At 73.4% G+C, this 57,671-nt stretch carries 47 protein-coding genes and 2 pseudogenes (2 of these 49 only partly in view); 27 read left to right on the plus strand and 22 right to left on the minus strand.

Annotated elements, in window-relative coordinates; genetic code table 11:
- The 4 genes in view from ACGFI9_RS25020 to ACGFI9_RS25035 are tightly spaced (at most 30 nt apart) and all read left to right on the plus strand, a layout consistent with a single transcriptional unit that may run on beyond the window.
- On the plus strand, positions 1 to 1,073 hold the 3' portion of the coding sequence (locus ACGFI9_RS25020; protein WP_393181476.1) for a DegT/DnrJ/EryC1/StrS family aminotransferase. It extends 64 nt beyond the left edge of the window; only the last 1,073 of its 1,137 coding nucleotides appear in the window; its start codon lies beyond the left edge, outside the window; it ends in the stop codon at positions 1,071 to 1,073.
- A 30-nt stretch (positions 1,074 to 1,103) separates the two neighbouring features.
- A complete protein-coding gene (locus ACGFI9_RS25025) occupies positions 1,104 to 2,036 on the plus strand; it encodes an NAD-dependent epimerase/dehydratase family protein (RefSeq protein WP_393181478.1) in 933 nt (310 codons plus the stop codon).
- Positions 2,033 to 2,500, plus strand: a complete 468-nt coding sequence (locus ACGFI9_RS25030; RefSeq protein WP_393181480.1) for an acyltransferase — start codon at positions 2,033 to 2,035, stop codon at positions 2,498 to 2,500. The genes ACGFI9_RS25025 and ACGFI9_RS25030 overlap by 4 nt, the downstream gene beginning before the upstream one ends.
- Before the next feature lie 12 nt (positions 2,501 to 2,512).
- A complete protein-coding gene (locus ACGFI9_RS25035; protein ID WP_393181482.1) occupies positions 2,513 to 3,697 on the plus strand; it encodes a glycosyltransferase family 4 protein in 1,185 nt (394 codons plus the stop codon).
- A 65-nt stretch (positions 3,698 to 3,762) separates the two neighbouring features.
- On the opposite strand, the gene ACGFI9_RS25040 is transcribed toward ACGFI9_RS25035, so the two are convergent.
- The gene (locus ACGFI9_RS25040; protein WP_393181484.1) at positions 3,763 to 4,899 is read right to left on the minus strand and encodes a lysylphosphatidylglycerol synthase domain-containing protein; all 1,137 of its coding nucleotides are present in this window, start codon (positions 4,897 to 4,899) and stop codon (positions 3,763 to 3,765) included.
- A 220-nt stretch (positions 4,900 to 5,119) separates the two neighbouring features.
- Between ACGFI9_RS25040 and ACGFI9_RS25045 the strand changes: the two genes are divergently transcribed.
- Positions 5,120 to 6,220: a DegT/DnrJ/EryC1/StrS family aminotransferase gene (locus tag ACGFI9_RS25045; protein ID WP_393181486.1), complete on the plus strand. Its 1,101-nt coding sequence runs from the start codon at positions 5,120 to 5,122 to the stop codon at positions 6,218 to 6,220.
- Complete coding sequence (locus ACGFI9_RS25050) at positions 6,217 to 7,176, plus strand: Gfo/Idh/MocA family protein (protein WP_393181488.1); 960 nt, start codon at positions 6,217 to 6,219, stop codon at positions 7,174 to 7,176. The genes ACGFI9_RS25045 and ACGFI9_RS25050 overlap by 4 nt, the downstream gene beginning before the upstream one ends.
- Before the next feature lie 72 nt (positions 7,177 to 7,248).
- On the opposite strand, the gene ACGFI9_RS25055 is transcribed toward ACGFI9_RS25050, so the two are convergent.
- The gene (locus tag ACGFI9_RS25055) at positions 7,249 to 9,279 is read right to left on the minus strand and encodes a DUF6541 family protein (protein WP_393181490.1); all 2,031 of its coding nucleotides are present in this window, start codon (positions 9,277 to 9,279) and stop codon (positions 7,249 to 7,251) included.
- 463 nt (positions 9,280 to 9,742) lie between these two features.
- Here ACGFI9_RS25055 and ACGFI9_RS25060 point away from each other — a divergent pair, with 463 nt between their 5' ends.
- Complete coding sequence (locus tag ACGFI9_RS25060; RefSeq protein WP_393181492.1) at positions 9,743 to 11,500, plus strand: CDP-glycerol glycerophosphotransferase family protein; 1,758 nt, start codon at positions 9,743 to 9,745, stop codon at positions 11,498 to 11,500.
- A 63-nt stretch (positions 11,501 to 11,563) separates the two neighbouring features.
- On the opposite strand, the gene ACGFI9_RS25065 is transcribed toward ACGFI9_RS25060, so the two are convergent.
- Together ACGFI9_RS25065 and ACGFI9_RS25070 are read right to left on the minus strand one after the other, a co-directional pair.
- On the minus strand, positions 11,564 to 12,106 hold the full coding sequence (locus ACGFI9_RS25065; RefSeq protein ID WP_393181494.1) for an acyltransferase: 543 nt from the start codon (positions 12,104 to 12,106) through the stop codon (positions 11,564 to 11,566).
- 151 nt (positions 12,107 to 12,257) lie between these two features.
- Entirely contained in the window at positions 12,258 to 12,596 is a 339-nt protein-coding gene (locus ACGFI9_RS25070; protein WP_393181496.1) for a DUF952 domain-containing protein, read from the minus strand.
- 88 nt (positions 12,597 to 12,684) lie between these two features.
- On the opposite strand from ACGFI9_RS25070, the gene ACGFI9_RS25075 reads away from it, so the two are divergent.
- The 3 genes from ACGFI9_RS25075 to ACGFI9_RS25085 all read left to right on the plus strand — a co-directional run bounded on the left by ACGFI9_RS25075 (position 12,685) and on the right by ACGFI9_RS25085 (position 15,178).
- A complete protein-coding gene (locus ACGFI9_RS25075) occupies positions 12,685 to 12,996 on the plus strand; it encodes a hypothetical protein (protein ID WP_393181497.1) in 312 nt (103 codons plus the stop codon).
- 66 nt (positions 12,997 to 13,062) lie between these two features.
- Positions 13,063 to 13,731, plus strand: a complete 669-nt coding sequence (locus ACGFI9_RS25080; protein ID WP_393181499.1) for a response regulator transcription factor — start codon at positions 13,063 to 13,065, stop codon at positions 13,729 to 13,731.
- A 10-nt stretch (positions 13,732 to 13,741) separates the two neighbouring features.
- A complete protein-coding gene (locus ACGFI9_RS25085; protein WP_393181501.1) occupies positions 13,742 to 15,178 on the plus strand; it encodes a sensor histidine kinase in 1,437 nt (478 codons plus the stop codon).
- Between the two features lie 22 nt (positions 15,179 to 15,200).
- Here the strand turns inward: ACGFI9_RS25085 and ACGFI9_RS25090 are convergent, their stop codons facing one another.
- The 4 genes from ACGFI9_RS25090 to ACGFI9_RS25105 form a co-directional block, all read right to left on the minus strand.
- A complete protein-coding gene (locus tag ACGFI9_RS25090) occupies positions 15,201 to 16,160 on the minus strand; it encodes a TAXI family TRAP transporter solute-binding subunit (RefSeq protein WP_393181503.1) in 960 nt (319 codons plus the stop codon).
- 124 nt (positions 16,161 to 16,284) lie between these two features.
- Positions 16,285 to 16,956, minus strand: coding sequence for a hypothetical protein (locus tag ACGFI9_RS25095; RefSeq protein ID WP_393181505.1), 672 nt, complete (start codon positions 16,954 to 16,956; stop codon positions 16,285 to 16,287).
- Between the two features lie 103 nt (positions 16,957 to 17,059).
- Positions 17,060 to 17,857: a peroxide stress protein YaaA gene (yaaA, locus tag ACGFI9_RS25100; RefSeq protein ID WP_393181507.1), complete on the minus strand. Its 798-nt coding sequence runs from the start codon at positions 17,855 to 17,857 to the stop codon at positions 17,060 to 17,062.
- A 22-nt stretch (positions 17,858 to 17,879) separates the two neighbouring features.
- Positions 17,880 to 19,496: a hypothetical protein gene (locus ACGFI9_RS25105; RefSeq protein WP_393181509.1), complete on the minus strand. Its 1,617-nt coding sequence runs from the start codon at positions 19,494 to 19,496 to the stop codon at positions 17,880 to 17,882.
- 112 nt (positions 19,497 to 19,608) lie between these two features.
- On the opposite strand from ACGFI9_RS25105, the gene ACGFI9_RS25110 reads away from it, so the two are divergent.
- Complete coding sequence (locus tag ACGFI9_RS25110) at positions 19,609 to 20,649, plus strand: App1 family protein (RefSeq protein WP_393181511.1); 1,041 nt, start codon at positions 19,609 to 19,611, stop codon at positions 20,647 to 20,649.
- A 31-nt stretch (positions 20,650 to 20,680) separates the two neighbouring features.
- On the opposite strand, the gene ACGFI9_RS25115 is transcribed toward ACGFI9_RS25110, so the two are convergent.
- From ACGFI9_RS25115 to glgA, 5 genes are all read right to left on the minus strand, one after another.
- The gene (locus ACGFI9_RS25115; RefSeq protein ID WP_393181513.1) at positions 20,681 to 21,256 is read right to left on the minus strand and encodes a hypothetical protein; all 576 of its coding nucleotides are present in this window, start codon (positions 21,254 to 21,256) and stop codon (positions 20,681 to 20,683) included.
- Positions 21,257 to 21,539: 283 nt separating this feature from the next.
- Entirely contained in the window at positions 21,540 to 23,030 is a 1,491-nt protein-coding gene (locus ACGFI9_RS25120) for a M48 family metalloprotease (protein WP_393181515.1), read from the minus strand.
- A gap of 77 nt (positions 23,031 to 23,107) precedes the next feature.
- Positions 23,108 to 25,210 carry a 1,4-alpha-glucan branching protein GlgB gene (glgB, locus tag ACGFI9_RS25125; protein ID WP_393181517.1) on the minus strand — a complete coding sequence of 701 codons (2,103 nt, stop codon included), beginning with the start codon at positions 25,208 to 25,210 and terminating at the stop codon, positions 23,108 to 23,110.
- Positions 25,198 to 27,294, minus strand: a complete 2,097-nt coding sequence (locus ACGFI9_RS25130; RefSeq protein ID WP_393181519.1) for a maltotransferase domain-containing protein — start codon at positions 27,292 to 27,294, stop codon at positions 25,198 to 25,200. Before ACGFI9_RS25130 ends, glgB begins: the two co-directional genes overlap by 13 nt.
- A 38-nt stretch (positions 27,295 to 27,332) precedes the next feature.
- Positions 27,333 to 28,541: a glycogen synthase gene (gene glgA, locus ACGFI9_RS25135; protein WP_393181520.1), complete on the minus strand. Its 1,209-nt coding sequence runs from the start codon at positions 28,539 to 28,541 to the stop codon at positions 27,333 to 27,335.
- Positions 28,542 to 28,636: 95 nt separating this feature from the next.
- Between glgA and glgC the strand changes: the two genes are divergently transcribed.
- Together glgC and pgm are read left to right on the plus strand one after the other, a co-directional pair.
- Positions 28,637 to 29,869, plus strand: coding sequence for a glucose-1-phosphate adenylyltransferase (gene glgC, locus ACGFI9_RS25140; RefSeq protein WP_393181522.1), 1,233 nt, complete (start codon positions 28,637 to 28,639; stop codon positions 29,867 to 29,869).
- A 29-nt stretch (positions 29,870 to 29,898) separates the two neighbouring features.
- Positions 29,899 to 31,542 (plus strand): phosphoglucomutase (alpha-D-glucose-1,6-bisphosphate-dependent), encoded by a 1,644-nt coding sequence (pgm, locus tag ACGFI9_RS25145; RefSeq protein WP_393181524.1) that lies wholly within the window; start codon positions 29,899 to 29,901, stop codon positions 31,540 to 31,542.
- Positions 31,543 to 31,557: 15 nt separating this feature from the next.
- Here pgm and ACGFI9_RS25150 read toward each other — a convergent pair whose 3' ends face one another.
- Positions 31,558 to 32,487 carry an NAD(+)/NADH kinase gene (locus ACGFI9_RS25150; RefSeq protein WP_393181525.1) on the minus strand — a complete coding sequence of 310 codons (930 nt, stop codon included), beginning with the start codon at positions 32,485 to 32,487 and terminating at the stop codon, positions 31,558 to 31,560.
- A gap of 234 nt (positions 32,488 to 32,721) precedes the next feature.
- Between ACGFI9_RS25150 and ACGFI9_RS25155 the strand changes: the two genes are divergently transcribed.
- The 4 genes from ACGFI9_RS25155 to ACGFI9_RS25170 are packed head-to-tail and all read left to right on the plus strand — an operon-like array spanning position 32,722 to position 36,363.
- Positions 32,722 to 33,672, plus strand: coding sequence for an NAD-dependent epimerase/dehydratase family protein (locus tag ACGFI9_RS25155; protein ID WP_393181527.1), 951 nt, complete (start codon positions 32,722 to 32,724; stop codon positions 33,670 to 33,672).
- Positions 33,669 to 35,102: a lipopolysaccharide biosynthesis protein gene (locus tag ACGFI9_RS25160; RefSeq protein ID WP_393181529.1), complete on the plus strand. Its 1,434-nt coding sequence runs from the start codon at positions 33,669 to 33,671 to the stop codon at positions 35,100 to 35,102. The genes ACGFI9_RS25155 and ACGFI9_RS25160 overlap by 4 nt, the downstream gene beginning before the upstream one ends.
- Positions 35,095 to 35,634: a DapH/DapD/GlmU-related protein gene (locus tag ACGFI9_RS25165; protein ID WP_393181531.1), complete on the plus strand. Its 540-nt coding sequence runs from the start codon at positions 35,095 to 35,097 to the stop codon at positions 35,632 to 35,634. The genes ACGFI9_RS25160 and ACGFI9_RS25165 overlap by 8 nt, the downstream gene beginning before the upstream one ends.
- A 24-nt stretch (positions 35,635 to 35,658) precedes the next feature.
- Positions 35,659 to 36,363 carry an acyltransferase gene (locus ACGFI9_RS25170; protein WP_393181533.1) on the plus strand — a complete coding sequence of 235 codons (705 nt, stop codon included), beginning with the start codon at positions 35,659 to 35,661 and terminating at the stop codon, positions 36,361 to 36,363.
- 11 nt (positions 36,364 to 36,374) lie between these two features.
- Here ACGFI9_RS25170 and ACGFI9_RS25175 read toward each other — a convergent pair.
- Positions 36,375 to 37,598, minus strand: a pseudogene (locus ACGFI9_RS25175) (glycosyltransferase); the annotation flags it as partial.
- A gap of 118 nt (positions 37,599 to 37,716) precedes the next feature.
- Here ACGFI9_RS25175 and ACGFI9_RS25180 point away from each other — a divergent pair.
- Positions 37,717 to 38,799, plus strand: coding sequence for a glycosyltransferase (locus ACGFI9_RS25180; RefSeq protein WP_393181535.1), 1,083 nt, complete (start codon positions 37,717 to 37,719; stop codon positions 38,797 to 38,799).
- Positions 38,796 to 40,106: a glycosyltransferase gene (locus ACGFI9_RS25185; RefSeq protein WP_393181537.1), complete on the plus strand. Its 1,311-nt coding sequence runs from the start codon at positions 38,796 to 38,798 to the stop codon at positions 40,104 to 40,106. The genes ACGFI9_RS25180 and ACGFI9_RS25185 overlap by 4 nt, the downstream gene beginning before the upstream one ends.
- 164 nt (positions 40,107 to 40,270) lie before the next feature.
- On the opposite strand, the gene ACGFI9_RS25190 is transcribed toward ACGFI9_RS25185, so the two are convergent.
- The gene (locus ACGFI9_RS25190) at positions 40,271 to 41,836 is read right to left on the minus strand and encodes a hypothetical protein (RefSeq protein WP_393181539.1); all 1,566 of its coding nucleotides are present in this window, start codon (positions 41,834 to 41,836) and stop codon (positions 40,271 to 40,273) included.
- A gap of 212 nt (positions 41,837 to 42,048) precedes the next feature.
- Here ACGFI9_RS25190 and ACGFI9_RS25195 point away from each other — a divergent pair, with 212 nt between their 5' ends.
- Genes ACGFI9_RS25195 through wecB form a run of 3 tightly spaced genes read left to right on the plus strand, consistent with a single transcriptional unit; the run spans position 42,049 to position 45,348 of the window.
- Positions 42,049 to 43,089, plus strand: a complete 1,041-nt coding sequence (locus ACGFI9_RS25195) for a polysaccharide biosynthesis protein (protein ID WP_393181541.1) — start codon at positions 42,049 to 42,051, stop codon at positions 43,087 to 43,089.
- Positions 43,083 to 44,210 carry an NAD-dependent epimerase/dehydratase family protein gene (locus ACGFI9_RS25200; protein WP_393181543.1) on the plus strand — a complete coding sequence of 376 codons (1,128 nt, stop codon included), beginning with the start codon at positions 43,083 to 43,085 and terminating at the stop codon, positions 44,208 to 44,210. Before ACGFI9_RS25195 ends, ACGFI9_RS25200 begins: the two co-directional genes overlap by 7 nt.
- Before the next feature lie 13 nt (positions 44,211 to 44,223).
- Positions 44,224 to 45,348, plus strand: a complete 1,125-nt coding sequence (gene wecB, locus ACGFI9_RS25205) for a non-hydrolyzing UDP-N-acetylglucosamine 2-epimerase (RefSeq protein ID WP_393181544.1) — start codon at positions 44,224 to 44,226, stop codon at positions 45,346 to 45,348.
- Positions 45,349 to 45,411: 63 nt separating this feature from the next.
- Here wecB and ACGFI9_RS25210 read toward each other — a convergent pair whose 3' ends face one another.
- Together ACGFI9_RS25210 and ACGFI9_RS25215 are read right to left on the minus strand one after the other, a co-directional pair.
- Positions 45,412 to 45,999, minus strand: coding sequence for a sugar transferase (locus ACGFI9_RS25210; protein ID WP_393181546.1), 588 nt, complete (start codon positions 45,997 to 45,999; stop codon positions 45,412 to 45,414).
- Positions 45,996 to 47,150 carry a DegT/DnrJ/EryC1/StrS family aminotransferase gene (locus ACGFI9_RS25215; RefSeq protein WP_393181548.1) on the minus strand — a complete coding sequence of 385 codons (1,155 nt, stop codon included), beginning with the start codon at positions 47,148 to 47,150 and terminating at the stop codon, positions 45,996 to 45,998. Before ACGFI9_RS25215 ends, ACGFI9_RS25210 begins: the two co-directional genes overlap by 4 nt.
- Before the next feature lie 112 nt (positions 47,151 to 47,262).
- Here ACGFI9_RS25215 and ACGFI9_RS25220 point away from each other — a divergent pair, with 112 nt between their 5' ends.
- From ACGFI9_RS25220 to ACGFI9_RS25230, 3 genes are read left to right on the plus strand one after another with little or no spacing between them, the layout of a single operon-like run.
- Positions 47,263 to 48,507 (plus strand): glycosyltransferase family 4 protein, encoded by a 1,245-nt coding sequence (locus tag ACGFI9_RS25220; protein ID WP_393181550.1) that lies wholly within the window; start codon positions 47,263 to 47,265, stop codon positions 48,505 to 48,507.
- Positions 48,504 to 49,154 carry a GNAT family N-acetyltransferase gene (locus tag ACGFI9_RS25225; protein ID WP_393181552.1) on the plus strand — a complete coding sequence of 217 codons (651 nt, stop codon included), beginning with the start codon at positions 48,504 to 48,506 and terminating at the stop codon, positions 49,152 to 49,154. The genes ACGFI9_RS25220 and ACGFI9_RS25225 overlap by 4 nt, the downstream gene beginning before the upstream one ends.
- 58 nt (positions 49,155 to 49,212) lie before the next feature.
- Positions 49,213 to 50,223: a DUF389 domain-containing protein gene (locus ACGFI9_RS25230; RefSeq protein WP_393181554.1), complete on the plus strand. Its 1,011-nt coding sequence runs from the start codon at positions 49,213 to 49,215 to the stop codon at positions 50,221 to 50,223.
- Here the strand turns inward: ACGFI9_RS25230 and ACGFI9_RS25235 are convergent.
- Both ACGFI9_RS25235 and ACGFI9_RS25240 read right to left on the minus strand, forming a co-directional pair.
- Positions 50,186 to 50,617: a hypothetical protein gene (locus ACGFI9_RS25235; RefSeq protein WP_393181556.1), complete on the minus strand. Its 432-nt coding sequence runs from the start codon at positions 50,615 to 50,617 to the stop codon at positions 50,186 to 50,188. The genes ACGFI9_RS25230 and ACGFI9_RS25235 overlap by 38 nt on opposite strands.
- Positions 50,618 to 50,762: 145 nt before the next feature.
- A complete protein-coding gene (locus ACGFI9_RS25240) occupies positions 50,763 to 53,249 on the minus strand; it encodes a Tex family protein (protein ID WP_393181558.1) in 2,487 nt (828 codons plus the stop codon).
- 180 nt (positions 53,250 to 53,429) lie between these two features.
- Here ACGFI9_RS25240 and ACGFI9_RS25245 point away from each other — a divergent pair, with 180 nt between their 5' ends.
- Positions 53,430 to 54,692, plus strand: a complete 1,263-nt coding sequence (locus ACGFI9_RS25245) for a nucleotide sugar dehydrogenase (protein ID WP_393181560.1) — start codon at positions 53,430 to 53,432, stop codon at positions 54,690 to 54,692.
- A 71-nt stretch (positions 54,693 to 54,763) separates the two neighbouring features.
- Positions 54,764 to 56,275, plus strand: coding sequence for a deoxyguanosinetriphosphate triphosphohydrolase family protein (locus ACGFI9_RS25250; protein ID WP_393181561.1), 1,512 nt, complete (start codon positions 54,764 to 54,766; stop codon positions 56,273 to 56,275).
- A gap of 18 nt (positions 56,276 to 56,293) precedes the next feature.
- On the opposite strand, the pseudogene ACGFI9_RS25255 reads toward ACGFI9_RS25250, so the two are convergent.
- Together ACGFI9_RS25255 and ACGFI9_RS25260 are read right to left on the minus strand one after the other, a co-directional pair.
- Positions 56,294 to 57,436 (minus strand): annotated as a pseudogene (locus ACGFI9_RS25255) (MBL fold metallo-hydrolase).
- A gap of 57 nt (positions 57,437 to 57,493) precedes the next feature.
- On the minus strand, positions 57,494 to 57,671 hold the final stretch of the coding sequence (locus tag ACGFI9_RS25260) for a zinc-dependent alcohol dehydrogenase (protein ID WP_393181563.1). Its footprint extends 1,007 nt past the window's final position; only the last 178 of its 1,185 coding nucleotides appear in the window; the start codon falls outside the window, past its right edge; it ends in the stop codon at positions 57,494 to 57,496.

Below are 57,671 nucleotides of genomic sequence, written 5' to 3' on the forward strand. Positions count from 1 at the left end.
AGGTCTTCGCCTCGGGTTGGCTCGCTGGTTCCGGGCCCACCAGCCGTCGGTTCGAGGAGCGGTTCGCCGCCGCCGTCGGCACCAAGCACGCGCTCGCCACGAGCAACTGCGGCTCGGCGCTGCACCTGGCGCTGCTCACTCTCGGTGTCAAGCCGGGCGACGAGGTCATCGTCGGCGACTACACCTTCCCGGCCACCGGCCACTCGGTGATGTGGACCGGCGCCAAGCCGGTCTTCGCCGACGTCCGCCCCGACATCTGGACCGTCGACCCGGCCGCGGTCGAGGCCGCCATCACCCCGCGTACCGTCGGCATCATCGCCGTCGACGCGTTCGGCCAGCCGGCCGACTACGACGAGCTGCGCGCCATCGCCGACAAGCATGGGCTGTTCCTGGTCGAGGACGCCGCCTGCTCCGCCGGCGCCACCTACAAGGGCCGCCCCGCCGGCAGTCTGGCCGACGTCGCCACCTTCAGCTTCCACGGCCGCAAGGGCATCACCGCGGGCGAGGGCGGGGCGTACGTCACGAACCGGGACGACCTGGCCGCGCACGCCCGCAAGCTGCACACCTACGGCGTCGAGGGCGCGCTCACCCGGGCCGAGCTGTCGAACCTGCCCATTCCGAGCTTCACCGAGCTGGGCTACAACTACCGGCTCTCGGACGTCGCCGCGGCCATCATGATCGCCCAGCTCGACCGGCTGCCGGACCTGCTGGCCACCAAGCGCGCGATCGCCGCCCGCTACGGCGAGCTGCTCAAGGACCACGAGCTGATCACCACGCCGTACGAGGCGCCGGACCGCGAGCACCCCTGGCAGTCGTACGTGGTCACCCTCGACGCCCGGGTGGACCGCGGCGCGGTGGCCATGGAGCTGCGCCAGCGCGGCGTGCAGTGCACCTTCGGCACCTACGCCTCGCACGTCCAGCCGCTCTACGGCCAGACCGACCCCTGCCCGGTCTCGGCGGACCTCTTCGCCCGCCACCTGGCCATCCCGATGCACGCCAACCTCACCGAGGCGCAGGTCGAGACCGTCGCGGCGACGCTCACCGACGTCGTCGACGCCATCGCCACCCGCTGACAAATCCCCCCAGGAAGGACACCGTCCACCATGTCGAAGCAGACCGTCTTCATCACCGGAGGCGCGGGCTTCATCGGCCTGCACGTGGTCCCGATGCTGTTGGAGAAGGGCTACAAGGTCCGCATCTTCGACAACATGTTCCGCGGTGACCGGGACCGGATCGCCGAGCTGGTGGCCACCGGCGACGTGGAGCTCATCGACCAGGACGTCCGCTACGGCGGCGCCGTGCACGCGGCCATGAAGGGCTGCGACTACGTCATCCACCTCGCCGCGGTCTCGATCAACAAGAGCCAGGCCGACCCGTACGAGTCGATCGACATCAACATGGTCGGCAACCACAACGTCTTCGCCGCCGCCGCCGACCACGGCGTCAAGCGGCTGGTCTTCGCCTCGTCGGCCTCGGTGTACGGCGACCCGAAGAAGCTGCCGATGCACGAGGACGACCGGCTCGACCCGCTGACCCCGTACTGCATCTCGAAGCGGGCCGGCGAGGACCTGCTCGGCTTCTACCAGCGCAGCAAGGGCCTGAACTGGATCGCCCTGCGCTTCTTCAACGTGTACGGCCCGGGCCAGAAGCCGACCGCCTACTACACCTCGGTGATCAACCACTTCGTGAAGCGGCTCAAGAACGGCGAGCCGCCGGTCATCGACGGCAAGGGCGAGCAGTCGATGGACTTCATCCACGTCCACGACATCGCCCGCTCGGTGGTCGCCGCCATGGAGGCCGAGCAGGGCAACGTGCCGATCAACATCGGCACCGGCATCGACACCTCGATCGCCACCCTCGCCGAGATCCTCATCAAGGCGGTCGGCGTCGACGTGCAGCCGCAGTTCAACCCGCGTGAGGTGCTGGTCAGCCGCCGGGCGGCCGACATCACCCGGGCCAAGGAGGTGCTCGGCTGGGAGCCGACCATCGCCGTCGAGGACGGGATGACCGACCTGATCAAGACTGAGGTGGCGTGACCCAGCCGCCGTCCGCCGGGGGCCCGTCGTCGCACGGGCTCCCGGCGAATCCGTACAACCCGCACGCCTGGGTCATCGGCGAGCCCGAGATCGGGCCGGGGACCTGGATCGGCGCGTTCACCGTCATCGACGGCTCGGGCGGGCTGACCATCGGCGCGGGCTGCGACATCAGCTGCGGAGCGCAGATCTACACGCACTCCACGGCTCGCCGTTGCGTCTCGGGGCGGGCCTATGCTTCGGTGGACCGGGCGCCGGTCCGCATCGGTGACCGGGTCTTCATCGGTGCCAACGCGACCGTGATGATGGGGGTCACCATCGGTGACGGCGCGGTGGTCGGCGCGGGCGCCGTGGTCACCCGGGACGTGCCGGCGGGGGCGGTCGTGGCCGGGGTGCCGGCCCGGGTGGTGTCCACAGTCGAGCTGGACGGGGCCGACGTCCGGTTCGTGCCGGTCGTGGAGAGCTAGGAGTTCTGTTCCGTGCGTATCGCAGTGGTCAACAACTTCTTCCCGCCCCGCGCGGGCGGCAGCTCACACCTGTCCGAGTCGCTCGCCAAGGGCTACGCGGCGGCCGGGCACGAGGTGCTCGTGCTCACGGCCGCGTACCAGGACGCGCCGGCCGAGGAGGAGCGCGACGGTCTCCGGATCGTCCGGCTGCCCGCCTGGATGCTGCCGCAGACCCGGCTGGCGGTGAGCTTCGACATCTCGTTCACCAGCCGGCCCAGCCTGCTGCGTCGGGTCCGCAAGCTGCTCGACGAGTTCCGGCCGGACGTCATCCACCAGCACGGCCAGTTCTTCGACCTGACCTGGGCGACGTCGCTGTACGCGCGCAAGCGGCGCGTCCCCACGCTGCTCTCCATCCACACCCGGCTCGAGAACCCGCAGGCCCGGTACGCCAAGGTCTTCCGCGGCCTGGACGCCGCCATGGTCAAGCCGTTCATGTGGCGGGCCAAGCCCAAGCTCGTGGTCATGGACGTGCTCATGCAGGAGTACATCCAGGAGCGCTACCGCGGCGCGCACTCCGGCCTGGTGCCGATCCCGGTCGGCGTCGACCCGGAGTGGGTGACCGGCGGCAACGGGCAGCAGGTCCGCGAGCGGTACGGCCTGGGTGACTCGCCGGTGATCCTCTCGGTCGGCCACGTCATCCCGCTGCGCGACCGGATCGCGCTCGTCGAGGCGCTGCCCGAGGTCCTGGGCAAGGTGCCGGACGCGAAGCTGCTGGTCGCCGGGCAGATCTACTACCCGGTCTTCCAGGAGCGGGCCAGGGCGCTCGGGGTCGAGCACGCGGTGGTCTGCGCGGGCAAGGTGCCCAAGAGCGAGATCCCGGACCTGCTCGCCGCCGCCACGGTCGAGTCGCACGAGCAGGGCCTCGGCCTCGGCACGGCGACGCTGGAGGCGATGGCGGCCGGCGTCCCGGTGGTCGCGCCGGCCCGGGCCGACAACTTCCCCGGCATCGCGCTGCGGGACGGCGAGAACATCCTGCTCTGCGCGCCCGGCGACGTCCGCGGGCTGGCCGAGCGGCTGATCGCCGCGCTCACCGACCCGGTGGTGGCCAAGCAGATCGGCGTGAACGGGCAGGCCCTGATCCGGGAGCGGTTCAGCCTGGAGCGGGTCCTCGACCGGCACCTCGAGGTGCTCGGCGAGATGGCGGCCGCGCGCCGCTGAGCGGCCCACAGACGAACGATGCCCCCGACCCTGAGGTCGGGGGCATCGTCGTGTCAGGTGGCGGCTCAGCGGGCCAGCGGCGCGCTCTCCGGCTGGTCCTCGGCGGCGCGCTGCGCCGGCGGGCGGGCGACGCCGGTGGCCGGCTCCTCCGGGGCCGGCTCCGCCGCCGGCTCGCCGGTGAGCTGCCGGACCTGGCGCATCCCGGAGAGGGCCGCGATACCGGCGCCCACCAGGTCGGCCACCGTGAAGATCAGCCGGGAGGCCAGCGCGATGCCGGTGGCCGCGCCGACCCCGCCCGCGTCGGCGAGGAACGGCGCGAGGGTGGCGACCAGCACCGCCTCCCGGACACCCAGGCCGGACGGGGACAGGAAGGCGAACATGCCGACCGTGATCGCGATCGCGAACGAGCCGATGCTGCGCAGCAGCCCGCCGACGCCCGGCGCCGCCTGGGCGTTGGCCAGCAGCCACAGGTGCACGCCGAACAGGGTGTAGCCGAGCGCGCTCCAGCCGATCACCCGCAGCACCCCGGGCAGGGTGAGCCGGTGGTGCAGCGGCTCCCGGCGCAGTACCTTCAGGGTGAGCTGGATCAGCCGGGTGAGCACCGCCGGGATCGCGCAGATCAGCGCGATCGGGAAGAGGATGGCCACGATCCAGAGCGCCACCCGGACCGGCTCGGCGTACTCGGAGCCGTTCGCGGTCGTCGCGTCGAGCAGCGCGGGCAGGCTGAGCAGGCCCAGGCCGAGCGCGGCGACCACGCCGAGGCCGAGCGCCACCAGGGTGGCCAGGAAGGCACGGGCGCGCGGCAGGCCGGCGCGCCGGCCCAGCTCCATCTGGAGCACGTACGCCCAGACGCTGCCCGGGATGTACTTGCCGAGCTGGCCCACCATGCAGATGCGCAGCGCGGCCGGCACGGACACCCGGTGCTCCAGGTCGTCCGCGGCGGCCCGCCAGGCCATCGAGTTGGCGAACATGCCGGCCAGCACGGCCAGCACCGCCAGCACCACCGAGGGCCAGGCCAGGTGCAGCCAGGTCTCCCGGACGTCGGGCCACTGGTGCACGACGCTCCAGATCATGCCCGCGGCGATCATGGCGATCACCACGACGCGTACGGCGAGGGAGAGCCGGCCGGCCGACTTCGGGGTGGCTCCGGCCTGCCCGGCCGGGGGGTTCAGGTCGTCGACCTGCGTCGCGGTCTCTGCCACGGCCTTCCTGCCTCCGCGTCGCTTTTGATCCGGTGGATGGACTGGGACGAGCAAACGCCGAGGGTAGCGCAGCTGAGCGGCCGGCACGAATCCAGGCGGCCCGGCGAGTCGGTCCGCCGGGAGCGTGGCGAAGCGCTCTCCGCGCCGGTCCAGATGTGCCGCTCGTCCCGCACGCTGCTACCGTTCCCAGGCCCCCACCATCTCAAGGAGGAGAACTCCGGTGATCCCGATTTCCGTCGTCAAGCTCGACGAGGCGGCCGAACGGTTGGCGGTCGAGGTGATCCGCTCGGGCGTGCTGGCGCAGGGCCCGATGGTGGCCCGGCTGGAGCGTGAGTTCGCCGACCTCGTCGGTGTCGAGCACGCGGTCGCGGTCAACAACGGCACCACCGCCCTCGTCGCCGCGCTGCAGGTGCTCGACCTCGAGCCCGGCGACGAGGTCGTCACCAGCCCCTTCACCTTCGTCGCGACCCTCAACGCGATCCTGGAGGCGGGCGCCACCGCGCGCTTCGCGGACATCCGCGAGGAGGACTTCTGCGTCGACCCGCAGGCCCTCGCGGCCGCGGTCGGCCCGCGGACCCGGGTCCTGATGCCGGTCCACCTGTACGGCCAGCCGGCCGACATGGACACCATCGTCCCGCTGGCCCGGCAGCACGGCCTCTCGATCGTCGAGGACACCGCGCAGTCCCTCGGCGCGACGATCGCCGGTCGCGGCGCCGGCAGCTTCGGCCTGGGCACCTTCTCGCTCTACGCCACGAAGAACCTCACCACCGGTGAGGGCGGCATGATCACCACCAACGACGACGCGCTCGCCGACAAGCTGCGGGTGCTGCGCAACCAGGGCATGCGGGCGCGCTACCAGTACGAGATGGCCGGCCACAACTACCGCCTCACCGACCTGCAGGCGGCGCTGGGCATCCCGCAGCTCGCCGCGTACGGCGACAACGTCAAGCGGCGCAAGGACAACGCCGCCCGGCTCTCCGCCGGCCTGGCCGACGTGCCGGGCCTGCGGCTCCCCACCGAGCTGCCCGGCCGCTCGCACGTCTGGCACCAGTACACGCTGCTGGTCACCGACGAGGCGCCGGTCGACCGGGACGAGGTCATCAACCGGCTCACCGCGGCCGGCGTCGGGTGCGGCATCTACTACCCGAAGACCGTGTACGACTACGAGTGCTACCGGGACCACCCGCGGGTGATCGCCGACCCGGCCCCGGTCACTGAGCGGGTCGTCCGGCAGTGCGTCTCCATCCCGGTGCACCACCACCTCACCGACAGCCAGGTCGACCAGGTGATCGAGGCCGTCCGCAAGGCGGTGGGCGCGTGACCGCCAAGCTGCGCCTGGCCCTCGTCGGCACCGGCGCGATGGGCTCGCTGCACGCCCGCGTCATCGCCCAGTCCGACCGCGCCGAACTGGCCAAGGTGATCGAGCCGCGCCGCTCCGTCGGCCAGCAGGTCGCCGAGCGGTACGGCGCCGGCTGGGCGCCCGACCTCGCCGAGCTCTCGGACGTCGACGCGGTGGTCGTCGCCGCGCCGACCGAGATCCACCACGGCCTCGCCGACCAGGTGCTGAACGCCGACAAGCCGCTGCTGATCGAGAAGCCGGTGTGCGGCAGCCTCGCCGAGACCGAGGAGATCGTCGCCCTCTCCGAGAAGCGCGGCGTACCCCTGCTCTGCGGGCTGCTGGAGCGGTTCAACCCGGCGGTCCGGACGGCGCTCGCGCTGGTCGACCGCCCGGTGCACCTGACCGCGACCCGGCACTCGCCGTACGCGCCGCGGATCCGCACCGGCGTCGCCTGGGACCTGCTCATCCACGACGTGGACCTGGCCATCCAGGCGTTCCGCGGCGCCGAGCCGGTCAGCGTGCAGGGCACCCTCGGCTACTTCCACCCGGACTCGGTCAGCGGCGCCGAGGACGTGGCGGAGACGGTGCTCAGCTTCGGCGACGGCGCCCTGGCCAACGTGTCGGCCAGCCGGATCGGCCAGCGCAAGGTGCGGACCCTGGTGATCAGCGAGGTCGACCGGCTGATCGAGGCCGACCTGATCCGCAAGGACGTCACCATCTACCGGCACGTCTCCTCGGACGCCGCCACGCCGGACGGCCGGGGCTACCGGCAGCAGAGCATCATCGAGGTGCCCGAGCTGATCACCAACCGGGAGCCGCTCGCCGCCCAGCTCGACCACTTCCTGGACATCCTCGCCGGCACCGCCGACGCGGACGAGGAGCGCCGGCGCATCCTGCCGGCGCACCGGGCGGTCGGCGCGCTCTTCGCCGGCCGCTGAGCCTCGGCACACCACGGAAACGGCCCCTGACCGGTCACCGGTCAGGGGCCGTTCGCCGTCCGTCGGCGCCGGTCAGCTCGTCCCGGGGCAGGCCCGCCCGGCGTCGGTGACCCGGTAGATCCGGATGCCGCCGACCTGGTGGACCAGGGCGATCCGGTCGCTGGCGGCCAGCCGGTCCGCCGCGTAGTGCTTCTCCCAGGAACCCGGCATCTTCCGCTTGCCGGTCACCACGTAGCTGATGTTGAGGCGGCGCACCTCGCAGCCGGCCGGGGTGGCGTTCTCGTTGTTCACCAGCCAGTTCCAGGCGTCCCACCGCTTCTCGTAGTTCTCGCTGGGCAGGCCCGGCAGCGGCGGGATGCCGAACAGCAGCGGCACGTCGTAGTCGGCGTAGGACCAGCTCATGAACTCGCGGTGCCGGTCGTACGCGACGACGCTGCCGGGGGGCGTGTTCCGCTGCAGCCAGCGGTACGCCTCCGGGTAGGACCGGCCCAGCGGGGAGCGGTTCTTCATCTCACCCCGGATCGCGTGCCAGCTGTCCGGCGCCGCGCCGAGACCGAGCAGGGTCAGCGCCACCAGCGTGGCGGCGACCGCCGCCGGCACGGGGGAGCCGCGCAGCGCCCGGGCGCGGGCCGTGAGCAGGCTCGCCAGCCAGGCGATGGCCAGCCCGAGCACCACCGCCCCGGCCACCGTCAGCACGCCGTAGACGGGGAAGATCATCGACCGGACCCGTTCCCGGACGCCGTACCAGAGGCTGGACAGCGTCGTCGCGGCCGGTGAGTCGGACGCCGAGGTCCAGAACCCGATCAGGGTGAAGACCACCCCGGCGACCAGCCACGGCCGGGCCCAGCGCAGCGGGCGCAGCACCAGCGCGAACAGCGACAGCAGCAGGCAGGGGATGACGATCCAGAGCCCGACCTGGATGGTCGGCACGTCGAGCTGGAAGTCGCGGCCGCCCACCTGCGGGTAGCCGAACAGGATGTAGCGCTGCGGGTCGGTGACCCAGTACTCCCAGGATTCGCCGTACTTGCCGAGCAGCGGCGGCGGGTTGGAGATCCGTTCGCCGTTCGCGCCGAGCAGCACCCCGATCAGCGGCAGCAGCGGCACCAGGCCGGCGACGACCATGGCGGCGAGCCCGGCGCCCAGCCGGCGCCAGACCGGCCGGCCGCCCAACGTCACCGCCATGCCCAGGGCCAGTACGCCGATGAAGAGCACGTCGTAGGTGTGGGTCATCACGATCCCGGCGCCCGAGAGGCCGGCGAGCAGGCCCAGCCGTACCGGGTGGGCGCCACGCAGGGTGAGGGCGATGAGCAGGGCGACCGCGCCGGCCACGCAGGGCGCGGTCTGCTCGGTGATCCGTCCGGTGACCACCGACAGCCACATCGGCCCGAGCACCGCCGGGGCGGCCGCGGCGCAGGCCGCCACCACCGGGCGGCCACCCAGCGCGCGCACCGCCGCGTACACCCCGGCGACCAGGGCGAGCGGGCCGAGGATGATCGACCAGGCGGTCATCACGGTGCTGATCCGGCCGCCGGAGAGTTCGGCGGCCTGGGCCCAGGAGACGTTCGCCGCCAGCGGGTAGAACGAGCAGGAGAGCGCGGTGTCGGTGGCCCCGGTGGTGCACGCCGAGGAGATCAGCACGCTGCCGGTGTCCATGATCCGCCGGGTGAGGAAGCCGTGGTTCATCGCGTCCCAGCCGGGCGGCGCGTTGAGCCGGCCGAGGATCAGCCAGCCGAACGCCACGCTGACCAGCGCCGGCACGGCGACCCCCACCAGGTCCGACCAGTGCGGCCGGACCGAGGGCAGGCGCAGCCGGGACCGCAGCCCCGGTCGGACGCCCGCCTCGTCCGGCTCGACCAGCCCCCGGACGACCAGCCGGGACCCGAGCACCGCCAGGCCGGCCAGGAGCAGTTCGGCCACGAGCACCGCCAGCGCGCTGTCGGGCAGGCCGAGCTTCGGCAGCCACGACATGGCCAGCGTGGTGAGGCCGAGGGTGAGCGCGGGCGCCGCCGCCCAGGCCGCCCACCGGTAGCGCCCCGGGGGAAGGGCGAAACCGAGCAGCGCGCCGGGCACGATGGCGACGGCGAGCGCGATGATTGTCGTCAAACCGTGGATCCTTTCGGGGAAGCCAGGTCTCCGGCGGCGGCTGGCCGGCCGTGTCGACCTGCCCGTACCCGGCGTGCCGCCTGTGCCGCGGCGGCCTGAGTCGGCGAACGGCCGGATCAGTATAGGAACGCGACCTTGGAGCCGGGGGCCGCCGCCGGGTGGGTGGAGACAGCCACGCGGACGAATGGGAGCAACGGCGTCAGATGGCGACACCCCAGCGATACCGGTGGCTTCCCTCACGTTAAGGTCACACGTACGCTGCGACGGCGGCTGCGGTTGGCATCGGTGCGGCCCGGTGGGGGACGATGGTGGGGCGGCACGCGCACGGGCGGGCCCGTGTGGCGGCGTCCCGCCGGGGAGCGCCGGTGCCGCTCACCCAGCCCGCCCGCGGAAGTGGACCCGTGCCGGGACGCGCCGGTCAGACCGGCCACGCCGGTTGTCGATCTCGTTGGGAGCGTACTCGTTGTTCGGCAAGTTGATGGGGCCGGCGGGCGTCGCGGCCCGTGGCGCGCTGGTGGTGCTGTTCTACCTGATCACGCTGCTGGCCGGTGCTCTCGGCCAGCCCGCTCTCTTCGCCGTGGCCGGGACGCTCGCGGTGCTCGGCGAGTTCGCCATGATGCGGTGGTCGGCGCCGTCGGAGGTGCTGCTGGAGAAGGTCGGCCTGACCAAGGCGTACCGGCAGCTGACCCGCGACCTCGCGGGCGTGCTGCTGGTCGTCTCCGCCGTGCGCCCCGGCGCGGTGGCGGTGACCTGGCTGATGGTGCTGGTGGCCGCGGTCTGGGTGATCGCCATCTTCGCCGGCGCGCTGAACACGATGATCGACCGGCGTAACCCGGTCTCCGCGCTGGTCCGCAACATCGAGCTGGGTCCGCTGCGGGGCGCGCCGCGACCGCCGTCCTGGGCCGCCGGCGTCGCCGGTGACCGGCTGCCCTTCCTGAACGTGCTGCTGATCCCCGGCGCGGTCGCCGCGGCGGTCGCCGACGACGTCGCTCCCGCGCTCGTCGCCGCGGGGGTCGCGGCGCTGGTCACCGCCGTCGTCGGCCTGGTGGTCGCGGCGACCTGGCTGCGCGGCCGGGGCAGCGGCCAGCCCCCCCTGCTGCCCGCGGTGCAGCGGTGGCTGGACACCTACCGGCCCGAGGTGGCCCTGTACTTCGCCGGGCCGGCCAAGGACGTCTACCAGGCCAACATGTGGCTGGCCCCGACCGAGGCGCTGGAGCGCCCGGCGGTGGTGCTGATGCGCAGCCGGGAGGCGTTCCTGGAGCTGGCCGACACCCGGCTGCCGGTGATCTGCGTGCCGGCCGGGGTGGACTTCATGAACCTGGAGCTCGGCAGCGTCCGCGCCGCGCTCTACGCCGCCAACGTCGGCGCGAACATCCACATGCTGCGCGAGCCCGGCATGAAGCACGTGTTCGTCGGCCACGGCGACAGCGACAAGCAGGCCAGCGTCAACCCCTACAGCAAGGTGTACGACGAGGTCTGGGTGGCCGGTCTGGCCGGGCGGGAGCGCTACGCCCGGGCCGGCGTCGGGGTCCGCGACGAGGACATCGTCGAGATCGGACGGCCGCAGCTCGCCGGGGTGCACACCTTCGGCGCGGAGTCGGTCGACCGGCCGTTCACCGTGCTCTACGCCCCCACCTGGGAGGGCTGGCTCGACGACGACCCGTACCACACCTCGCTGGTGATGATGGGGGAGCGGATCGTCAAGGGCCTGCTGGAGAGCCGCCCGTCGGTCCGGCTGATCTACAAGCCGCACCCGCTCACCGGCTCCCGCTCCAAGGAGGCCAAGGCCGTGCACGACCGCGTGGTGGCGCTGATCCGGGCGGCCGGCGGCGACCCCGACGCGTCCTCCCTGGACGGTCCGGGCCACCGGGTGGTCACCGGGCGCACCCCCGCCCTGTTCGACTGCTTCAACCAGACCGACCTGCTGGTCAGCGACGTGTCCAGTGTGGTCTCGGACTTCGTGCAGAGCCAGCGACCGTACGTGGTGGCCAACCCGAGCGGGCTGCCGGAGGACGAGTTCCGGCGCAACTTCCCGACCTCGCGGGCCGCGTACCTGCTCTCCGCCGACTGCGGCGAGCTGGAGAAGATCCTCGCGCTGACCCGGGCCGGTGACGACCCGATGACCGAGGCGCGGCGGGAGCTGAAGACGTACCTGCTCGGACCGGACGAGCCGAACTCGATGGAGCGGTTCCGGGCGGAGATCGCGCGGCTCTGCGGCTGAGCCGGCAGGGCGGACACGGAAACGGGGAGGGCCGGTGGCCCTCCCCGTTCGTCGTTCCGGTGCTCAGCCCTGGTGCGGCGGGTTGTCGACGTCGCGGGAGACGACCTCGCCCTTCTCGTCCACCCAGCCCTTCGGCCGGGCCGGGTTGCCGGCCACCAGCTGGTACGGCTTGACGTCCTTCGTCACCACCGAGCCGGCGGCGATCATGGCGTACTCGCCGACCTCGATGCCGCAGACCAGGGTGGCGTTGGCGCCGATCGAGGCGCCCCGGCGGACCAGGGTCGGGGTGATCGTCCAGTCCGGGTTCTGGGCGCGCGGCCGGAAGTCGTTGGTGAAGACCGCGGACGGGCCCACGAAGACCTCGTCCTCGATGGTGACGCCCTGGTAGACCGAGACGTTGTTCTGGATCTTCACGCGGTCGCCGACGCTGACGTTCGCGTCGACGTACACGTTGCGGCCGATGACGCAGCCGGAGCCGACCTGCGCGCTCGACCGGATGTGGGCCAGGTGCCAGACCTTGGTGCCGTCGCCGACCTTGGCGCCCTCCTCCACGTCGGCCGTCGGGTGGACGAACACGGAGGCGGACCGGTCGTTGGTGTCAGTCATTGTCTACTCGCATCGTCGCAGGGGCGCGTCGTCGCGCCGTCGGTGCCGGACGGCCGCGCCGGCGCACCGCCGCGGGCCCGCCCGGGCCAGGACCACCCGGCCACCCCGGGCTCCCGGTGCCGGCGCGGGCTCGAGGCAGCATATCGAGCGGTCAGGCCAGCAGTTCGGCGACCGCGTCGGCGGCCGGCCGGTCCGCCGGCAGCGGGTGCGCCGTCACGACCGCCGCCACCGGCAGCGGCGCATACAGGTGCGGGAAGAGGGCGCCGCCCCGGGAGACCTCCCAGCGCAGCGCGTCGCCGAGCCGGTCCGGGTCCACCGCGAGCACGGTGAGGCCGGTTGCCCCGGCGAAGACCTGCCGCGCGGTCTCCACCACCTGGTCGGCGGCGGAGAGGTGGATGTACCCGTCCTGCCGGTCCATCTCGGTGCCGGTGAACTCCCCGGCCGCCCGCGCCTGGGCCCACTCGCTGCTCGACAGAATTTTGTAGATCACGACCGGAGCGTAGCTTTCCGGCCGGTTCCCGCGCGCCCGCGCGCCGTCAGCCGGCATGCTCGGATGGAGGGCCCGCGGAGGGATGGCGATGCAGAGCTACGACGACGACTGGACCGACGGCCAGCGGGCCGTCTACGACGAGTGCTACCGGTACGGCACCGAGTGGGCCGGCGACCCGGACACCCCGACCGAGGACGTCCAGCACGCGATCAACCTGGGCGAGGCGGACGACGACAGCTTCTCCGACGCCGAGACCGACTACCCGCCGCTGGTCGACGCCGTCACCCAGGCCACCGGGGAGAACGTCACCAGCGTGCCGGCCAGCCACGACGACCCGGGCTTCCGGGGGTTCGTCGACGGCGTGCGGGACGCCACCGCGGACGAGGTCTTCGGACTCTGACCGGAGGCCGCCCCTCCCGTCCCGCCGCCACGTCTGCCACCATTCGCAGGGCAGTACGTCGAGCGGATGGAGACACGGGTGCGGATCCTCCTGGTCGAGGACGACCGGCGGGTCGCGGCCGCCCTGTCGTCCGCCCTGACCCGGCGCGGCTATCAGGTGGAGCACGCGGCCACCGTCGCGGCGGCGCTCTCCGCCGCCCCCTGCGACCTGGTGCTGCTCGACCTGACCCTGCCCGACGGGGACGGCACCGACCTCTGCCGGGAGCTGCGCCGGCGCAGCAGCCAGCTCGGCATCATCGCGGTGACCGCCCGGGGCGAGGAGCGGGACCGGGTGCTGGGGCTGCGGCTGGGCGCCGACGACTACGTGGTGAAGCCGTTCTCCATGGTGGAACTCCAGGCGCGGATCGAGGCGGTGCTGCGCCGTGCCGCGCACACCGTGCCGGAGCGCAACCTGATCGAGGCGGGCCCGGTCCGCATCGACGTGGGCGGCCGTACGGTCAGCGTCGCCGGCCGGGCGGTCACGCTCACCCGCAAGGAGTTCGACATCCTGCTCTCGCTGGCCCGGCAGCCCGGCGTCGCGGTGCCCCGGGACCGGATCCTGCTCGACGTGTGGGGCACCACCTGGGCCGATCGGCACACGGTGGAGGTGCACGTCGGGTCGCTGCGCGGCAAGCTCGGCGACCCGACCCTGGTGGAGACCGTACGCGGGGTCGGCTACCGGCTCCGCGGCGAGTGAGGAGGCCGGGGTGCGCCGCCGGCTCGTGATCAGCTACCTGCTCCTGATGGTGCTGGTGCTGCTGGCCCTGGAGACCCCGCTGGCGGCCACCCTCGCCACCCGGGAGACCGACCGGGTACGCGCCGACCGGCTCGCCGACGCCACCCGGTTCGCCTCGCTGGCCGGCCCGGCGCTGCGCGGCGGCGGCCCCGGCCCGCTCGACGCGGAGCTGGGCGCCTACGACGACCTGTACGGCATCGGGGCGGCCGTGGTCGACCGGGACCGGCGTACCGTGGCCGCCTCGGTGAGCTGGGAGTTCGGCGCCCGCGCCGACGCGGCGCTGGACACCGCGCTGTCCGGTCAGCAGTTCAGCGGACCGGACTCGGTGTGGCCCTGGGTGGACGGCCCGGTGGTGGTGGCCGTCCCGATCAACGACGGCGGCGAGGTGCTCGGCGCGGTGGTCACCACCACCCGGGCCGACAAGGTGCGCCGGACCGTCACCGTCTGGTGGCTGCTGCTCGCCGGGATCGGCCTGCTCGCCGTGCTGGCCTGCGTCTCCACCGCGTTCGGGCTGGCCGGCTGGGTGCTGCGCCCGGTCACCGAGCTGGACGCGGTGACCCACGAGATCGCCGAGGGCCACCGGACCGCCCGGGTCCGCCCCCGGCTGGGCCCGCCGGAGCTGCGCCGGCTGGCGGCCAGCTTCAACAACATGGCCGACGTGGTCTCCGACGTGATGGACCGGCAGCGGGCCTTCGTGGCGCACGCCAGCCATCAGCTGCGCAATCCGCTCACCGCGCTGCGGCTGCGGGTGGAGGAGCTGGGCCCGAGCCTGGCCGACGCCGACGGCCGGGCCGAGCACCAGCTGGCGCTGGAGGAGACCGACCGGCTGGCCACCGTGCTCGACGCGCTGCTCACCCTGGCCCGCGCCGAACGCGAGGAGAACCAGCGGGTCACCGTGGACGCGGCCGGGATCGCCGCCTCCCGGGTGGCGGCCTGGCTGCCGCTGGCCCGGCACCGGTCGGTCACCCTGCGGCTCGACACCGCCGCCGCGCCCGCGTACGCCCGGACCGTGCCGACCGCGATCGACCAGGCCCTCGACGCGCTGATCGACAACGCGGTCAAGTTCAGCGGCGCCGGGGGAGAGGTCACGGTGACCGTCCGCGCGGCCGAGGGTGGGGTCGGGCTGGAGGTGCGGGACACCGGGCCCGGCATGACGGCCAGCCAGCTCGACCAGGCCACCGAGCGGTTCTGGCGGGCGCACGACGCGCAGAACGTGGACGGGGCCGGGCTGGGGCTGACCATCGTGGCGGTGCTGGTCGACGCCTCCGACGGCCGGCTCAGCATGCGCCAGGGCGAGCCCCGGGGCCTGGTCGCCGAACTGTGGTTCCCCGCCCCGGACGGGGGCGCCGGTCTCGGGGACGCCCCGGCCGACGCCGTGCCGGTCGACCCGGCACCGGCCCGGGCCTGACCGGCGGCCGGCGGCCCGGGGGTCAGGGTTTGCTGGACCGGTACCAGTCCTCCGCGCCGGGGTGCAGCGGCAGTGGGGTGGTGACGATCGCCGAGCGCGGGCTCATCCGGCCGGCCGCCGGGTGCGCCGCGGCCAGCTCCGCCCGGCGTTCCATCAGCAGCCGGGTCACCTCCCGGACCAGCGGCTCGGGCAGGTCGGCGCGGACGATCAGGTAGTTCGGGTTCGCCACCGTGCTGACCGGGTCCGTCCCGTACACCGAGCGGGGGATGTCCCGGGTCACGTAGACCTGCCCGTACCCGCGGCGCAGCGGCTCGGTCCACTCGCCCAGGTCCACCATCCGCACGGCGGTGCTCCCGGCCAGCTCCGCGAGGCCGCGTACCGGCAGGCCGCCGGAGAAGAAGAACGCGTCGATCCGGCCGGCGCGCAGCGCGGCCACCGAGTCGTCCAGGCCCAGGTGCTCCGGGCGTACCGCCGCGTCGAGGTGGGCCACCTGGAGCAGCCGCATCGCGGTGACCTCGGTGCCGGAGCCGTCGGCGCCCACCGACACCCGCCGGTCGCGCAGGTCCGCGAGGGTCCGTACCGGACCGCCGGCCGTGGTGACCAGGTGCAGCAGGTCGTCGTAGACCCGGGCCACGGCGAGCACCGTGGGGTGCTCGGCGGACCGCGGGGGCAGCACGTCGGCCTGGGTGAAGCCCAGTTCCGCCTGCCCGGAGCCGACCAGCCGGACGTTCTGCGCCGAGGCGGCGGTGACCACCACGCTGGCCCGCACCCCGGGCAGCTCGCGGTTGAGGATGGCCGCCAGGGACTGGCCGAAGGCGTGGTAGACGGCGGTCGGGCTGCCGGTGGCGATCCGGATCCGCACCGGCTCGCCCGGCTCGTCCCGGCAGCCGGCCAGCCCGGCCAGGGCCGGTACCAGCAGCATCAGCAGCGCCACCGGCGCCGCGACCCGGCGCCGGCCGGGCACAGACCAGTGTCGGCTCACGGGCTGCACTGTGCGCCGTGCACCGCCCGCGGCGCAACCCTGGCAGGTCAGCGACCGTCGACCGCCGCGCGTCGGCTCCCCCCGGTGCCGGCGCGCGGCGGTCGACGGCCGCGGGTCGGACGGCTCAGCAGGCCGTCGCCGCGGGGGCCAGGGTGGCGCTGTCGACGATCCGCGTGCGGTGCGGACCGTTGGCGACGCTCACCAGGAAGCATCCGGCGCCGGGCCGGAGCATCGCCGGGACCTCCAGCAGCGCCGCGCCGCGTACCAGCACCGCGGCCAGGTCCCGGTCGGCCAGCCGGATGCCGAGGCTGTGCCGGCGGACGTGCCGGCCGCCGGCCAGCAGCGCGGCCCGCCAGGCGGCGGCGGCCAGCCGCGGCCGCCAGGCCCGCCGGGCCATGGAGGCGCCGGGGACCGGGCCGCCCAGCAGCTCCCGCCGGCCCTGGCGCCAGCCCGTCTCCAGCAGCGCCGCGTACGTCGCCCGGTGCTCCCGGGGCACGGACAGCCGGTGCAGCTCGTAGCGGCGGCGCAGCCCGCCGGTGGCCAGTTCGTGGTGGACCGGCACGTCGAGCCGGCCGAGCAGCTGCCGCATCCGGCGCGCCGCGTCCTCCCGGTTGAACTCGGCGACCCCGCCCCGGTACGTCCCGACGTCGGACCGGCGGGCGTCGGTGGCCGGGGGCGGGGTGCAGCGAACCAGGCAGGCCACCTCGAACGCGTCGGCGAGGGTCAGCCAGTCCAGCGGCGGCGGTACGGGTGCCGGGCGGGGCCGGTCGAGCAGACTGATGGATTCGGGGGCCATCGCGGGTGCTCCTTGCGTCGGGTTCTCCTACCGTGACCCCACCGCCGGCACGGCGAAACCGCTGCGCCCGAGCCTTGAGCAAAATTTGCGGCTACGCGGGCCGCTACAGCTCGGGCACCACGATGTCGAGCTGGCGGGGGCGACCGGCCGCCGTGGGCTGCTCCTCGACCGTGTACTTGAGGTCGCGCAGCGCCCCGATCAGGGCGGCGGCGGTGCGCGGCCGGGCGCCGGCGGTCAGCAGGTCGCGGACCAGCCGGCCCTTGGTGGCCTTGTTGAAGTGGCTCACCACCGAGCGCGTCGGCACCCCGTCGACCTCCCGCTCGTGCAGCACCCGGACCGTCACGGTGCGCTCCGCGACCGCCCCGCGCGGCGCCCAGGTGGCCGCGTACGCCCCGGAGCGCAGGTCCAGCACCGGCCCGCTGCCGGCGGCGGCCGTCATCGCCGGCGCGAGGGCCGTCCGCCAGTACGCCGACAGCGCGCCGACGCCGGGCAGCCTCGCCCCGACCGGGCAGCGGTAGGGCGGGATCCGGTCGGTGAGCCGGACCGCCCCCCAGAGGCCGGAGCTGATCAGCACCGAGCGGCGGGCCAGCCGTTCCGCCGCCGGGGGCAGCGTGGCCAGGTCGAGCGCCTCGTAGAGCACCCCGGTGTAGATCCGCCCGGCCGGCGCGGTGGCCGCCTCCCGCAGCCGCGCGTTGCGGCGCAGCTCGCCGCGCTGCCCCTCGCTCAGGCCCAGCGCGGCCCGGGCCGCCGCCTCGTCCGGCCCGGCGCAGAGCGCGACGAGGGCGGTGAGCACCTCCTCGCGGGCCGGGGTCAGCTCCGGCAGGGAGAGCCGGGACAGGTCCAGCCGGCGGCCGGTGCCGGCCTCGGCCTTCCCCTCGGACGGGGGCAGCAGGATGAGCATCGGATCAGCGTACGACCCATGCTCAGCGCCACGGCCGCACGGCGCTCTGCGGGTGGTACACGCGATAGCCGCCCACCTCGGCCACCACGGCCGCGTCGGCCCGGTCGCCGAGCAGCCGGCGCAGCACGCGCTCCGCCGACGACCCCACCGCCAGCACGTACCCCGGCCGGGCCGCCCGCCCCACCCGCTTCCAGTACGCCGGGTAGCGGTTCTGCCCGGGCGTCAGGTCGCCGTCCAGCACTCCGCAGACCACCGCCTCGCCGGTGTTGAAGATCAGCCGGTTGCAGGTCCAGTAGTCCGCGTACACCTCGTGCAGCCCGGCGCGGCGGACCGCGTCGGCCAGGTCCCGGGCCCCACGCTCCTCGGCGCGCAGCCCCGGCGCGTCGGCGACGAACGCCACGGTTGCGGCCAGCGTGGCGGCGGTCAGCGCGGCCAGCACCAGGCCCGCCGCCGCCCCGCCGAGCCGGGCGCCGGCGCGCGCCGTGCCGCGCGTGGCGTGCCGGGCGGCCAGCCAGAGCGGCCAGAGCACCGCCGGCAGGGAGATCTGCAGCACCGACAGGTACCGGGCGTTGCCCAGCGGGTCGGTGGCGGCGAGCGGGCTGCGGACGTACCCGAGCAGGGTCAGCGCCGCCCCGACGACCAGGGCGAGCTGGGCGACCGCCCGGACCCGCGCGGCGCCCTCCACGGCCCGCCGGTACGCGACCAGCGCCAGCCCGGCGGCGGCGACCAGCAGCAGCGGGTAGAGCAGGCCGAACCACTCCTGCCACCGGGCGCAGCCGTCCACCGGACAGAGCCCGGACGCCAGCGGCACCCCCTCCAGCAGCCCGCCGTGCAGCCGCTCCGACCAGGTCGGGGTCACCCCGTCCTTGGTGCTGATGTCCCGGAACACGGACAGCGAGTCCTGCCCGTCCGGGGCGATCAGATTGTCCTTGATCATCGGCGTCACGCCGAGCAGGAACCCGACCAGCAGCAGCACCCCCGGCCAGCCGACCAGGTCCCGGGGCGCCGCCCAGAGCAGCACCAGACCGGCCACCGCCAGGTACGGCACGATCAGCCAGTCGGACCAGAGCGCCACCCCGGCGAGCAGCCCGAACACGCCGGTGGCCAGCCAGCGGTGCCGCACCCGACGCTCGCCGAGCGCCACCGCGATCAGCAGCATCGCCAGCACCGCCGGCTTCCCCTCCGGCCGCCCGCCCACCACGGTGAGCTGGTCCCGCACCACCCGCTCCGAGCCGAGCGCCAGCAGGCCGACCACGACGGTGGCCAGCCACGGGGAGAAGAGCCGACGGGTCAGCCGGTACGCCAACCACAGGAAGATCGCGTAGAGCGCCAGCAGCGGCAGCCGCAGCACCGGCCAGCTCGGCCCGGCCAGCCACACCAGCGGGGCCGCCAGGTACGACTCCAGCATGCCCATGTAGCGCTGGCCGTACAGGAAGACCGGCCGTTCGTGGCCGGTGGCGATGTGCATCGCGGCGAGCCCGAAGGTGGCCTCGTCGCTGTTCGAGGTGGGCAGGGTCAGCAGCGTCAGGACCAGCCGGTAGCCGACCCCGGCCGCCCCGAGCAGCAGCGCGACCAGCGCCGGCCGGTCGAGCCTCGGACGCCAGCGCCCCGGGTCCCGCACTGGTCTCGACACGACCACGCCCCCGTCGTCGCCTGCGACCGCAGTCTGTCACGGCGACGGCCGGCGGCGGGGTGGATCGGCGCAGACGACTCGCGTGGCCGGTCCCGTCCGGTTGTGGCAGGGTGGCAGCGTGCCACCCACACCGCCGGACCAACTGGCCGTACCGCAGCTGCACCGGGCCGCACGCATCGAGGACGCCGTGCACGGCCTGCTGGAACGCCGGCTGCGGCGCACCGGGTGGCAGGTCAACATCATCGCGTACGCCGGGTACGGCGCCCCGGGCTGGGCGCGGGTGCTCTGCCGGGTGCTGCTGGGCCGCCCCGACACCCGGCAGCGGGGGCGGTTGGAGAAGGTGCGCGGCTGGCGCAGTTTCGCCACCCTGCCCGCCAAGTACGCGACGGTGACCATCGAGGCGAACGGGGTACGCCAGGAGGCGACCGCCGACCGCAGCGGCTTCGTCGACACCGTGGTCGAGGGGGACTTCACCCCGGGCTGGGGCTGCGTACGCCTCACCGTGCCCGAGGCCGAGCCGGTCGAGGCGTTGGTCCGCATCCTCGATCCGGACGTCCGGTTCGGCATCCTCTCCGACATCGACGACACGGTGATGGTGACCGCGCTGCCCCGGCCGCTGCTCGCCGCCTGGAACACCTTCGTACTCGACGAGCACGCCCGGGCCGCCGTGCCCGGCATGGCCGTGCTGTACGAGCGGCTGGCCACCGCCCACCCCGGCGCGCCGGTCTTCTACCTCTCCACCGGCGCCTGGAACGTGGCGCCGACGCTCACCCGCTTCCTCTCCCGGCACCTCTACCCGGCCGGGCCGCTGCTGCTCACCGACTGGGGGCCGACGGCCGACCGCTGGTTCCGCAGCGGCCGGGAGCACAAGCGGGCCACCCTGGCCCGGCTGGCCCGCGAGTTCCCGGACGTCCGGTGGCTGCTGATCGGCGACGACGGGCAGCACGACCAGGAGATCTACCGCGAGTTCGCCGCCGCGCACCCGGACAACGTGGCCGGGGTGGCGATCCGCCGCCTCTCGCCCACCCAGTCGGTGCTCGCCGGCAGCCTGCCCACACCCGCGGGCCGCCCCTCCGCCGGCCCGGTGGGGCAGAAGTGGCTCTCCGCCCCGGATGGCGCCGGCCTCTGGAAACTCCTGCGCGAAGCGGGCCTGGTCTGACGAACGGCCCGGCCCGCTCCGCACCGGATCCTCAGTTGCCGGCCACGACCTCGGCCGTGCAGCCGGCCGCGGCGCGGCGCTGCTGGATGAGGTCGACCACGGCCTGCCGGTTGGCGATCCGGGCCGCCGAGTTGGCGTCCGGGTTCTGCCGCTGCGCGGCGATGAAGGTCAGGTTGTTCCGCAGCGCGGTGTCCAGCCCCTGGCAGTTCTCCGTCGCCCCGGCCCTGCCCTGACCGCCGTTGCCGGCCTGGCCGCCGCCGGCGTTGCCCTGGCCCCCGTTGCCGGGCTGGGCCGGATCCCCTGCCTGGACCTCGGCCGTGCAGCCGGCCGCGGCGCGGCGCTGCTGGATGAGGTCGACCACGGCCTGCCGGTTGGCGATCCGGGCCGCCGAGTTGGCGTCGGGGTTCTGCCGCTGCGCGGCGATGAAGGTCAGGTTGTTCCGCAGCGCGGTGTCCAGCCCCTGGCAGTTCTCCGCGGCCTGCCCGGTCCCGGTGGCCACCGCGAAGGCCGCAGCCGCGGCCACCGCCAGCGCGGCCCCGCCGGCGATCTTCCGGTTCCGCGCCGACCCCGTCGTCCCGCGCCTGCTGGTGTTCCTGCTCCACGCCATGGCAGCTCCTCCGCCTCGTCGTCCCGGGTGTCCGGCATCCGTGGAGCGGTACGGGCGGTGCGCCCCGACGGGTTCACGCGGTACCCGGTGAGGCCGAGCGGATCAACCCTCGGTGAGGAAGACGGCGAGTTTCCCTACGGACTGTAGTGTCCGAGCCGGCCAGAAGAGCTGGGACGGACATGTCTCTGAGACATGAACATGTCGGAGAGACATGTCGGTCTGAAGGGTGTCTCCGCCGGCTCGCGCCACGCCGGAACCCGGTGGGCGGCCGCGGGCGCGCGGCTCAGGCGGTGGCGGCCCCGGTCGGCGCCGGGGCCGACGTGGGGACGCCGAGCGCGGCGAGGCGTTCCCGCGCGGCCGGTACCGTGGCGGGATCCGCCGCCAGCTCCACCAGTTCGCCCAGGGGCAGCGGCTCGCCGGTGGTGGTGAGCAGCTCCGGCGGCCCGGTCCAGGAGTGCCGCCAGGCGGCCACGCCGGAGTCGACCGCCGCCGCCTCGACCGCACCCTCGAACGCCGCGGTCAACGCCTCCAGGGCCGACTCGGCGTCGGTGTCCAGGCTGAGTTCCCGGGCGAGGTCGGCGTACCGGTCGGCGGCGAAGAGGTCGAGCAACTGGTCGAGGTCGGCGTCGGCCCGCCCGGTGAGCCGGGTGGCCGCCTGGTACAGCGGGTGGGCCAGCCCTCGGGCGGACTGGTACGCCAGGGTCGGGGTGAGCCGGTCCCAGGGCAGCAGCCGGACGCCGGCCCGTTCGAAGAGGCCCGCTTGGAGCTGTCGGCCGGCCGCGTCGACGTCGGGCAGCAGCACGGTGGCGGGGCGGCCGTCGGCGGCGACCGGTACGTCCGGTACGAACCGGAGCGCGGCGATGCGATCACCGATCGGCGGGTGGCTGTCCCACCAACCCGGCTCGGCCGGCGTCACCTCGACGCTGCGTTCCCGGATCTCCTCGCGGCACGCGGTCAGGTACGCCGCGAACCCCCCGAACAGGTCCTCCGGCAGGTGGCCGCGGTCGTACGCCGGCAGCACGTGACGCTCCAGGTACTCGTCCCAGCCGGTGCCCACCACCCGGATCTCGCGCAGCGCGCTGACCATCGCCGCCCTGCCGCCCGCGGCCACGGCGTAGCGGTCGGCCTCGTACTCCAGCTCCCGGCTGACGGACTGCTCGACGGCGACGTACAGGTGGGCGTAGCCGGTGAGCACGGCCCGCAGCACCCCGACGGTGGTGTTACGGACCGTCTCGACGATGACCATCCGGCCACGGTGAGCGAGGCGCACCGTGGCGGTGTGCCGGCCGGAGAAGTGCCCCATCTCGTGCGCGAGGACCGCCCGGAGTTGGTCGACCGTGTACGCGCCCAGCAGCGGCAGCCCGATGAGCACGGTGCGCCAGCCGGGGATCAGGCCGAGCAGCTTCGACTCCTCGGTCACGGCGGCGTTGGCCGCGCCGACCAGCCGGATCTCGTCCGGCTCGCGGGTGCCGACCCGGTCGGCCAGGTCCCGCACCAGCGCCCACAACTCCGGCGCCCGTTCCGGGGTGAGCCGGACCCCGGCCGGCGGGGACGGGCGGAGGGCCAGCTCCCGCCCGAAGGCGAAGATCAGCGCGAGGAGCAGGGCGATCGCGGCCCCGACCACGAACGGCCGGAACGTCTGGGCGCCGGAGCCGTCCCAGTCGGTGCCGTACTCGATGCCGACCGCGCCGAGCGCCAGGACCAGCCCGAGCGCCAGGACGTAGAAGCCGACGAGCAGCGCGACGGACAGCGCGGCGCGCAGAGACGTCTTCATTTGATCTTCCTCCCCCGTGTGCGGCGTGCAGGCTATCGACGGGGGAGGATGCGCGACAAGACCCTTTCGGCGCGGGATCAGTCGCGGCGGAGCCAGAGGACGCCGAGCGGGGGCACGCGCAGCGCCACCGACGCCGGCATCCCGTGCCACGGCACGCCCTCGGCCCGCACCGCGCCCAGGTTGCCCACGCCCGAGCCGCCGTAGTGGTGGGCGTCGGTGTTGAGCACCTCGGTCCAGGTGCCGGCGGCGGGCAGCCCGACCCGGTAGCCCTCCAGTGGCCGGGCGGAGAAGTTCGCGACGCAGACCAGCGTCGCGCCGTCCGGGGCGATCCGGATGAACGAGACGGTGTTGTTGGCGACGTCGTCACCGGCGATCCAGCGGAACCCGGCCGGCTCGGTGTCCTGCGCCCAGAGCGCCGGAGTGGCCCGGTAGACCCGGTTGAGGTCGCCGACCAGGCGCTGCACCCCGGCCCGGGCCGGGTCGTGGGTCAGGTACCAGTCGAGGCCGCGCTCCTCGCTCCACTCCCGGTCGTCGGCCAGCTCGCAGCCCATGAAGAGCAGCTGCTTGCCCGGGTGCGCCCACATGTACGCCAGCAGGGCCCGCACGTTGGCCAACCGCTGCCAGGTGTCCCCGGGCATCTTGCCGACCAGGGAGCCCTTGCCGTGCACCACCTCGTCGTGGCTGATCGGCAGCACGTAGTTCTCGCTCCAGGCGTACGCCAGGGAGAAGGTGAGCTGATGGTGGTGGTGCTGCCGGTAGATCGGGTCCTTCGACGTGTAGAGCAGGGTGTCGTGCATCCAGCCCATGTTCCACTTGAAGCCGAAGCCCAGCCCGCCTTCGCTGGTCGGCCGGGTCACCCCGGGCCACGCGGTGGACTCCTCGGCGACCATCACCACCCCGGCGTGGTGCTTGTAGACGGTGGCGTTGACCTCCTGGAGGAACGCGATGGCCTCCAGGTTCTCCCGGCCGCCGTGCACGTTCGGCACCCACTGCCCCTCCCGGCGGGAGTAGTCCAGGTAGAGCATCGACGCGACCGCGTCCACCCGCAGCCCGTCGACGTGGAACTCGGCCAGCCAGTAGAGCGCGTTGGCGACCAGGAAGTTGCGCACCTCGCGGCGGCCGAAGTCGAAGACGTACGTGCCCCAGTCGGGGTGCTCGCCGCGGCGCGGATCGGGGTGCTCGTAGAGCGGAGTGCCGTCGAACCGGGCGAGGGCCCACTCGTCCTTCGGGAAGTGCGCCGGCACCCAGTCGAGGATCACCCCGATGCCCGCCTGGTGCAGCCGGTCCACCAGGTAACGGAAGTCGTCCGGGTCGCCGAACCGGGCGGTGGGGGCGTAGTAGCCGGTCACCTGGTAACCCCAGGAGCCGCCGAACGGGTGCTCCATCACCGGCAGGAACTCCACATGGGTGAAGCCCAGGTCGGTCACGTACGCGGTGAGCTGCTCGGCCAGTTCCCGGTAGCCGAGACCGGGCCGCCAGGAGCCCAGGTGCACCTCGTACACGCTCATCGGCTCCTGGTGCGGCCGCCGCTTCGCCCGCCGCGCGAGCCAGTCGGCGTCACCCCACTCGTACGTCGAGGAGTGCACCACCGACGCGGTGGCCGGCGGGACCTCGGTCCGGGCCGCGAGGGGGTCGGCCTTGTCCCGCCAGTGCCCGTCGGCACCGAGGACGCGGTACTTGTAGCGGGCGCCGACGGGTGCGTCCGGCACGAAGATCTCCCACACCCCGCTGGCGCCCAGGGAGCGCATCGGCCAGCCGTCGTCCGGCCCCCAGCCGGTGAAGTCGCCGACCACCCGGACGCCGCGCGCGTTGGGCGCCCAGACGGTGAACGCCACGCCCTCGTCGAAGACCCGCGCGCCGAGCACCTCCCAGAGCCGTTCGTGCCGCCCCTCGCCGATCAGGTGCAGGTCCAGTTCGCCGAGCGTGGGCGGGTAGCGGTAGGGATCGTCGTGCACGGCGCCGTCCACCTCGACCCGGTAGTCGAGCACCTCGCCGGGCAGCACGGCCTCGAAGACGCCCACGTCGTGCACCCGCTTCATCGGGTGCCGCTCGTCCCCGACGAGCAGGGCCACGTCGCCCGCGCCGCGGCGCATGGTGCGGATGGTGGTGCGCCCGTCCGCGGGGTGCGCGCCGAGCACGGCGTGCGGGTCGTACGCCTGGCCGGCGATCAACTGCTCCATCGTGCCTCGTCCTTCTCGGCCGGTGCGGTCGGGGCGGTGCCGCCGGAGAGGTCGGCGGGTACGTCTTCGACGGTCAGGTCGGGCGCCCCCAGAGCCTGGGGTGCGGGCTCGGCCGGCGGGGCGGGCCGGCGCACCGTGAGTACGTGCGCAGGTTGCAGGTACGGGTCGAGCCGGACGGCGTTGCGCTGCCCCCAGTCGTAGCTGGCCCCGGTCAGCTCGTCGTGCACGGTGAACCGGTCGTGCCAGTCGAAGCCGAGCGCCGGCATGTCCAGGGTGGTGTTGCCCCACTGCACGGAGTGCGAGTCGAAGGAGCAGACCACGACGACGGTGTTGCCGGTGTCCGGGTCGTGCTTGGACCAGCAGAGCAGCGCCGGGTTGTCGATGTCATGGAAGCGCAGGTTGCGCAGCTGGTGCAGGGCCGGGTTGTCCCGGCGGACCCGGTTGAGGGTGGCGATGAACGGGGCGAGCGAGCGGCCCTGCTCCTGCGCGCCCGTCCAGTCCCGGGGGCGCAGCTCGTACTTCTCGTTGTCCAGGTACTCCTCGGCGCCGGGGCGGGCCACGTGCTCGAAGAGTTCGTACCCGGCGTAGATGCCCCAGGAGGGGGAGAGGAGCGCGGCCAGCACCGCCCGGATCTTGAACATCGGGGGGCCGCCGTGCTGCAGCGACTCGTGCAGGATGTCCGGGGTGTTGGGCCAGAAGTTCGGTCGCATGTAGTCGACCGCGGCGATCAGCTCCTCGCAGTACGCCCGCATCTCCGCCGCCGTGGTGCGCCAGGTGAAGTAGGTGTACGACTGGGTGAAGCCGATCTTGCCGAGCCCGTGCATGATCGCCGGGCGGGTGAACGCCTCGGCGAGGAAGAGCACGTCCGGGTCGACCTTCTTGACCTCCCGGATCAGCCAGTGCCAGAAGTCGAACGGCTTGGTGTGCGGGTTGTCCACCCGGAAGATGCGGATCCCCTCGCCGACCCAGTGCAGCACCACCCGCAGGATCTCCGCCCGGATGCCCTCCGGGTCGTTGTCGAAGTTCAGCGGGTAGATGTCCTGGTACTTCTTCGGCGGGTTCTCCGCGTACGCGATGCTCCCGTCGGCCCGGGTGGTGAACCACTCCGGGTGGTCGGTCACCCACGGGTGGTCCGGGGCGCACTGCAACGCCAGGTCCATCGCCACCTCCAGGCCCTGCTCGGCGGCGGCCGCGAGGAAGTCGCGGAAGTCCTCCGGCGTACCCAGGTCGGGGTGGATGGCGTCGTGACCGCCCTCGGCGGCGCCGATCGCCCACGGCGAGCCGACGTCGTCCGGCCCGGCGGTGAGCGAGTTGTTGCGGCCCTTGCGGTTGATCCGCCCGATCGGGTGGATCGGCGGCAGGTAGAGCACGTCGAAGCCCATCGCCGCGACGCCGGGGAGGCGTTCCATGGCGGTGACGAAGGTGCCCGACTGCGCGGGCGCGTCGACGGTGGCCGGGATCGCGCCTTCGGAGCGGGGGAAGAACTCGTACCAGGCGGAGAAGAGCGCCCGGGGGCGGTCCACCCAGAGCCGGTGCTCGTCGCCGGTGGTGACCAGTTCGCGGACCGGGTGAGCCCAGAGCAGCGGGGCCAGGTCGAGCGCCGGGCCGACCCGGCGGGGCAGGTCGAGGTCCTCGTCGCGCAGCGCGACCACCGCGGCCCGGACCCGCTCCCGCTCGGCCGCCGGGACCAGCTCCAGCGCGGCCTCCAGCACCCGGGCCCCCTCGGCCAGGTCGTTGGCCAGATCCGCCGGGCCCTGGCCGGCGGCGACCTTCTTGGTGACGGCGTTCTGCCAGGTCAGGTACGGATCCTGGAACGCCTCGACGGTGAACCGCCACTCGCCGACGGCGTCCGGCCGGATGGTGGCGTGCCAGCGGTCCTGGCCCGGTTCGCCGGGGTGCATCCGGGTGAACGGGCGGGCCCCGCCGTCCGGGCCGAGCCAGACCACGTTGCAGCCGAGCGCGTCGTGCCCCTCCCGGTACGCGCGGGCGGACACCGGCACCAGCTCGCCGACCACCGCCTTGGCCGGGTAGCGACCGCAGGAGACGACGGGGGAGACGTCTTCGATCGGGAATCGTCCGGTCACCGGTTCAACCTACTGCGCGAGATCGCTTCGCGCTCGGGTCAGCCGGCGGCGCCCACCGACCGGTACACCTCCAGCGTCCGCTGGGCGATGGTGTCCCAGGAGAAGTGCTCGACGGCCCGGCGGCGGCCGGCGAGACCGAACTCCTCCGTCCGCTTCGGGTCGGCCAGCAGCTCGTTGATCGTCGCCGCCAGGTCGGCCACGAACCGCTCCGGGTCCAGCGGCCTGCCGCTGCCGTCGGTGGCCTGCTCGATCGGCACCAGCAGGCCGGTCTCGCCGTCGGCGACCACCTCGGGGATCCCGCCGGTGGCGGTGGCCACGACGGCCGTCTCGCAGGCCATCGCCTCCAGGTTCACGATGCCCATCGGCTCGTAGACGGACGGGCAGACGAAGATCGTGGCGTGGGTGAGCACCTGGATCACCTCGTGCTTGGGCAGCATCGCGGCCACCCAGACCACCCCGGAGCGGGTGGCCCGCAGCTCGGCGACCAGCTCCTCCACCTCGGCGGCGATGTCCGGGGTGTCCGGGGCGCCGGCGAGCAGCACCAGCTGGGTGTCGGCGGGCAGCTCCCGGGCCGCCCGCAGCAGGTACGGCAGGCCCTTCTGCCGGGTGATCCGCCCGACGTAGACCACGCTGGGGCGGCCCGGGTCGATGCCGAGCCGGTCCACCACGTCGGTGCCGGGGTCCGGGGCGTACTGGACGGTGTCGATGCCGTTGTAGACCACCCGCACCCGGTCCGGGTTCACCGCCGGGTAGGCCATCAGCACGTCCTGCCGCATCCCCTCGCTGACCGCGATGATCGCGTCGGCGGCCTCGTACGCGGTCCGCTCGCACCAGGAGGAGAGCACGTACCCGCCGCCGAGCTGCTCGGCCTTCCACGGGCGCAGCGGTTCCAGGCTGTGCGCGGTGACCACGTGCGGCACCCCGTGCAGCAGCTTCGCGGTGTGCCCGGCCAGGTTGGCGTACCAGGTGTGGCTGTGCACCACGTCGGTGCCGGCGGCGCCGGCCGCCATCTCCAGGTCGACGCCCATGGTGCGCAGTGCCGGATTCGCCCCGGCCAGCCCCGCCGGCTCGGCGTACGCGGTGACCCCCGGCTCGTCGCGGGGCGCGCCGAAGCAGTGCACCCGCACGTCGGCGAGGCGGCGCAGCTCGCGCGCCAGGTACTCGACGTGCACCCCGGCCCCGCCGTAGACCTCCGGCGGGTACTCGCGGGTGAGCAGGTCGACGCGCAGGCGTGCGGAATCCGTCATGCCCGGCACCCTAGTGCAGAAACGCGGCCCGCACCGGGTGCGGAAACGTGCCCGTACGAGTGGTGAAGTCGGGGCGGGATGGATAGCGTCTCACCATGGCTGCCAAGGTGCTCGCGATCGTCCTGGCCGGCGGGGAGGGCAAGCGCCTGATGCCCCTCACCACGGACCGGGCGAAGCCGGCCGTCCCCTTCGGGGGGATGTACCGCATGGTCGACTTCGTCCTCTCGAACCTGGCGAACGCCGGCTATCTCAAGATCGTCGTGCTGACCCAGTACAAGTCCCACTCGCTGGACCGTCACGTCACCACGACGTGGCGGATGTCGACCATGCTCGGCAACTACGTCACCCCGGTGCCGGCGCAGCAGCGCCGCGGCCCGTGGTGGTTCGCCGGTTCGGCCGACGCGATCTACCAGAGCTTCAACCTGATCAACGACGAGCAGCCGGACTACGTGATCGTCTTCGGCGCCGACCACATCTACCGGATGGACCCGCGGCAGATGGTGGAGGAGCACATCGCCTCGGGCGCCGCGGTCACCGTGGCCGGCATCCGCCAGCCGCTGTCGATGGCCGACCAGTTCGGCGTGATCGAGGTCGGCACGGACGGCCGGCGGATCCGCGCGTTCCGCGAGAAGCCCACCGACGCGGTGGGGCTGCCCGACGCGCCCGACCAGATCTACGCCTCGATGGGCAACTACGTCTTCACCACGAAGGCGCTCTGCGAGGCCGTCGAGCGCGACGCCGAGGACAAGACCAGCAAGCACGACATGGGCGGCAGCATCATCCCGATGCTGGTCGAGCGGGGCGAGGCCAACGTCTACGACTTCAAGGACAACGAGGTGCCCGGCAGCACCGACCGGGACCGCGGCTACTGGCGGGACGTGGGGACGCTCGACTCCTTCTACGACGCCCACATGGACCTGATCAACGTCCACCCGGTGTTCAACCTCTACAACTTCGACTGGCCGATCTACAGCAACCAGCCGCCGTACCCGCCGGCCAAGTTCGTGCACGCCTGGGGGGAGCGGGTCGGCCGGGCGGTCGCCTCGATGGTCTCGCCCGGGTCGGTGATCTCCGGCTCGCTGGTGGAGAACTCGATCGTCTCGCCGAAGGTGAAGGTCCACTCCTGGGCGCACGTGGACGGCGCGGTGCTGATGGAGGGTGTCGAGATCGGCCGGCACGCGGTCGTCCGGCGGGCCATCCTGGACAAGAACGTCTACGTCCCGGAGGGCGCCGAGATCGGCGTCGACCTGGAGAAGGACCGGCAGCGCTACACCGTCTCCGACAACGGCATCGTCGTGATCGGCAAGGGTCAGCGCGTCGAGCTCTGACCGCCCGTACTCCCGAGGAGGATCCGCAAGTGGCCCATCCCCGTGCCGGCCAGCCCGCCGAGCCCGCCGACCTGGTCGACGTCCCCCGGCTGGTGACCGCCTACTACGCCGAGCACCCGGACCCGGCCGACCCGGCGCAGCAGGTCTCCTTCGGCACCTCCGGGCACCGCGGGTCCAGCCTGCGGAACGCGTTCAACGAGGACCACATCCTCGCCGTCACCCAGGCGCTCTGTGACTACCGGCGGGAGCAGGGCCTGGACGGCCCGCTCTTCCTCGCCCGGGACACCCACGCGCTCTCCGCCCCCGCCGAGGCCAGCGCGCTGGAGGTGCTCGCCGCCAACGGCGTCACCGTGCTGCGGGACAGCCGGGACGGCTACACCCCCACGCCGGCGCTCTCGCACGCCATCCTCACCCACAACCGGGGCCGCACCAGCGGTCTCGCCGACGGCATCGTGATCACCCCGTCGCACAACCCCCCGGACGACGGCGGGTTCAAGTACAACCCCACCAACGGCGGGCCGGCCGACACCGACGTCACGAAGTGGATCCAGGAGCGCGCGAACGCCATCCTCGCCGCCGGGCTCAAGGAGGTGCAGCGCATCCCGTACGCGCGGGCCCGCGCCGCCGACACCACCGGGGGGTACGACTTCCTCGCCCGGTACGTCGACGACCTGCCCGCGGTGCTGGACATCGACGCGATCCGGGACGCCGGGGTGCGGATCGGCGCGGACCCGATGGGCGGGGCGAGCGTGGCGTACTGGGGGGAGATCGCCGACCGGCACCGGCTCGACCTCACGGTGATCAACCCGACGGTCGATCCGACCTGGCGGTTCATGACCCTGGACGGCGACGGCAAGATCCGGATGGACTGCTCCTCGCCGAACGCGATGGCCTCGCTGATCGCCGCCCGCGACCGGTTCCAGGTCTCCACCGGCAACGATGCCGACGCCGACCGGCACGGCATCGTCACCCCGGACGGCGGCCTGATGAACCCGAACCACTACCTGGCGGTGGCGATCGGCCACCTGTTCCGCACCCGCGACCAGTGGGGTCCGGCGGCGGCCGTCGGCAAGACCCTCGTCTCGTCCTCCATGATCGACCGGGTCGCCGCCGACCTGGGCCGCCCGCTGCTGGAGGTGCCGGTCGGCTTCAAGTGGTTCGTGCCCGGCCTGCTCGACGGCGCGGTCGGCTTCGGCGGCGAGGAGAGCGCCGGCGCCTCCTTCCTGCGCCGGGACGGGAGCACCTGGACCACCGACAAGGACGGCATCCTGCTCTGCCTGCTCGCCTCGGAGATCATCGCGACCACCGGGAAGAGCCCCAGCCAGCACTGGACCGAGCTGGCCGACCGCTTCGGCGCCCCCGCGTACGCCCGGATCGACGCCCCGGCCAGCCGGGAGGAGAAGGCCGTCCTCGCCAAGCTGTCCCCCGACCAGGTGACCGCGACCGAACTGGCCGGCGAGCCGATCACCGCCATCCTCACCACCGCGCCGGGCAACGGCGCGTCCATCGGCGGGCTGAAGGTGACCACCGGGTCGGGCTGGTTCGCCGCCCGGCCGTCCGGCACCGAGGACGTCTACAAGATCTACGCGGAGTCGTTCCAGGGGCCCGAGCACCTCACCCGGATCCAGGAGGAGGCGAAGGCGCTCGTCACCGAGGTGCTCGCCAAGGCGTGACGGCGGCCCAGGGCCCTATCGGGGCGGGGGCAGCTCGCGGCGGTTGAGCTGTTCCCGCATCCCCTCGGGCAGCAGTTCCCGGAGCTGGTCGGGCAGCAGCGGCAGGTCGAGCAGGCTCAGCTTGAGCTGGTTGCGCTCCTGGTAGCGGCGCGGGTCGAGGCGGACCACCAGGCCGGCGTCCCGGACGTACCGGACGTGCACCGCGCCCTCGGTCGCCGCCTCCCGGATGACCAGCCCGTCCATCTCCACCGCCACCGGCGCCGAGTCCGGGCGCAGCTCCAAGTGGATGGTCTCGTGGGGGGAGAGCACCACCGAGCGGGAGATGCCGGCCATCGGGGCCGACGGCGTGACCACCACCGCCTGCGTCGCCGGGGAGATCAACGGCCCACCGGCCGCGTAGCTGTACGCCGTCGAGCCGGTCGGCGTGCTCACCACCAGCGCGTCGCAGCGGTAGTAGCCGTACCGCTGGCCGTCGACGGCGAGGGTGGCGGTGACGAAGCCGGCCCCGGGGTGGCGGACCAGGGCGATGTCGTTGAACGCCACCACGTCGTCGCCGCAGACGTCACAGGCGAGGCAGGCGTGCGACTCGACGGTGAAGTCGCGGGCGACCAGCCGCTCCAGCGCCCGCGGCAGCTCCGGCGGCTCCACCTCGACGAGGAAGCCCAGCTTCCCCAGGTGCACCCCGAGCACCGGCTTCGGATCCCGGATCGCCGAGCGCAGCGCGCCCAGCATCGTGCCGTCACCGCCGATGCTGATCAGCGCGTCCGACCGGGCGGCGAGCTGGCCGGCGGGGACGAGCTCCACCGACGGCGGTACCCGGTGCGCGTCCTCGGTCCGGACGGCCAGGGTCTTGCCGTGCTGGGCCGCCCATTCCTCGATGATCCCCAGCACCTCCGAGACGTCCCGGGTGGGATGCAGGACCAGCCCGAACACGTAGCCCGCCACCGGTACAGCTCATCACATGTGCGGACGGCCCGGCGGGCGTACCGGAAGCTGCGCCGGTGGTGGGATCAGGCCGCCGGTGCCCGGGCCGCTCGCCGTGCCGGTCCCGGAGCGGATCCGGACTCGCAGGCACAAAGGTGACTTTTCGCGCATCCTGCCTGGTTGCCGCTCGTTGAGCCGGTCGGGTGCGGCGTGACGGCCGGGCGTCGTCGCGCCCCCGATCGGACGGGAGGGACCGTGAAGATCGTAGTGACCGGAGGGGCCGGTTTCATCGGCTCCAACCTGGTTCGGGCGCTCGCGGAGGTGCCGCAGGTGAGCAGGATCGCCGCGGTGGACGACCTGTCCACCGGGTCCCTGGACAACCTGCTCGACCTGCCGGTTCGCCTGTTCCAGGGCAGCGTGCTCGACGCCGAGCTGCTCGACGAGGCCGTCGCGGGGGCGGCCAGCATCGTCCATCTCGGCGCCCTCGGGTCGGTGCCCCGCTCGATCGACAATCCGATGCGCAGCCACCACGCCAACGCTACCGGCACCCTCACCGTGCTGGAGGCGGCGCGCCGCCACGGTGTGCCGCAGGTGATCGTGGCGTCCTCCTCCTCCGTCTACGGGTCGAACCCGGTGCTGCCCCGCGTGGAGACCCTCCGGGCGATGCCGGTGAGCCCGTACGCGGTTTCCAAGCTCGCCACCGAGGCGTACGCCCTCGCGTACGGAACCTGTTACGGCATGTCGGTACTGCCCTTCCGCTTCTTCAACGTGTTCGGGCCCCGCCAGGCCGCGAACCACGCGTACGCCGCGGTCGTGCCGCGGTTCGTCGCTGCCGCGCTGGCCGGGGAGCCGCTGCGCGTCCACGGGGACGGTCGGCAGACCCGCGACTTCACCTACGTCGGCAGCGTCACCTCGGTCATCGTGGACGCGGTGCTGCGTCGGGTCTGCGCTCCCGACGTCGTCAACCTCGCGTTCGGGGCGCGGATCTCGCTGCTCGAACTGATCGCCGAGCTGGAACGGGTCCTCGGCCGGCGGCTGGACATCGTGCACGAGGCGCCCCGCCCCGGCGATGTCCGGGACTCCCAGGCGGACAGTTCGGCGCTGCGGGCGCTCTTCCCGGACGTGTCGCCGGTGCCGTGGACCGAGGGAGTTCGCGCGACCGTCGAGTGGTACGCGACCCGGATGTCGAAGCAGCCGGTGGGATGACCGACCAGCCGGTGGCGCACCGGGCCCGTCCGGTGGGGGCCGCCGGATCGCTGGTGTCCGAGGGCTCCCCGCCGCCGACCGCCACCTCGCGGGGTCGGACGCTGGCCGTGGGCATCGTCTCCTCGCTGGCCGGCAAGGCGGTCGGGCTGGCCGCTCCGCTCGTGGTCACGCCGCTCACGTTCGGCTATCTCGGCCCCGAGCGGTACGGGCTCTGGATGGCGGTCACCTCGCTGACCAGCATGGCGCTCTTCGCCGACTTCGGGCTCGGCAACGGCCTGCTGACCAGGCTGTCGCGGCTGCGGGCCGAGGGCGACGATCGCACGGCGGCGCGGGAGATCGGCACCGCCTACGCCCTGCTGGCGTGCGCGGCCCTGGTCCTGTTCGCCGTACTGGCCGGCTCGGTCCGACTGGTCGACTGGCCGGCGTTGTTCGGCGTCCCGGCCGCCGGGGTGGCCGGGGACGTGCGGCCCGTCATGCTGGTCTGTCTGGGCGCGTTCCTGCTCAACCTTCCCCTGGCCCTGGTGCAGCGGGTCCAGTACGCCTACCAGGAGGTGGGCCGGAGCAACCTGTGGCAGGCTGGCGGCAGCCTGGTCTCCGTCGCCCTGGTGTTCCTGGCGGTCCGCGCCGATCTCGGGCCGCTGCCGGTCATCGCGGCCGCGGTGCTGGCGGTGCCGGCGACGAACCTCGTCAACACGATCCACCTCTTCGGCCGGCGGTATCCGCGGTTGCGTCCGCGTCTCGACGCCGTGGACCTCGCCCGCGCGGGCGGGCTGCTCCGGCTGGGTGTCGCCTTTTTCGCTGTCTCGGTCCTCAGTTCGGTGGCGTTGAACCTCGACGCCTTCCTGGTGGGCCGGGTGCTCGGGTTGGCGGAGGCGGCCACCTACGCCGTGGTGCTCCGGCTCTTCGCCCTGCTCGCGCTCTTCGTCACCCTGGTCAATCTGCCGCTGTGGCCGGCGAACGGAGAGGCGCTCGCCCGCGGCGACCTGGACTGGGTCCGACGGACCACGGCCCGGATGGTCTGCCTGTCGGCGGCGGCGGTCGCGGTCCCGGCGACGGGGCTGGTGTTCTTCGGCAACGACCTGCTGCGGCTCTGGCTCGGCGACGATGGTCCCGCTCGGCTGCCGACCGGCCTGTTCGCCGCGCTCGCCGTGGGTTCCGTCCTGCTGGCCTGCGCCGCGCCGCTGTTCATGGCGCAGAACAGCCTCGGCCTGCTCCGTCCGCAACTGGCCGGCTGGTCCGCGTGCCTGGCTCTGTCGATACCCGCGAAGGTCTACCTCGCGAACGCTCTGGGCCTGACCGGGGTCGCCGTCGTGGCGAGTCTCGCCTACGCCGTGACGGTCCTCCCGGCCGCAGTGCTGGGGTACCGCCGGGTGCTGATCGTCGTCTCCGCCCACCCCACAGATCCGTTGGAGGTCTGCCGCCATGCTTGACACGGTTCGCCGGGTGGTCGCGACGGTACGCGACCGCAGGGCCTGCGCCCGCGATCCCGAGGGGTTCGCCCGTTCCATCGGGGTCGACCTGAGGGGCCGGGTCCGCTTCTACGGCATCGACCGCGCCATGTTCGGCTCCGAGCCCTGGCTGGTCTCGCTCGGTGACAACGTCTTCATCACCGCGGGAGTCCAGTTCGTCACCCACGACGGCGGGACGCTGATCCTGCGCCGGGAGCACCCCGACCTGGAGTGGACGGCGCCGATCCGGGTGGGTGACGACGTCTACATCGGCGTCCGCTCGATCATCCTGCCCGGGGTGACCATCGGCGACCGGTGCATCATCGGCGCCGGCTCGGTGGTGGCCCGCGACATCCCGGCCAACAGCGTCGCCGCCGGGGTGCCCGCGCGGGTCATCCGCAGCACCGACGAGTACCTGACCGCGATGCGCGCGAAATCCCTGGGCTGCGGGCACCTGCCGGCCCAGCAGAAGGCCGCGGTGATTCGGGAGCACTACGGTGTTCCCGGGCGCTGAGGCGGTCGGTGCGGAGGTGGCCCGGTGCGGGTGAGGCGCGGCCGGCCGGGCCCGGTGCTGCGGCGACTGGCGTCGGCGGCCGACCTGGGGTGGACGGCCGGTCGGCGGATCCGCCGGGCGGTCCGGGGATGGGCCCTGGCCGGGCGCTTCGCGGCCCGCGGGGACAACGTCGTCTTCGATCCGGACGGGGTGTACTCCTTCGAGACGATCGAGCTGGGCAGCAACGTCGACCTCGGGTACCGCCCGATGCTGATCGCCGCCCGCGGGCGGATCCGGATCGGCGACAACGTCATGTTCGGCCCGGAGGTCACCATCCGGGGTGGGAACCACCGCACCGACCTCGTCGGCCGGCCGATGATCGCGGTGGGCAAGCAACCCGGCGACCAGCGGTACGACCGGGGCGTGACCATCGGGGACGACGTGTGGATCGGCACCCGGGCGATCGTGCTGCACGGCGTGACGATCGGACGTGGTGCGGTCGTCGGGGCGGGGGCCGTGGTGACCCGGTCGGTGCCGCCCTATGCGATCGTGGCCGGAAACCCGGCGCGGATCATCCGGCTGCGGTGGCCGGTGGCGACCATCCGCGAACACGAGTGTGCGCTCTACCCGGCGGACCGGCGGCTGGGCGACGAGGAACTGGCCGCGCTGGCCGACCTGCCGGGAGCGTTCGCGGCGTCGACCGCGCCACTGTCGACAAAGGTGCGGACCGTCGAGGTCCAGGAGCGGTAGTCGAAGTCGCGGGCGCGGGCCAGGGCGGCCTGGCTCATCCGTCGCCACTGCGCGTCGTCGAGGTGCAGCGCCCGGCGTAGCCCGCGGCGGACGTCCTCCGCGGTGGGCCCGTCCAGCACGATGCCCTCCCGCCCGTCTCGCACGTACCGGGCGAGGTCGCTGGTGTGGTTGAGCAGTACGGGGCAGCCGGCGGCGAGGCTCTCGGGCACCTTCGACGGAAAGCCCGCCCGGGCGTAGCCGGCGTCCGGCCGGACCAGGACCGAGAAGTGCGACCGGCGCAGCTCGGCGAGCACCCGGTCCCGGGACACCCGGCCGAGGAACGTGACGGAGTCGGCGTCGAGCAGGCCGGCGTCCAGGTCGGACGACCGGGGAGCGTCCTCCCGGGACACGCCGGCGACCACCAGCTGGACCCGGCGCCGCTCGGGTGCGGGCAGCATGGCCAGGCCCCGCAGCACGACGGCGAGGAGGTCCTTCGGGCCGGGTGAACCGGCGTACAGGATCCGCAGGCCGCCGGCCAGGAGCGGTGGCTCGGGCGGGGCGTACTCCGCGCAGTCGACCTGCGGCGGGACCACCAGGACCGGGCGGCCGCGCCGCGCGTAGTGGGCGCCGAGGGTCTCCGAGACGGTGACCACCCGGTCGGCGAGGCGGCCGGCGAGCAGGGACGACCACCGGTGGCGGAGGAAGTAGGGCGTGAGCCGCCCCCGGGGAAACTGCCCCGGGTCGTGCCGTTCGAGCACGTCGACCAGCACCGGGACGCGCAGGACGGCCCGCAGGACCGCCCAGCTCGTGAAACCGAACAGGTTCAACGGCACGTAGACGCAGCTCAGCTCCCGTCGCTGTACGCCTGCCCGGTGCAGGGCGCGCAGCACCCGGATCGGTCGCGCCTGCCGGCGCAGCCACCGGGCCGGCCGACCGTGGAAGCGGCCGGTGAGCGTGAGCAGCCGCACCTCCGGTGGCAGTGCGGGGGCGGGGTGCGGCCGACTCCCGTCGTCCGGCCAGTCGTTGACCACCAGGGCGGTGCCTCCCGCCGGTGGGGCCGAGCGCGTGAGCTGGAGGAGCCGGTTCGACATGGCATCGCCGTGCGGAAACCGGAACGCGCTGAGGACGAGCAGTCGAGGCGACACCGGTGCGGCGACGGCGCGCGGGGACGGTGCGACGGAGGTCGCTGCGGTCTGGTCCATGCCACCTCGGCAATTCAGTCGTTCATATAGGTAAGAGGTATTTGCCGGAATCATCGTACGCTGTCCTGCTTGTACTGGTCGCAGCGTCGCGACGTGTCATCGAGGGGGAGACGTGGAGGCCGAGGGGGAGAGCCGACCGTTCCGGACGGCGGCCGGTGGCGGGAGGCGACCGGTGAGCCGACCGGTGGTCGTCCAGCACTACGCCGGCTCGCCCGGGGCGAACGGCCCGCTGACCGCGGTCGAGCGGGTGCTCGCGTCGCCGCTCGCCGAGCGCTACGAGTTCGTCCGGATGCACCAGCACCGCGGCAACGGCGGCCTGGACGTGGCGCTGCTGCGGGAGTGGGTGACCCTGCTGCGCCGGGTGCGGCCGGACCTGGTGCACGTGCGCGGCCTGCAGAACGAGGGGTTCCACGGGGTACTCGCGGCACGGCTGGCCGGGTGCCGGCGGATCCTGGTCACCGTGCACGGGACGGTACGGGACCTGCGGTACGCGGGGCGGTCCTGGCGGCACCGGCTGCTCGTGCACGGCGCGGAACCGTTCACCCTGCGGGCCGCCACGCACGTCGCCACCGTCTGCGAGTACGCCGCCGGCCGGGACTTCCTGGCCGGGGTGGGCCGGCGGTTCGTCGGCGTGATACCCAACGGCGTGCCGGTGCCGGCCGAGCCGCGTGCGGCCCGGGAGCGGGTCCGGGCCACGCTCGACCTGACCGGCGACGACCTGGTCATGCTCACGGTCGGTCGGCTGACCTGGGAAAAGGGTTTCGCGACCCTCGCCGGGGCGCTGCGCCGGCTGCCCCCGGGGCCGGCTCGTCGGGTGCTGCTCGTGGCGGGCGACGGACCCGACCGGGCGGGGATCGAGGCGGCGCTGCGCGACGCCGGGCCGGTGACGGTGCGGCTGCTCGGCGGCCGCTCGGACGTGCCCGACCTGCTCTCGGCCGCCGACCTGTTCGTGTTCCCCTCCTTGCACGAGAACCTGTCGAACGCGTTGCTGGAGGCGATGGCGCACGGCCTGCCGGTGGTCGCCTCCGCCGTGGGCGGAAACGTCGAGGTCCTCCGCCAGGGCGGCGGTCGGCTGGTACCGCCGGCCGACCCGTCGGCGCTGGCCGCCGCGATCGCACCGCTGCTCGCCGACCCGGCGGAACGCCGGGACGTCGGCGACCTGGCGCGGAAGGTGGTCGACAACGGCTACAGCCTGGACGCGATGCTCGCCACGCTGGACGGGACGTACCGGCGGATCCTCGGGGAACTGTCGTGAACGACACCTGCGCGCCGCGGGTCACCCTGCTCGGCTTCACCGTGCCGGACGACGTGTTCGCCCGGATCACCGCCCGGGACACGGTCCTGGCGACCCAGACGCAGACCTTCGCCTGGGCGGTGGCCCGCAGCCTCCGCGCCGGCGGCTGTCCCGTGCAACTCGTCTCGGCCGCGCCGGTCTCCACGTACCCGCGCAACCGCCAGGTCGTCTTCCGTGGGGGGAGGTTCCGTCAGGACGGGATCGACGGCCGGCTGCTCGGCTTCGTGAACCTCCTCGGCGCCAAGCACCTCACCCGCTTCGCGGCGGCGTGCCGCTCGGCGTCCCGCGGCCTGCGCGAGCACCGCAGCGACGTGCTGATGGTCCACGGTGTGCACAGCCCGTTCCTCTGGTTCGGGGCGCTGGCCGCCCGCCGGTCCGACCTGCGGGTCGTCGTGGTGCTCACCGATCCCCCCGGAGTGGCGCAGCCGACCGACGGGCGGCTGCTCCGCCTGCTGCGTGGCATCGACGTGGCGCTGGTCCGGGCCGCGTTGCGTCGGTGCACCGGCGTCGTCGCCCTGACCTCGGCGCTCGCCGAGGACTTCGCGCCGGGCAAGCCCCGGCTCGTCATGGAAGGGATCTTCGCGCCGCCCCCGGTCGACCGGTCGGCGCCACCCCGTCCCGCCGTGCGGGAGGTGGCCTACGCGGGCGGGCTGACCCGGGCCTACGGGGTCGACCGGCTGGTCGAGGCGTTCCGCGGGCTGCCCGACCCGGACCTGCGGCTGTGCCTGTACGGGCGCGGCGAGCTGACGGACTGGCTGCGGGCGCAGGCCGAGGCGGACCCCCGGATCCGGCCGCCGGCCGTACTCGACCGCGCCGAACTGGTGGGCCGGCTCGCCACCGCCGCCGTGCTGGTCAACCCCCGGCCGGTCGACCAGGGATTCGTGCGGTACTCGTTCCCGTCGAAGCTCATCGAGTACCTTGCCGCCGGGGTGCCGGTGGTCACCACCCGCCTGCCCGGCATACCCCCCGAGTACGCGCCCTGGCTGCGCTTCGCCGAACCGGACACGGCCGACGGGCTGCGGGAGAGCATCGCGGCTGTCCTCAGTTTGCCGGCAGCGGCGGCCCGGGCCCTTGGCGCCGGCGGGGCCGCGTTCGTCCGGAACGGACGCTCCCCGGAAGCCCAGGGTGAGCGGCTGCGGTCCTTCCTGGCCGGCCTCACCGCGGGTGCGACGGGTCGGCCGGCCATGGCCGGCGGTCCGACGGTCGCGGTCGGACACCGGGCCGCCCGTGCGGACGACCGGGACGGGGGTGTCCGGGCGGACGCCTGACGTCGCCAGGCCCGCCCGGCCAGATCCTGGCGGGCCTCGCCGTGGAGCCCGGATGCGCAGCCCCTGCACCACCGACGGGCAACGCCCTCGATGGCGGAAGGACACCCGCGTGGGGCGTCAGCGGCCGGCGGCAGGCGACCATGCTTGCCGCTTGCCCGGGAACCTCAGGTCGGCTCGGCGGACCGAAGCGCGCGTGCGCGGCGGTTGACGCGGGTGGCCGCGTAGAGCACGGCGAGAGTGACCAGGCCGATCAGCCCCGGCCGGGACGCACCCAGCTGATTGTTCGCCGGCAGGTAGGCGATGACCAGCGCGAGCTGCGCGAATATCAGTGTTGGCAGGATCTCGCGGTGGTAGGCGGCCTCGGTCCAGAATCGGGCCAGGAACCAGCCCAGCAGTCCCATCAGCGCCACCACCCCGGGGAAGGTCAGGTCCGAGGCGAGCCAAGGGTACGCGGTCGACCAGTACAAGCCGGCCGGGTAGCCGGTGCGGGCCTCGGTGCGCGTGGGATACGGAGGATGCTCGGTGACGTCCGCCTTCAGGTACTGACCGGCGTAGGAGGCAACCGCGGGGTTGGCGCCCAGGCCGCGCGACCACTCGAACGGGGTCTCCAGGTTGTAGGCCAGGCCCAGGTAGCCGTGCGTCGGATAGAAGATGGTGGCCGCGACGCCCGTGGCCGCCTCGTTCCCGACCACGCGCGCCACCGCCGGGTTGGCTCGCATGACGTCCTGGGTGCCGAACAGACTGACGCGGGCCGCCTGATTGCCGACCATGTACCACCCGAAGACGGCGAGCAGCACCACCGCGACGAGGACTCCGCGTCGCGTCGGCCGCCGTCGGCGGATGCGGAGCCGGGCCACGGAGGCCACCATGAGCCCGGCAAGCGCCATCACGACGGTGTCGCCGAGGCCCTTGAGGGTCCCGATGTACAGGAAGAACACGATGTAGACGCTGATGCCGAGCAGTGCCGTCGTCTTCAGCCGAGGGGTGAGCCCCCGCCAGTGGACCGCCAGCAGCGGCACAGTTGCGGTCGACAGGACGGCCAGCAGCGTCAGCACCTGGATCGGGAGGCTCACCCGCCCCGAATCCTGCTGCGCCTGGTAGATCGCGAACTTGCTCGCGTAGCTGTCGGCGGGGTCCATGATGCTCCGCAGGATGTCCCCGGGGCTGTTCGCGCCGTACTCCAGCAGGAGCGCCGCGCCGAGCGCCGCGTAGTACCAGGCACCCCAGAAGACGAGCCGGTGGATGCGACGCATCCGTTGCGGGGTGTCGTCGGCAGGACGGGCCTGTGGTGGTCGCAGGACGATCCGAGCCACGTAGCCAAGGGCGAAGACGGTCGTCGCGCTCAGCACGAACAGGCAGAGCCGTGCCGGATCCGGCACCTCGTCCGCCTGCCCACCCAGCCAGAAGGCGCCGAACGTGCCGAGCATCCAGGCCAGGGCCACGAGCAGGGGCAGCCACGGTCGCAGGCCGTGGAGGACTTTCCCGTTCGACGCCGTGGCCGCGGTGGTGCGGTGAATCGCGGCGTCGGGCGCGGGGTCGAGGACGGGAAGGGTCGCTGTCCGGCCTGACCAGGCGGTGCCCTGCCGCACGTCGCTGCGTACCAAGGTCATGTCGCCATCGCCTCGTTCCGTCTCGGCTCGTCCTCCGCGATGCCCGCCTGCCGTGCGGCCCGATCGGCCGCCGGCGTGGTCGGAGAACGTCGATGAGAAGAATTCGCCTAAATCGCGCAAATCAATCCAAGGAGTTATAACACTTGATGGCCGCCCGCGCGGCGCATTGGCGCGACCACGGACATCCGGTATCGTCCATCCTGCGACGTTAATGCGAGTCTGTACCTTTTATGGCGTTTCGGGCTGCGCGCTTCCTCGTTACAGCAAGTGCGGGCCGGACCCTGCTCACCCCGGGTCGGCCCGTCCACGCAAGCCAACCAACGGGAGCGTCAGTGACTTTCTTGACTGCGGGACGCCGGGTGCTCATCACCGGTGGCACGGGTTCCTTCGGCCAGACCATGGTGCGTCGCCTGCTCGACGGCGACGTCGGCGAGGTCCGGGTGCTCAGCCGGGACGAGGCGAAGCAGGACGCGATGCGTCGCCAGCTCGGCGACGACCGGGTGCGGTACCTGATCGGCGACGTCCGGGACGCGGACTCGGTGCGCCTGGCCAGCCACGACGTGGACTTCATCTTCCACGCGGCCGCGCTGAAGCAGGTGCCGTCCTGTGAGTTCTTCCCGCTGGAGGCGGTCCGCACGAACATCCTCGGCAGCGCCAACGTGATCGAGGCCGCCGAGCGCAACGGGGTGCGCTCGGTGGTGGTGCTGAGCACCGACAAGGCCGTCTACCCGGTCAACGCGATGGGGATCAGCAAGGCGCTGATGGAGAAGGTCGCCCAGGCGCATGCGCGCAACAACCCGCGCAGCCGGACGGTCGTCTCCTGTGTCCGGTACGGCAACGTCATGTACTCGCGGGGCTCCGTGATCCCGCTCTTCGTCGAGCAGATCAAGGCGGGACGTGCGCCCACGGTGACGAACCCGGGGATGACCCGCTTCCTGATGTCGCTCACCGATTCGGTGGAGCTGGTGGAACACGCCTTCCAGCACGCCCGCCCCGGCGACGTCTTCATCCGCAAGGCGGTCGCGTGCACGATCGGCGACCTGGCCGAGGCGATGTGCCGCCTGTTCGACGTGCCGTCGAAGACCGAGGTGATCGGCGTGCGGCACGGGGAGAAGCAGGACGAGACGTTGGCCAGCCGGGAGGAACTGGCCCAGGCGGACGACTTCGGCGACTTCTTCCGGGTGCCCATCGACGCACGTGACCTCAACTACGCGCTCTACACCTCCGAGGGGGAGCTGCGCGAGCCCCCGGCCGAGGACTTCAACTCGGCCAACGCGCCGCGCCTGGACGTACCCCAGATCATGGACCTGCTGCGCACCCTGCCGGAGATCCGCGCGGAGCTGGCCCTGCGGGACCCGGTGCTGGCATGCTGAGGCTGGCGATCACCGGCGGTCAGGGTTTCCTCGGCTGGCACGTCCGCGTGCTCGCCCGCGCCCTGGGCTGGCCGGACCCGGTCCTGATCGACCGGGCCGCGCTGCTCGACGAGGCGGTGCTGGCGGCGAAGCTGGACGGCGTCGACCGGGTGCTGCACCTGGCCGGGGTGAACCGGGGTGACCCCCGTGAGGTGGCCGCCGGGAACGTCGAGCTGGCCGCCGCCCTGGTCCGCGGGCTGCGCCGCTGCGTCATCCCGCCCGGCGCGGTCGTCTTCGCCAACTCGGTGCAGGCGGGCAACGGCACGCCGTACGGCGACTCGAAGGCGGTCGCCGCGGTCACCCTGGCGGCCGCGCGGCCGGACCTGGTGGACGTGCGGCTGCCGAACCTGTACGGCGAGCACGGCCAGCCCTACTACAACTCCGTGGTGGCCACCTTCTGCCGAATGCTCGCCGAGCAGCGTTCGCCGGAGGTGCACGAGGACCGCGAGCTCACCCTGGTGCACGTCACCGACGCGGCGGCCCGGCTGATGGCCGCCCCGGACGGGGGCTCCTGGGACGCCGACATGCCGGGCCTCCGGATCGGGGTGCGGGAGCTGGCCGACCGGCTCGGCGGATTCGCGGCGCTCTACCGCACCGGCGACATCCCGCCGCTGACCGACCGGCACGCCGTGCGGCTGTTCAACACCTACCGGTCGCACTGCTTCCCGGCGCACTACCCACTGCCGACCACCCGCCGCGCCGACGCGCGCGGCGAGCTGGTGGAGACGGTCCGGGTGCACGGCGGCGGTGGGCAGACGTTCTGCTCCACCAGCCGTCCCGGCGTGGTCCGGGGGGAGCACTTCCACCTCGCCAAGGTGGAGCGGTTCTGTGTGCTGCGGGGTAGCGCGGAGATCCGGTTGCGCCGCGTCGGCGACGACACGATCGTCCGGCTTCCGGTCGACGGGACCGAGCCGGTGGTGGTGGACATGCCGACGATGTGGGCGCACAACATCGTGAACACCGGGTCGGCGGAACTGCTCACCCTCTTCTGGACCAACGAGGTCTTCGACCCCGGCCGGCCCGACACCTGGCCCGAGCCGGTGGAGTTGACCACCGCGGAGCCGGCCGTGGTGGCGGCGTGAGGGAGGAACAGGCATGACCCGAGTGATGACGGTGGTCGGCACCCGTCCCGAGATCATCCGGTTGTCCCGGGTGCTGGACCGGTTGGACCGCACCGTGGACCACGTTCTCGTGCACACCGGACAGAACTGGGACCGCTCGCTCTCCGACGTGTTCTTCACCGAGCTGCGGCTGCGCGAGCCGGACCGGTTCCTGCGGGTGGACACCTCCTCGCTGGGGCGGGTGCTCGGCGGGGTGCTGATCGGCATGGAGGAGGCCATCGCCGAGCTGCGCCCGGACGCGCTGCTGGTGCTCGGCGACACGAACAGCTGCATCGGCGCCCTGATGGCCCGCCGGATGCGGGTGCCGGTCTACCACATGGAGGCGGGCAACCGCTGCTTCGACCTGAACGTGCCGGAGGAGACCAACCGCCGGCTGGTCGACCACGTCGCCGACTTCAACCTGGTCTACACCGAGCACGCCCGGCGCAATCTGCTCGCCGAGGGGCTGCACCCGCGACGGATCCTGCACACCGGCTCGCCGATGCGGGAGGTGCTGACGCACTACCTGCCGGACGTCGAGCGCTCGACCGTGCTCGACCGGCTCGGCCTGGACGAGGGCGGGTACTTCCTGGTCAGCGCGCACCGGGAGGAGAACGTCGACCGGCCCGACCGGCTGGGCCGGCTGCTCGACTGCCTGCGCGCCGTGCGGGACGCCTGGGGCCTGCCGGTGCTCGTCTCCACCCACCCGCGTACCCGCAAGCGGCTGGAGGCGCTCGCCGCCGACGCGCTGACCCTCGACGGGATCACCTTCCACGAGCCGTTCGGGTTCATCGACTACGTGCAGCTGCAACGCCGGGCCCGGTGCACGCTCTCCGACAGCGGCACGATCAGCGAGGAGGCCGCGATCCTCGGCTTCCCGGCGGTGACGTTGCGCGATTCGATCGAGCGGCCGGAGGCGCTGGACGCGGGCGGCATCGTGATGACCGGCCTCGACCCGGACGGGGTGCTGGAGGCGGTCCGGGTGACGGTCGACCAGGTCGCCGCCGCGGGGGTGCCCTGCCCGGTCGACTACCAGGTGCCGGACACCTCCCGCCGGGTCGTCGACTTCATCCTCTCCACCGTCCGCCGCCACCACGACTGGGCCGGCATCCGCCGCTGAGCAGCGTCATCGGGGCACGGAAAGGGGGCCGGGGACGATGTCCCCGGCCCCCTTCGGCGCGGGTCAGCGGACCAGCACCGCCTGCACGGTGCGGGCGAGGATCAGCAGGTCGCCGAGGAAGCTGCGGTTCTCGACGTAGCGGACGTACATCTCCACCTTCCGCGGCAGCACCACCGACAGGTAGTACTCCTCCGGCTGCGCCACCCGGGCGAGTTCCGCCGACTCGTTGCGATACGCGATCGACGCCGGGTCGGTGATGCCGGGACGTACGGAGAGGATGCGCCAGCGGGCGAGCGGCGGCCAGCAGTCGACGTACCGGCGGATCTCGGGTCGGGGGCCGACCAGGCTCATGTGGCCGACCAGCACGTCGAAGAGCTGGGGGAGTTCGTCGAGCTTGCTCGCCCGCAGCAGCCGCCCGACCCGGGTGATCCGGTCGTCGGTGTCCGAGGTGACGGCGGCGCCGGGTCCGGTGCGCATGGTCCGGAACTTGTGGATGTGGAAACTGCGTCCGCCCCGGCCGGCGCGTTCCTGTCGGAAGAGCACCGGCCCGCCGTCGTCCAGCCGGATCGCCAGGGCGATCACGGCCAGGACGGGGGCGCAGAGAATCAGGGCCGCCGCCGCGACGGCGAGGTCGAAGAGTCTTTTGATCACTGAAGCACCTTGTGGACGGTCGTGATGACGCGGTCGACCTGCTCGTCGGTCATCGCCGAGAAGATGGGCAGGCTGACCACGCGCGCGAATTCGGCGCTGGCGACAGGGAACATGGCGTCGGTGAGGTGGTACCGGCGCCGCCAGTAGGTGTGCTGGTGCAGCGGGATGAAGTGCACGCTGCAGCCCACCCCGAGGCGGGACATCTCCTGGATGAACTCGTCCCGGTCGGGTGACGTGCCGGGGTGCAGCCGGACCACGAACAGGTGCCAGGCGTGCACGTCGCCGGCGGGGGCCGGTGCGGGCAGGTCGAGGGGGAGTCCGGCGAGGGCGTCCCGGTACCGGCCGGCGATCTCCTCCCGGCGCGAGCGCATGGCCTCCGCGCGGTCGAGCTGGACCAGGCCGAGGGCGGCCGCGGGGTCGGTGAGGTTGCACTTCCAGCCGGCCTCGACCACGTCGTACCGCCAGGCCGGGCGGTCGCTGCGGTAGCGGTCGAAGCCGTCCCGGTCGAAGCCGTGCAGCCGGGTGGTGCGCAGGCGCCGGGCCAGGTCGGGATCGCGGGTGACCACCATCCCGCCCTCGCCGGTGGTGATCGTCTTCGTCGCGTAGAAGCTGAACACCGTCGCCGCGCTCGTCCCGGCCCCGACGGCGACGCCCTGGCTGCTCGCGGGGAAGGCGTGGGCGGCGTCCTCGACCACGGCCAGTTGGTGGCGCTCGGCGAACGCACGCAACTCCGCCGGGGCGACGAGCCGCCCGGCGAAGTGCACCGGCAGCACCGCGACGGTCCTCGACGTGACCTTCCGGGCCGCGTCGGCGAGATCCAGGTTCAGGGTCACCGGGTCCACGTCGACCAGCACCGGCTCGGCGCCCAGATGCACGACGACCTCGGCGGTGGCGGTGAAGGTCCAGGTCGGCACCAGCACCTCCATGCCCGGTCCGACGCCGAGCGCCTCCAGCGACAGGTGCAGGCCGGCGGTCGCCGAGTTCACCGCGACGGCGCTGACCCCCGGTCCGCACGCCTCGGCGAACCGCTGCTCGAACCGCGGCACCAACGGCCCGCTGGAGAGCCATCCCGAGCGGAGAGCGGCGGTGACGGCAGCGATCTCCTCCTCGCCGATGTCAGGCAACGCGAAGGGAAGTCTGCTGTCTCGCACCGGAACTCCTCTTTACTGCCTTGCGTCCGTTTTGCCTCGTCGGAGGTTAAACTCGCTTCGCCCCTTCTGGTGACTATTTGCCCGTTTATGAAACTGGTTCGTGAGGTGACGAATGCGGGTCGGTCTGCTGACCCAGTGGTACGACCCCGAGCCAGGGCCGGCGGCGCTGCCGGGCAGCCTCGCGCGCGGCCTCGCTCGACGCGGCCACGACGTCCAGGTGCTCACCGGCTTTCCGAACTGGCCGACCGGCCGGCTCGCCCCGGGCTACCGGATCAGCCGGCGGCAGGACGAGGTGGACGCCGAGGGGGTGCGGATCCGCCGGGTCGCCCTCTACCCGAGCCACGACGACTCCGCGCTGCGCCGGCTGGCCACCTACGGCTCCTTCGCCGCCTCGGCCCTCGCCTCCGGCACCGATGTCCTGCGTGGCCTGGACGCGCTCTGGGTGAGCAACTCCCCGATCACCGTCTCGCTCCCGATGTGGTTCGCCCGCTACGCGCACCGGATCCCGGTGGTGCTGCACGTGCTCGACCTGTGGCCGGACAGCGCGCAGGCCAGCGGCTTCCTCGGCGCGGGCCGGCGGGGCGGCCTGCTGGCCCGGGGCATGGCCGGCTGGTGCGCGGCGATGTACCGGTCCGCCGCCCGGGTGGCGTACATCTCGCCCGGGGTCGGCGAACTGCTGGTCCGGCGGGGGGTGCCCGAGCACAAGCTGGTGCACATCCCGATGTGGGCCGACGAACCCGCCGGGGCCGATCCCGGCGACCTCCGCGCCGAGCTGGGCCTGCGCGACGACCAGATCGTCCTGGTGTACGCCGGGACGATGGGCGAGGCGCAGGGGCTCGACGCCCTCGTCGACGCCCTGGCGATGGTCGACGACCCCCGGCTGGTCTGCCTGCTCGCCGGCTCCGGCGTGGCCGAGGAACGCCTGCGCCGGCAGGTCGCGCGGCACGGGCTGCGGAACGTGCGGTTCCTCGGCCGGCTGCCCGCCGAGCGGATGCCGGCGCTGCTGCGAACCGGCGACGCGCACGTGGTCAGCCTGCGGCCCACCGGCATGTCGGCGTACACGATGCCGAGCAAGGTCCAGGGCATCCTCGCCGCCGGCCGCGCGCTGCTCGTCGCGGCGGACGGTGACGCCGCGGCGGTGGCATCCGCGAGTGGCGCGGGGATCACCGCCCGACCCGGGGATCCCCGCTCGATCGCCGACGCCGTCCGTGAGCTGTGCGCGTTCGGGCGGGAGAAGCTGGACCTGCTCGGCCGGGACGGCCGGGAGTTCTACGACCGGGAGTACTCCCTGGCCTCCGGGGTCCGACGGGTGGAGGAGGCGCTGTGCGCCGCCGCCGGCGCGGGGGACCGCCGATGAGCCCCGGCACCCTCGGCGACCTCGACGTCCTGCGTCCCGACGACGTCCGTTCGGCCGCCGCGCTGCACCTGCGCGCGTTCGAGCGGTTCTTCCTGTCCACGCTGGGCGAGCCCTTCCTGCGCGAGTTCTACGCCGGCTTCGTCCGGGACCCCGACGCGGTCACCGCAGTCGCCCGGGACCCGGACGGCCGTCTGGTCGGCACGGTCGTCGGCACCGTCGCCCCGGAGCTGTTCTTCCGCCGGCTGCTGCGGCAGCGCGGCCCGCGGCTCGCGTTGGCGAGCGTGCCGGCGGTGCTGCGCCGCCCGGCGGTGGCCCTGCGGGTGCTGCGTGGGGTCGCCTACCGGGGCGGCGTTCCGGTCGAGACCCGGGGCGCCCTGCTCAGCTCGATCTGCGTCGACCCCGAAGCCGAGCACGGCGGGCACGGCCGACGGCTCATCGACGCCTGGTGGCGCGAGGTCCGCCGGCGCGGCGTGACCTCGGCATACCTGACCACCGACGCGGACGGCAACGACCGGGTGAACGACTTCTACCGGCGGGCGGGCTGGACGCTGCGGGGCAGTTGGGCCACCCGCGAGGGACGGCGGATGAACTGCTACGGGATCTCGGCCGCCCCGCCCGTCCCAGTCGTGGGAGAGCCGGTGGCCTGACGGGTACAGTGCGGCGACCGGCGGCGTGGGAGCCGCCCAGCCGCAGGGAGTACCCGCCGTGTTGCATCTCCGGGTGATCGCACCGCCGGACCGGTCGTCCGCGGTGGTCGACGTGCTGTCCGCGGAACCTGGCGTCACCCACCTCGTGGTGCTGCCCGGCGCCGCGCGGCAACCCCAGGGCGACCTGGTGCTGTGCGACGTGGTCCGGGAGAGCGCCGACAGCGTGCTGCGGCGGCTCCGGGACCTCGGCGTCGAGGCGCGGGGCGGCATCTCGGCCGACGACGTCGAGGTGACCCTCTCCGCGGCGGCGGAACGCGCGGCCCGCGCGGCACCCGGGTACGGGGAGGACGCGGTGGTCTGGGACGAGATCGCCGCGAAGACCGGGGAACAGACGGTGCTCAGCGGCACGTTCCTGGCGCTCATCATCGTGGCCACGATGATCGCCGGGATCGGCGTGCTGCTCGACCAGCCGATCCTGATCGTCGGCGCGATGGTGGTCGGCCCGGAGTTCGGCCCGCTCGCCGCGTTGTGCGTCGCGCTGCTCCGGCGGCAACCGCGGGTCATCGTCCGGTCGGTTCAGGCCCTGGTGGTCGGTTTCCTGGCCGCCATGCTGGTCACCGTCCTCAGCACCTGGGTGCTGACCGCCGTCGGCCTGGTCGACCGGGGGATGCTGCTGGCCGACCGCCCGCTGACCGACTTCATCTGGCGTCCGGACGCCCTCTCCTGGGTGGTGGGCATCCTCGCCGGGGTCGCCGGCATGCTCTCGCTGACCTCGAAGAAGTCCGGTTCCCTGGTCGGGGTGCTGATCTCGGTGACCACCGTGCCGGCGGCCGCGAACGTCGCGGTCGCGGCGGCGTACGGGGTCTGGCCCGAGGCGGCCGGCTCGGCGCTCCAGTTGGTGATCAACCTGGCCGCGATCGTGCTGGCGGGCCTGCTCACCCTGGTGGTGCAGTGGTGCTGGTGGCGGCGGGTGGAGCAGCGGGCGGACCGGGGCGTGCCCCGGCAGCGGGCCGACCGGGAGGCGACCGGGGTCAGCGCCAGTCGTCGCCCGCCTCGAGCCGCAGACTGAGCAGCGTCGACAGGGGCAGCGACTCCCCGTCGCGGCCGCCCCGGCCCACGACCAGTGGCGGCGCCGACGGCTCGAGCCGGGCGCCGAGCAGCCGGGACCGGAGACTGGCCGGCACGGCCAACAGGTAGAACCGACCGTCGGTGCCCACCGCCCTGCTCCGGACCCGGTCGATGTACCAGCCGGTCAGCGGGGTGCGGTAGCGCCCACGTCCGTTGTAGGGCGCGGCGGTGAGACGGTCGGTGCGCAGCCCGCGCCGGGTCGCCTCAGCGGCGAACCGGCCCACCAGCGCCGCCGCCTCGGCCTGCTCGGCCGCGCGCTGCCGCGCGTCGGCCTCGGCGTGCGCCCGCACCGCCCGCCCCCGCCGCTCCCGCCACTCCACCCCGCCGTCCGTCACACCTGCCGACGATACGCCCCACCCCCGCCCGCCCCACCCCGGCGATCTTGCGGTTGTGGTGGGGACGAGCGGGTCTTGAGCGGACAAAAGGCCAACCCGAAGTGCAAGATCGACGGGGCGGGGAGGGGGCAGGGAGGGGAGGGGGTCAGGCCAGGCCGGCGCGGCGCAGGGCGTCGGCCATGGCGCTGTTGGCCGGGGCGGGAGCGGGGCGTCCCGGGCGCTGCTGGGCGGTGCCCCGCGAGCCACCCCGGTCGCCGCGCGCGCCGCTGCCGCTCTGGCCGCCGCGTGGACCGCCGCCGCCCTGGCTGCCGCTCTGGCCACGCTGCGCGCCGGCCTGGCCGGTGCCACGCTGCGCGCCGGCCTGGCCGGTGCCACGCTGGGCGCCAGCCTGGGTGCTGCGGTCGCGGCGGCCGTCGCCGCCCTGGGAACGACCGCCGGCGGCCGGCGCCTCCTCGTCCAGCCGCAGGGTGAGCGAGATGCGCTTGCGCGGCACGTCGACGTCGAGCACCCGGACCCGCACCACGTCACCGGACTTCACCACGTCACGCGGGTCCTTGACGAAGGTGTGCGACATCGCGGACACGTGGACCAGGCCGTCCTGGTGCACGCCGACGTCGACGAACGCGCCGAACGCGGCCACGTTGGTGACCACGCCCTCCAGCACCATCCCGGGCCGCAGGTCGCCGATCGTCTCGACGCCCTCGACGAACGTCGCCGTCCGGAACTCCGGGCGCGGGTCGCGGCCGGGCTTCTCCAACTCGGCGAGGATGTCGGTGACGGTGGGCAGGCCGAAGGTGTCGTCGACGAAGTCGGTGGCCCGCAGGCCACGCAGGATCGCCGACTTCCCGATCAGCGCGCGCAGGTCCTGCCCGGTGTGGGCGAGGATCCGGCGCACCACCGGGTACGCCTCGGGGTGCACGCTGGAGGAGTCCAGCGGGTCGTCCCCACCGGGGATCCGCAGGAAGCCGGCGCACTGCTCGAACGCCTTCGGCCCGAGCCGGGGCACCTTCCTGAGATCGGCCCGGGTGCGGAACGGCCCGTTGGCGTCCCGGTGCAGCACGATGTTCTCGGCCAGCCCGGCGCCGATGCCGGAGACCCGGGTGAGCAGCGGCGCGGAGGCGGTGTTGACGTCCACGCCGACCGCGTTGACGCAGTCCTCGACGACCGCGTCGAGCGAGCGGGACAGCTTCACCTCGGACAGGTCGTGCTGGTACTGGCCGACGCCGATCGAGCGCGGGTCGATCTTCACCAGCTCGGCGAGCGGGTCCTGGAGGCGGCGGGCGATGGAGACCGCGCCGCGCAGCGAAACATCCAGCCCGGGCAGCTCCTGGGAGGCGTACGCGGAGGCGGAGTAGACCGAGGCGCCGGCCTCGGAGACCACCACCTTGGTCAGCTTCAGCTCCGGGTGCCGCTTGATCAGGTCGCCGGCCAGCTTGTCGGTCTCCCGGCTGGCGGTGCCGTTGCCGATGGCGACCAGCTCGACGCCGTGCGCGGCGGCCAGCTTCGCCAGGATGTCGATCGAGGCGTCCCACTGCCGGCGCGGCTCGTGCGGGTAGATCGTGTGGGTGGCGACCACCTTGCCGGTGGCGTCCACCACGGCCACCTTCACGCCGGTCCGCAGGCCCGGATCCAGGCCCATGGTGGGTCGCGCGCCGGCGGGCGCGGCGAGCAGCAGGTCGCGCAGGTTGGTGGCGAAGACCCGGACGGCCTCCTCCTCGGCCGCCTGCCAGAGCCGCATCCGCAGGTCGGCGCCGAGGTGGATGAGGATCCGGGTGCGCCAGGCCCAGCGCACCGTGTCCGCCAGCCACCGGTCGGCCGGGCGCCCCTGGTCGCTGACCCCGAACCGGCCGGCGATCGCCGCCTCGTAGCGGGTCGGGCCGGTGACCACGGCGTCGGAGTCGCCCTCGGCCTCCGGGTCCATGGTCAGCTCGAGCACGCCCTCCTTCTCGCCCCGGAACACAGCGAGGATCCGGTGCGAGGGCAGCTTCGGGTACGGCTCGGCGAAGTCGAAGTAGTCGGCGAACTTGGCGCCGGCGCTCTCCTGGCCCTCGCGTACCCGGGAGACCAGCCGGCCCCGCGACCACATCTGCTCGCGCAGGGTGCCGATCAGGTCGGCGTCCTCGGCGAAGCGCTCGATGAGGATGGCCCGGGCGCCCTCCAGCGCGGCGGCGGCGTCGGCGACGCCCTTGTCGGCGTCCACGAAGCCGGCGGCTGTGGCCCGGGGGTCCTGCGTGGGGTCGGCGAGCAGCGTGTCCGCGAGCGGCTCGAGGCCGGCCTCGCGGGCGATCTGGGCCCGGGTCCGCCGCTTCGGCTTGTACGGCAGGTAGATGTCCTCCAGCCGGGACTTCGAGTCGGCCGCCATGATCTGCGCTTCCAGGGCCTCGTCGAGCTTGCCCTGGCTGCGGATGGACTCCAGCACCGCGGCGCGCCGCTCGTCCAGCTCGCGCAGGTAGCGCAGCCGCTCCTCGAGGGTGCGCAGTTGCGCGTCGTCGAGCAGGCCGGTGGCCTCCTTGCGGTAACGGGCGATGAACGGCACGGTGGCGCCGCCGTCGAGCAGCTCCACGGCCGCCCGCACCTGACGTTCCGCGACGCCGAGCTCCTCGGCGATCCGCTGATGAACAGACTGGGTCACGATCTGATCCGCCTTCTCGGGTGGGTTCCGCCCTGCATTGTGCCGGCCGCCCCCGACGCGCCTGCACCCCGGCGACCCCCCGGGGGTCGGCGAGTCGTCGAAATCGTCAAAACGGACTTACGGCATCAAAAATCCCTCTAGCCTCCAACCAGATGATTCCTGCGTCTGTCTGGAGCCCGGGTGAGTGCTGAGAAGCTGGTCGTGATCGGCCAGGGTTACGTCGGTCTGCCGCTGGCCATGCGGGCCGTCGAGGCGGGCTTCGACGTTGTCGGTCTGGACGTCGACAGCGACCGGGTCAAGCGGCTGGCCTCGGGTGAGTCCTTCGTGGAGGACATTCCGGCCGACCGGCTCGGTCGGGCGCTCGGCAGCGGCCGCTACCGTCCGAGCGCGGAGTACGCCGATGCCGAGGGCTTCGACGTCTGCGTGATCACCGTGCCGACCCCGCTCCGCGACGGCACCCCCGACCTCAGTTACGTGGAGCAGGCCGGCACCGGCATCGGCCCGTACGTCCGGCCGGGTTGCGTGGTGGTGCTGGAGTCGACCACGTACCCGGGCACCACGGAGGAACTGCTGCGTCCGCTGTTGGAGTCGGCCAGCGGGTTGTGCAGCCCGGGCGACTTCCACCTCGGCTACAGCCCGGAGCGGATCGATCCGGGTAACCCGACCTGGCGGCTGGAGAACACGCCGAAGGTGGTCTCGGGGGTGGACCCGGCGGCGCTGGCCCGGGTGGACGAGTTCTACCGCCGGATCGTGGCGCGCACCGTCCCCGTCAGTTCCACCCGGGTGGCCGAGCTGACCAAGCTGATCGAGAACACCTTCCGGCAGGTCAACATCGCCCTGATCAACGAACTCACGATGGTCTCCCACCACCTGGACATCGACATCTGGCAGGCCATCGCGGCCGCCGAGACGAAGCCCTTCGGGTTCATGCCGTTCCGGCCCGGGCCCGGGGTCGGGGGGCACTGCCTGCCGATCGACCCCTGCTACCTCTCCTGGCAGGTCAAGCGGCGGCTGGGTCGGCAGTTCCGCTTCATCGAGCTGGCGAACGACGTCAACCACGAGATGCCCGAGCACGTGACGCAACGGATCATGGCCGGGCTCAACCGGACCGGCCGCGCGGTCAGCGGCGCCCGGCTGTTGCTGCTCGGCCTGGCGTACAAGAAGAACACCGGCGACATGCGCGACTCGCCCGCGGCGGAGGTGGCCCGGCGGCTGTGCGACCTCGGCGCGGAGGTCCGCGCCGTCGAGCCGTACGCCGAGCCGCACCACATCCCCGGCGGGGTGCTGGTCGTGGAGCTGACCGAGCCGGAGGTCGACGCGGCCGACGCGGTGATCGTGGCGACGGACCACGACGTCTTCGACTACGAGATGGTGACCAGGCGCGCACGCTACGTCTTCGACGCGCGCAACCGGTGCTCGGGACCCGTGGTGGAACGCCTGTAGGACAGCGGGCTGCCCGGGCCGCACCAGCGACCCGTCGCTGCCGGCCGGTCGGCTGCGCTAGCGTGGCGATCATGGACGTACCTGCGGATCCGCGGGCCCGGCGGCTCTTCGGGGGCAGCGCCCGGGCGCTGGGCGACCTGGCCGCCAGCCCGTTCCGGGCCGACCGGGACCGGATCGTCGCGTCGCCGTTCTTCGCCCGGCTGGGCGGGGTGACCCAGGTGATCAGCCCGGGCGGGTCGGGCCTGCTGGTGCACAACCGGCTCACCCACAGCCTGAAGGTGGCCCAGGTGGCCCGGGCGATTGCCGAGCGGCTGACCGCCGACCCGGCGCACCGGGACCTGCTGGAGAAGCTGGGCGGCTGCGACCCGGACGTGGTGGAGGCCGCCGCGCTCGCCCACGACCTCGGCCACCCGCCCTTCGGGCACCTGGGGGAGCGGGTGCTGGACCGGCTGGCCCGGCAGCGGCTCGGCCTGCCCGACGGCTTCGAGGGCAACGCGCAGTCGTACCGGATCGTCACCAGCACCGAGATCCGCGGCGCGGCCACCACCGGCCTGGACCTGACCGCGGCGGTCCGGGCGGCGATGCTGAAGTACCCGTGGACCCGGCTCGACCATCCCGACCCGCACCCGCGGCACCTGGAGCCGGCGCCGCGCGGCGCGGCCGCCCCGCTGGACGACCCGGAGAGCGGGTCGGTGAAGTTCGGCGCGTACCGCACCGAGGTGGACGACCTGCGGCAGGCCCGGGAGCCGTTCGCCGGGCGGATCCCGGACTGGCAGCAGACCCCGGAGGCGTCCATCATGGACACCGCCGACGACATCGCGTACGCCATCCACGACGTGGAGGACTTCTACCGGGTCGGGGTGCTCCAGCAGGGCGCGGTGGCCGCCGAGCTGATGGCCTGGCAGCGGGAGTGCGGGCACTTCCGCTCGATCACCGAGTCGGCGCTGACCGCGGCCGGCCGTCGGCCCGGCGCGGCGATCGAGCGGCTGCGCCGGCAGGTGCACCGCAAGGACGCCTGGACCGCCGACGACGAGGCGTTCGCCGCCGCCGTGGAGCACGTCCGTGAGGAACTGGTGGAGGGGCTGCTGGCGCTGCCCTTCGATGGCTCGATCGAGGCGGAGCAGTACGTGGCGCGGTTCTCCGCCCGCTGGTCCACCCGGTTCGTCGACGCGATCACGGTGACCCCGGAGCCGGACGTGCGCTCCGGGTACGTGCTGCTGGCCCGGGCGCAGTGGCACGAGGTGCAGGTGCTCAAGTTCGTCCACCACCGGTTCGTGCTGGCCCGCCCCGACCTGGCCCTGCACCAGCGCGGTCAGGCCCGGCTGCTGGGCACCCTGGTGGAGGCGCTCTGGGAGTGGCTGCTCGACCCGGAGGAGGAGTCCCGGCTGCCCCGCCGGCTGCACGACCTGGTCGAGCTGGCCGAGGCCGAGCTGCACCCGCGTACGCCGGACCGGATCGGCCGGGCCCGGGGGCGGGCGATCGTCGACTTCGTCGCGCAGCTCACCGACGGCCAGGCGGTGGCGATGCTGGACGCCCTCTCCGGGCGCTCAGGCGCCCTCTGGACGGACGCCTTCGTGCTCTGAGCCCCTCGGGGCGACCGCTCAGGCGATCGCCTGCCACCAGCCGTCCACCGGCGGCGGGTCGTCCACCACCACCCGCTCGCCGGGCCGGGGCACGGCCAGCCGCACGTCCCGGGCCTTCGCCTCGGCCCAGAGCCGGTCCACCGGCTCGGACCAGTCGTGCAGCGCGAGGTTGAAGGTGGCTCAGTGCACCGGGATGAACAGCCCGCCGCGCAGGTCGAGGTGGGCGGCGACCGCCTCCTCCGGGAACATGTGGATGCTCGGCCAGGCCCGGTCGTACGCCCCGATCTGCATCAGCGTCACGTCGAACGGCCCGTGCTCGGCCCCGATGGCGGCGTAGCCGTCGAAGTAGCCGGAGTCGCCGGTGTAGAAGACCTTCCGGTGCGCCCCGGCGACCACCCAGGAGCTCCACAGCGTCCCGTCACGGCGCAGCCCGCGCCCGGAGAAGTGCTGGGCGGCGGTGGCGGTCACGGTCAGCCCGCCGATCCGGTGGCTCTCCGACCAGTCCAGCTCGACGATCCGCTCCTCCGGCACGCCCCACCGGTCCAGGTGGGCGCCGACCCCGAGCGGCACCAGGAACGGCGCGGACTGGTGGGCGAGCAGGCCCCGCACCGTGGCCATGTCCAGGTGGTCGTAGTGGTCGTGCGAGATGAGGATGGCGTCGACCCGGGGCAGCTCGTCGAGGCGTACCGGCGGCTGGTGGATCCGGCGCGGGCCGATGACGTTGGACGGGGAGCAGCGATCGCTCCACACCGGGTCGAGCAGCACCCGGCGCCCCTCGATCTCGATCAGCGCGGACGCGTGGCCGTACCAGACCACGGACAGCTCCCGCTCGGTCCCGGCCGGGGCCGGGTCGGTCGGGCGCAGCAGCGGCACGGACGCGGTGGGCCGCCGCTTCTGCTTGCCGAAGAGCAGCTCCTTGAGCAGGTTGCGGCCCGGGTCGGCGACCATGGTGCGGGTGGTCGCCGCGTTGTGGAAGGTGCCGTCCCGGTACTGCGGGGAGCGGGCCGCGCGTTCCGCCCGGGCGCCGCTGAGCCGCCCGCCGAGCTGGGCGGGCACGTCCCGAGCCGCCCAGGCCAGCCCGGCCACCGCCGCCAGCCCGGTCATCCGCCACATCCGCCTGCCCAGTGCCCGGTCCAGTTCCCGCTCCGCCGGTGCCCGCATGATCCGTCCCTCCGCCGTCTCCCGCAGTACACCGTATCCACCCGGGCAACGTCCGGCTCACGGCGCCAGCACGACCTTGACGCAGCCGTCCTCCTTCTTCTGGAACATCTCGTACGCCTGCGGCGCCTGCGCCAGCGGCAGCCGGTGGGTACGCAGGTCCGCCACACCCAGCGGGTCGTCGTCGGCGGTGAGCAGCGGGATGATCTCGTCGACCCAGCGCCGCACGTGGCACTGG

This window comes from Micromonospora sp. NPDC048930 (assembly GCF_043197935.1).
Lineage (GTDB): Bacteria > Actinomycetota > Actinomycetes > Mycobacteriales > Micromonosporaceae > Micromonospora.

Bases quoted from the DNA above. Each gene is read 5' to 3' on its own strand.
- ACGFI9_RS25095 (WP_393181505.1), bottom strand. From the start codon at position 16,956: ATGGCCCCCGAATCCATCAGTCTGCTCGACCGGCCCCGCCCGGCACCC.
- glgA (WP_393181520.1), bottom strand. From the start codon at position 28,541: ATGACGGATTCCGCACGCCTGCGCGTCGACCTGCTCACCCGCGAGTAC.
- ACGFI9_RS25220 (WP_393181550.1), top strand. From the start codon at position 47,263: ATGCGGGTCGGTCTGCTGACCCAGTGGTACGACCCCGAGCCAGGGCCG.
- ACGFI9_RS25225 (WP_393181552.1), top strand. From the start codon at position 48,504: ATGAGCCCCGGCACCCTCGGCGACCTCGACGTCCTGCGTCCCGACGAC.
- ACGFI9_RS25120 (WP_393181515.1), bottom strand. From the start codon at position 23,030: ATGAAGACGTCTCTGCGCGCCGCGCTGTCCGTCGCGCTGCTCGTCGGC.
- ACGFI9_RS25200 (WP_393181543.1), top strand. From the start codon at position 43,083: ATGCTGAGGCTGGCGATCACCGGCGGTCAGGGTTTCCTCGGCTGGCAC.
- ACGFI9_RS25065 (WP_393181494.1), bottom strand. From the start codon at position 12,106: ATGACTGACACCAACGACCGGTCCGCCTCCGTGTTCGTCCACCCGACG.
- ACGFI9_RS25165 (WP_393181531.1), top strand. From the start codon at position 35,095: ATGCTTGACACGGTTCGCCGGGTGGTCGCGACGGTACGCGACCGCAGG.
- ACGFI9_RS25025 (WP_393181478.1), top strand. From the start codon at position 1,104: ATGTCGAAGCAGACCGTCTTCATCACCGGAGGCGCGGGCTTCATCGGC.
- ACGFI9_RS25115 (WP_393181513.1), bottom strand. From the start codon at position 21,256: ATGGCGTGGAGCAGGAACACCAGCAGGCGCGGGACGACGGGGTCGGCG.
- yaaA (WP_393181507.1), bottom strand. From the start codon at position 17,857: ATGCTCATCCTGCTGCCCCCGTCCGAGGGGAAGGCCGAGGCCGGCACC.
- ACGFI9_RS25080 (WP_393181499.1), top strand. From the start codon at position 13,063: ATGGAGACACGGGTGCGGATCCTCCTGGTCGAGGACGACCGGCGGGTC.
- ACGFI9_RS25160 (WP_393181529.1), top strand. From the start codon at position 33,669: ATGACCGACCAGCCGGTGGCGCACCGGGCCCGTCCGGTGGGGGCCGCC.
- wecB (WP_393181544.1), top strand. From the start codon at position 44,224: ATGACCCGAGTGATGACGGTGGTCGGCACCCGTCCCGAGATCATCCGG.
- ACGFI9_RS25250 (WP_393181561.1), top strand. From the start codon at position 54,764: ATGGACGTACCTGCGGATCCGCGGGCCCGGCGGCTCTTCGGGGGCAGC.
- ACGFI9_RS25075 (WP_393181497.1), top strand. From the start codon at position 12,685: ATGCAGAGCTACGACGACGACTGGACCGACGGCCAGCGGGCCGTCTAC.
- glgC (WP_393181522.1), top strand. From the start codon at position 28,637: ATGGCTGCCAAGGTGCTCGCGATCGTCCTGGCCGGCGGGGAGGGCAAG.
- glgB (WP_393181517.1), bottom strand. From the start codon at position 25,210: ATGGAGCAGTTGATCGCCGGCCAGGCGTACGACCCGCACGCCGTGCTC.